The sequence below is a fragment of the Methylobacterium sp. WL69 genome, from assembly GCF_008039485.1.
Taxonomy (GTDB): domain Bacteria; phylum Pseudomonadota; class Alphaproteobacteria; order Rhizobiales; family Beijerinckiaceae; genus Methylobacterium.
The window spans coordinates 1-48,565 of record NZ_VRUZ01000024.1; the positions used below are offsets into that span (position 1 = coordinate 1).

40 protein-coding genes are annotated in these 48,565 nt (G+C 71.3%); 23 read left to right on the plus strand and 17 right to left on the minus strand.

The annotated features are described in order from the left end of the window. Positions 1-495: 495 nt before the first annotated feature. Positions 496-3,777: a DEAD/DEAH box helicase gene (locus FV218_RS09305; protein WP_147709519.1), complete on the minus strand. Its 3,282-nt coding sequence runs from the start codon at positions 3,775-3,777 to the stop codon at positions 496-498. 211 nt (positions 3,778-3,988) lie between these two features. On the opposite strand from FV218_RS09305, the gene FV218_RS09310 reads away from it, so the two are divergent. Both FV218_RS09310 and FV218_RS09320 read left to right on the plus strand, forming a co-directional pair. After that, positions 3,989-5,620, plus strand: coding sequence for an alpha-D-glucose phosphate-specific phosphoglucomutase (locus tag FV218_RS09310; RefSeq protein ID WP_147709520.1), 1,632 nt, complete (start codon positions 3,989-3,991; stop codon positions 5,618-5,620). An 835-nt stretch (positions 5,621-6,455) separates the two neighbouring features. Beyond that, positions 6,456-7,346 (plus strand): DMT family transporter, encoded by an 891-nt coding sequence (locus FV218_RS09320; RefSeq protein WP_147709521.1) that lies wholly within the window; start codon positions 6,456-6,458, stop codon positions 7,344-7,346. Here FV218_RS09320 and FV218_RS09325 read toward each other — a convergent pair. Then, positions 7,337-7,597, minus strand: a complete 261-nt coding sequence (locus FV218_RS09325) for a hypothetical protein (protein WP_056090737.1) — start codon at positions 7,595-7,597, stop codon at positions 7,337-7,339. The two genes, FV218_RS09320 and FV218_RS09325, sit on opposite strands and share 10 nt — an antisense overlap. Before the next feature lie 328 nt (positions 7,598-7,925). On the opposite strand from FV218_RS09325, the gene ileS reads away from it, so the two are divergent. The 6 genes from ileS to FV218_RS09360 all read left to right on the plus strand — a co-directional run bounded on the left by ileS (position 7,926) and on the right by FV218_RS09360 (position 17,007). Further along, positions 7,926-10,955, plus strand: coding sequence for an isoleucine--tRNA ligase (ileS, locus tag FV218_RS09330; RefSeq protein ID WP_147709522.1), 3,030 nt, complete (start codon positions 7,926-7,928; stop codon positions 10,953-10,955). 424 nt (positions 10,956-11,379) lie between these two features. Next, positions 11,380-11,874, plus strand: coding sequence for a signal peptidase II (lspA, locus tag FV218_RS09340; protein ID WP_147709523.1), 495 nt, complete (start codon positions 11,380-11,382; stop codon positions 11,872-11,874). Positions 11,875-12,084: 210 nt separating this feature from the next. Continuing rightward, the gene (locus FV218_RS09345; protein ID WP_147709524.1) at positions 12,085-12,753 is read left to right on the plus strand and encodes a hypothetical protein; all 669 of its coding nucleotides are present in this window, start codon (positions 12,085-12,087) and stop codon (positions 12,751-12,753) included. A gap of 127 nt (positions 12,754-12,880) precedes the next feature. Next, the gene (locus FV218_RS09350) at positions 12,881-14,257 is read left to right on the plus strand and encodes a pitrilysin family protein (RefSeq protein ID WP_147709525.1); all 1,377 of its coding nucleotides are present in this window, start codon (positions 12,881-12,883) and stop codon (positions 14,255-14,257) included. Between the two features lie 74 nt (positions 14,258-14,331). After that, positions 14,332-15,627 (plus strand): pitrilysin family protein, encoded by a 1,296-nt coding sequence (locus FV218_RS09355; protein WP_147709526.1) that lies wholly within the window; start codon positions 14,332-14,334, stop codon positions 15,625-15,627. A 768-nt stretch (positions 15,628-16,395) separates the two neighbouring features. Beyond that, the gene (locus FV218_RS09360; RefSeq protein WP_147709527.1) at positions 16,396-17,007 is read left to right on the plus strand and encodes a HupE/UreJ family protein; all 612 of its coding nucleotides are present in this window, start codon (positions 16,396-16,398) and stop codon (positions 17,005-17,007) included. A gap of 212 nt (positions 17,008-17,219) precedes the next feature. Here FV218_RS09360 and FV218_RS09365 read toward each other — a convergent pair whose 3' ends face one another. Beyond that, positions 17,220-17,849, minus strand: a complete 630-nt coding sequence (locus FV218_RS09365; RefSeq protein ID WP_147709528.1) for an NAD(P)H-dependent oxidoreductase — start codon at positions 17,847-17,849, stop codon at positions 17,220-17,222. A 136-nt stretch (positions 17,850-17,985) separates the two neighbouring features. On the opposite strand from FV218_RS09365, the gene FV218_RS09370 reads away from it, so the two are divergent. From FV218_RS09370 to FV218_RS09390, 5 genes are all read left to right on the plus strand, one after another. After that, the gene (locus tag FV218_RS09370) at positions 17,986-18,936 is read left to right on the plus strand and encodes a ring-cleaving dioxygenase (protein ID WP_056090757.1); all 951 of its coding nucleotides are present in this window, start codon (positions 17,986-17,988) and stop codon (positions 18,934-18,936) included. Positions 18,937-19,199: 263 nt separating this feature from the next. After that, a complete protein-coding gene (locus tag FV218_RS09375; RefSeq protein ID WP_056090760.1) occupies positions 19,200-19,973 on the plus strand; it encodes a ferredoxin--NADP reductase in 774 nt (257 codons plus the stop codon). 47 nt (positions 19,974-20,020) lie between these two features. Continuing rightward, positions 20,021-20,707 (plus strand): dethiobiotin synthase, encoded by a 687-nt coding sequence (bioD, locus tag FV218_RS09380; protein WP_147709529.1) that lies wholly within the window; start codon positions 20,021-20,023, stop codon positions 20,705-20,707. A gap of 182 nt (positions 20,708-20,889) precedes the next feature. Continuing rightward, entirely contained in the window at positions 20,890-22,743 is a 1,854-nt protein-coding gene (locus FV218_RS09385; protein ID WP_187273012.1) for a KUP/HAK/KT family potassium transporter, read from the plus strand. Between the two features lie 144 nt (positions 22,744-22,887). Further along, positions 22,888-24,045, plus strand: a complete 1,158-nt coding sequence (locus FV218_RS09390) for a histidine kinase dimerization/phosphoacceptor domain -containing protein (protein WP_147709531.1) — start codon at positions 22,888-22,890, stop codon at positions 24,043-24,045. Positions 24,046-24,517: 472 nt separating this feature from the next. Here the strand turns inward: FV218_RS09390 and FV218_RS09395 are convergent, their stop codons facing one another. The 4 genes from FV218_RS09395 to oxlT are packed head-to-tail and all read right to left on the minus strand — an operon-like array spanning position 24,518 to position 29,202. Beyond that, positions 24,518-26,050, minus strand: a complete 1,533-nt coding sequence (locus FV218_RS09395) for an acyl--CoA ligase (RefSeq protein ID WP_147709532.1) — start codon at positions 26,048-26,050, stop codon at positions 24,518-24,520. Between the two features lie 30 nt (positions 26,051-26,080). After that, positions 26,081-27,091 (minus strand): 2-dehydropantoate 2-reductase, encoded by a 1,011-nt coding sequence (locus FV218_RS09400; RefSeq protein ID WP_056090771.1) that lies wholly within the window; start codon positions 27,089-27,091, stop codon positions 26,081-26,083. A gap of 34 nt (positions 27,092-27,125) precedes the next feature. Further along, the gene (locus tag FV218_RS09405) at positions 27,126-27,890 is read right to left on the minus strand and encodes a fumarylacetoacetate hydrolase family protein (protein ID WP_056090774.1); all 765 of its coding nucleotides are present in this window, start codon (positions 27,888-27,890) and stop codon (positions 27,126-27,128) included. Between the two features lie 4 nt (positions 27,891-27,894). Beyond that, positions 27,895-29,202, minus strand: coding sequence for an oxalate/formate MFS antiporter (gene oxlT / locus FV218_RS09410; RefSeq protein WP_281407811.1), 1,308 nt, complete (start codon positions 29,200-29,202; stop codon positions 27,895-27,897). A gap of 320 nt (positions 29,203-29,522) precedes the next feature. Here oxlT and FV218_RS09415 point away from each other — a divergent pair, with 320 nt between their 5' ends. The 3 genes from FV218_RS09415 (at position 29,523) to FV218_RS09425 (ending at position 31,286) form a co-directional block, all read left to right on the plus strand. Continuing rightward, positions 29,523-29,735 carry a CsbD family protein gene (locus tag FV218_RS09415; RefSeq protein ID WP_147709533.1) on the plus strand — a complete coding sequence of 71 codons (213 nt, stop codon included), beginning with the start codon at positions 29,523-29,525 and terminating at the stop codon, positions 29,733-29,735. A 96-nt stretch (positions 29,736-29,831) separates the two neighbouring features. Then, a complete protein-coding gene (locus tag FV218_RS09420; RefSeq protein ID WP_056090781.1) occupies positions 29,832-30,236 on the plus strand; it encodes a CsbD family protein in 405 nt (134 codons plus the stop codon). Between the two features lie 249 nt (positions 30,237-30,485). Further along, complete coding sequence (locus FV218_RS09425) at positions 30,486-31,286, plus strand: creatininase family protein (protein WP_147709534.1); 801 nt, start codon at positions 30,486-30,488, stop codon at positions 31,284-31,286. 13 nt (positions 31,287-31,299) lie between these two features. On the opposite strand, the gene FV218_RS09430 is transcribed toward FV218_RS09425, so the two are convergent. Continuing rightward, on the minus strand, positions 31,300-31,815 hold the full coding sequence (locus FV218_RS09430; protein WP_147709535.1) for a YcgN family cysteine cluster protein: 516 nt from the start codon (positions 31,813-31,815) through the stop codon (positions 31,300-31,302). Between the two features lie 257 nt (positions 31,816-32,072). Between FV218_RS09430 and FV218_RS09435 the strand changes: the two genes are divergently transcribed. From FV218_RS09435 to FV218_RS09445, 3 genes are read left to right on the plus strand one after another with little or no spacing between them, the layout of a single operon-like run. Further along, the gene (locus tag FV218_RS09435; protein ID WP_056090789.1) at positions 32,073-34,280 is read left to right on the plus strand and encodes a PBP1A family penicillin-binding protein; all 2,208 of its coding nucleotides are present in this window, start codon (positions 32,073-32,075) and stop codon (positions 34,278-34,280) included. Positions 34,281-34,297: 17 nt separating this feature from the next. Further along, on the plus strand, positions 34,298-34,993 hold the full coding sequence (locus FV218_RS09440; protein WP_147709536.1) for a DUF1214 domain-containing protein: 696 nt from the start codon (positions 34,298-34,300) through the stop codon (positions 34,991-34,993). Then, a complete protein-coding gene (locus tag FV218_RS09445; RefSeq protein WP_056091553.1) occupies positions 34,990-35,586 on the plus strand; it encodes a hypothetical protein in 597 nt (198 codons plus the stop codon). The genes FV218_RS09440 and FV218_RS09445 overlap by 4 nt, the downstream gene beginning before the upstream one ends. A gap of 41 nt (positions 35,587-35,627) precedes the next feature. Here FV218_RS09445 and FV218_RS09450 read toward each other — a convergent pair whose 3' ends face one another. Further along, positions 35,628-36,443: a hypothetical protein gene (locus FV218_RS09450; RefSeq protein ID WP_147709537.1), complete on the minus strand. Its 816-nt coding sequence runs from the start codon at positions 36,441-36,443 to the stop codon at positions 35,628-35,630. Between the two features lie 40 nt (positions 36,444-36,483). Further along, entirely contained in the window at positions 36,484-36,654 is a 171-nt protein-coding gene (locus FV218_RS22715; RefSeq protein WP_187273011.1) for a hypothetical protein, read from the minus strand. Between the two features lie 531 nt (positions 36,655-37,185). Between FV218_RS22715 and FV218_RS09455 the strand changes: the two genes are divergently transcribed. Together FV218_RS09455 and gshB are read left to right on the plus strand one after the other, a co-directional pair. Further along, positions 37,186-37,461 carry a hypothetical protein gene (locus tag FV218_RS09455; protein ID WP_056090799.1) on the plus strand — a complete coding sequence of 92 codons (276 nt, stop codon included), beginning with the start codon at positions 37,186-37,188 and terminating at the stop codon, positions 37,459-37,461. Between the two features lie 49 nt (positions 37,462-37,510). Next, positions 37,511-38,467, plus strand: coding sequence for a glutathione synthase (gshB, locus tag FV218_RS09460; protein ID WP_147709538.1), 957 nt, complete (start codon positions 37,511-37,513; stop codon positions 38,465-38,467). Between the two features lie 3 nt (positions 38,468-38,470). Here gshB and FV218_RS09465 read toward each other — a convergent pair whose 3' ends face one another. Next, positions 38,471-40,015: a sodium:proton antiporter gene (locus FV218_RS09465; RefSeq protein WP_056090805.1), complete on the minus strand. Its 1,545-nt coding sequence runs from the start codon at positions 40,013-40,015 to the stop codon at positions 38,471-38,473. Between the two features lie 65 nt (positions 40,016-40,080). Then, complete coding sequence (locus FV218_RS09470; protein WP_056090806.1) at positions 40,081-40,590, minus strand: OsmC family protein; 510 nt, start codon at positions 40,588-40,590, stop codon at positions 40,081-40,083. Positions 40,591-40,847: 257 nt separating this feature from the next. Here FV218_RS09470 and FV218_RS09475 point away from each other — a divergent pair, with 257 nt between their 5' ends. Together FV218_RS09475 and grpE are read left to right on the plus strand one after the other, a co-directional pair. Beyond that, on the plus strand, positions 40,848-43,637 hold the full coding sequence (locus tag FV218_RS09475) for a [protein-PII] uridylyltransferase (protein WP_056090809.1): 2,790 nt from the start codon (positions 40,848-40,850) through the stop codon (positions 43,635-43,637). A gap of 103 nt (positions 43,638-43,740) precedes the next feature. Further along, positions 43,741-44,328 (plus strand): nucleotide exchange factor GrpE, encoded by a 588-nt coding sequence (gene grpE / locus FV218_RS09480; RefSeq protein ID WP_147709539.1) that lies wholly within the window; start codon positions 43,741-43,743, stop codon positions 44,326-44,328. Between the two features lie 81 nt (positions 44,329-44,409). Here the strand turns inward: grpE and FV218_RS09485 are convergent, their stop codons facing one another. The 5 genes from FV218_RS09485 to FV218_RS09505 form a co-directional block, all read right to left on the minus strand. Further along, complete coding sequence (locus FV218_RS09485) at positions 44,410-45,369, minus strand: hypothetical protein (RefSeq protein ID WP_056090815.1); 960 nt, start codon at positions 45,367-45,369, stop codon at positions 44,410-44,412. 101 nt (positions 45,370-45,470) lie between these two features. Next, the gene (locus FV218_RS09490; RefSeq protein ID WP_147709540.1) at positions 45,471-46,154 is read right to left on the minus strand and encodes an alpha-ketoglutarate-dependent dioxygenase AlkB; all 684 of its coding nucleotides are present in this window, start codon (positions 46,152-46,154) and stop codon (positions 45,471-45,473) included. Further along, positions 46,154-46,792: a 2,3-bisphosphoglycerate-dependent phosphoglycerate mutase gene (locus FV218_RS09495; RefSeq protein ID WP_056090820.1), complete on the minus strand. Its 639-nt coding sequence runs from the start codon at positions 46,790-46,792 to the stop codon at positions 46,154-46,156. Before FV218_RS09495 ends, FV218_RS09490 begins: the two co-directional genes overlap by 1 nt. 196 nt (positions 46,793-46,988) lie before the next feature. Continuing rightward, positions 46,989-47,786, minus strand: a complete 798-nt coding sequence (gene dapB, locus FV218_RS09500; protein WP_056090830.1) for a 4-hydroxy-tetrahydrodipicolinate reductase — start codon at positions 47,784-47,786, stop codon at positions 46,989-46,991. Positions 47,787-47,865: 79 nt separating this feature from the next. Beyond that, a complete protein-coding gene (locus FV218_RS09505; protein ID WP_056090833.1) occupies positions 47,866-48,549 on the minus strand; it encodes a MarC family protein in 684 nt (227 codons plus the stop codon). Positions 48,550-48,565: the final 16 nt, after the last annotated feature.

Genomic DNA, 48,565 nt, shown 5'->3' on the forward strand with positions numbered 1-48,565 from the left:
CCCCCACGCTCAACCCCTCCCCACACGGGCAGGGCGATCGCGGATGAACCGCGACCGGCCCCGTCTCCGTCCGGGTGACGGCATCTCCTAACGCGCGGACAGTGCGGGTCCCCTCTCCTGGAAGGCAGGGCGATCGCATAGGACCGCCGGTGTCATTCCGGGGCGCCGCAGGCGAACCCGGAATCCAGAGCCGCCGACAGCGCAAAACCCTGCAAAACCGGTGTTTCTGGGTCCCGGGTTCCGCTGCGCGGCCCCGGGATGACAAAGCGTTGCGGGAGGTCCCAACGCCCCAAACGCCCTATGCGATCGCCCTGCATGGAAGGAGAGGGACAGGGTGAGGTGTGGGACTTATTCGGAGAGTCCATGACCCTCACCCCGGCCCTCGCCCCGCAGGCGGGGAGAGGGGGATGCGCGCAGACGCTCTGCACGAACGCGATTGGCCCTGGGACATGGCGAAGGGCCCGGCGGGGCAGGCTGGGCCGCCGGGCGTTCCGGTCAGCCGCGTCGGCGGGCGTCGCCGAGGCGCTCCAGGAGTTCGATGGCGAGGCGGCCGCGCTCGGCCGGGCAGTCGCTGCCGCGCCGCAGGAGGACGCGGCGGTCCTTGCGCACGAGGTCGTCGGCGACCGGCACCAGGAGGGCGGGGGCCTCGGGGTGGAGGTCGGCCGCCAAGCCCTGGGGGCCGCCGCTGAGGCGCGCGATCCCGAGGGCGCAGCAGCCCACCCGCAGGCGGGCGAGGGTGACGAGGTCGGCCACCGCCTCGGGCAGGGGGCCGAAGCGGTCCTCGACCTCGCCGCGCAGGGCCTCGACCTCTTCGAGGGAGCGCAGGCGCAGGAGCCTCGTGTACAGGCTCAGGCGCAGTTCGGGCTCCGGCACGTAGTCGGCGGGCACGCTTCCGGCGAGGCCGAGGCGGATTTCCGGCGTCCAGTCGTCGGCGGGCTCGCCCTTGGCCGCCCGCAGGGCGAGCTGGAGCAGGTGCTGGTAGAGGCCGAGGCCAATGAGCTTGACGTGGCCGGCCTGGTTCTCGCCGACGAGGTCGCCGGCCCCACGCAGGTCGAGGTCGCGGGCGGAGATGGCGAAGCCCGCCCCGAGGCGGTCGAGGGCCTCCAGGGTGCGCAGGCGCTTCTCCGTGGCCGGCGCCAGGGGTTTTTCGGGGCGGCTGAGGAGATAGGTCACGCCCCGGCGCTGGCCGCGCCCGACCCGGCCGCGCAGCTGGTGGAGCTGGGCCAGCCCGAAGCGCTCGGCCTCCCACACCAGCATGGTGTTGGCGCGGGGCACGTCGAGGCCGCTCTCGATGATGGTGGTGGCGAGGAGCACGTCGCCCGCGCCGTCAGCGAAGCGCACCATGACGTCGTCCATCTCGGCCGCCTTGAGGTCGCCGTGGGCGATCATCGTCGTGAGTTCGGGCACGAGGGCGGAAAGTCGCTTCGCCATGGGGGCGATGTCCTCGACGCGGGGACAGACGACGAAGCTCTGGCCGCCGCGGCGGTGCTCGCGCATCAGCGCGGCGCGCACGGCGCCGTCGTCGAACGGCATGATCACCGTGCGGATCGGCTGGCGCACGCTCGGCGGGGTCGCGATGACGCTGAGCGACTGCAGGCCGACCAGGGCCGATTGCAGGGTGCGGGGAATCGGGGTGGCGGTGAACGTCATCACGTGGCCGTCGCCGGCGGCCCGGCGCAGGCCCTGCTTCAGCTTGGCCCCGAAGCGCTGCTCCTCGTCGATGACCATGAGGCCGAGATCGGCGAAGGTCACCCCCTTGGCGGCCAGCCCCTGGGTGCCGACGACGAGGCGGATGGAGCCGTCGGCCAGTCCCGCCTTGACCCGCTTGGCCTCCGCCGGGGAGACGAGGCGCGAGAGGTGGGCGACTTCGATGCCGAAGCGGGCGAACCGGCGCTGGAACGTCTGGACATGCTGGCGCACGAGGACGGTGGTGGGCGCCACCACGGCGACCTGCCTGCCGGCGAACAGGGCGGCGGCCACGGCGCGCAGGGCCACCTCGGTCTTGCCGAACCCGACATCGCCGCAGACGAGGCGGTCCATGGGCCGGCCGGAGGCGAGGTCGGCGAGCGCTCCGTCGACGGCGCTCGCCTGATCGGCCGTGAGGTTGAAGCCGAAACCGGCGGCGAAGCGCTCCATCTCGCGGGTCGCTGGCGCGAGGACGGGGGCGCGCACGGCGCCGCGCGCCTCGGCGTCCGTCAGCATCTGCCGCGCCGCCTTGGCGAGGGTGGCTTCGGTCTCGAGGCGCCGGCGGCCCCACGACCCGCCGTCGAGGCGGTCGAGGGTGACGGAATCGGGCTCGGAGCCGTAGCGCCAGATCCGGTCGGCCTGGCTCACGGGCACCATCAGCACCGCGTCGTTGGCGAACCGCAGGCGCAGGGCGTCCTCCGTGCCCTCGCCCACGGCGACGGGCTCCAGGCCCTCGAACACGCACAGGCCGTGGTCGCGGTCGACGGCGACGTCGCCGACGCGCAGGTCGACCTCGCCCATGGGCAGGATCGCGGCCCGGCCGCCGCCCGCGGCCACGGCCCTGCTGCCGAACAGGTCGGCGGCGGCGATGACGGCGATGCCCTGGTCGGGCACCCGGAACCCGGCCTCCATGGGGGCGGCGAGGACGAGGAGGTCGCCGGCCGGCGCCCGCACCACCTCCGACCAGTCCTTCACCTTGCGGGCCTTGCGCGACAGGGCCTTCTCGGCGGCGCGCACGAGGCGGGGCAGGGCCTCGGCCGGCCCCGTGAGCAGCACGCGCTCGCCGGCCGCGACGTGGCCGCGCAACGCTTCGGCGAAGGCCGGGCCGGGGCGGGCCTTGCGCACGAAGGCCGGAAGGGCGACGGCGTCCGCGTCCTTGGCCGAGGCCGTGGCGACGGGGCGCTCGCCCTGGAGCGCCGCCCACTCGTCGGGGCCGAGGTAGAGTTCGTAGGGCAGGGGGGCGGCGCGGCCGGCGCCCTCGCGCCCCTCCGCGATCTGCTCGAAGAAGGCGGCCGCCCGTTCGTCGGCCCCGGCCTCGACCACCAGGCGGGCGCCGGGCACGTAGTCCAGGGGCGTCACAAGGCGCGGATACAGGCGGGGCAGGGCGTGCTCCTGGCCGGTGAACGGGCGCAGGGCGGTGTCGGTGTCGCGCGGCAGCACGATCTCCGTGGCGGAATCGATGACGAGGACGTCCACCTCGGCGAGGGAGCGCTGCGACACGGGATCGTAGGCGCGGATCGCGGTGACGCGGGCCTCGTCGTGCTCGATCCGGCACGGCCGCGCGGCGGCGGCGGGAAACACCTCGACGGTGCGGCCGCGCACGGCGACCTCGCCGGGCTCGTCGACCCGGTCGTCGACGATGTAGCCGAGGCGCTGGAGGTCCGCGGTCAGCGCCTGCGGGTCGAGGCGGTCGCCGACGCGGATCGCCATGTGGGCGTCGGCCCAGGTCTCGGGTGGGGGCACCCGCTGGATCAGGGCCGGGGCGGTGGTGAGGACGATGTCGGGCAGGTTGTTCGCATCGGTGAGCCAGCGCAGGACTCCCGTGCGGGCCCCCATGACGCCCCGCGACGGCGAGGCCCGGTCGAAGGGCAGGCAATCCCATTCGGGGTAGATCGCCACGCTGCGCTCCGGCGCCAGGGCCCGCAGGATGTCGGCGAGCGCCCCGAGGCGGTGACGCTCGCGGGCGACGTGGACGAGGGGGCGGGCATCGGCTTCGCGGTCGAGGAGGGCCACCGCCAGGGCGCCCGTGGGCACGAGGGGCGCGTCCGTTTCGTGGGGAACGGCGGCGGTCTTCGTCCTGCGTTTTGCCATCTAGGATGCGTCCCGCCCTGTTGGTCTTGCTTGGGCTGGAGGAACGCGCCGGCCCGCGCCGGGCTCCCGGCCGAATCGGGTTGTCCCCTGTTTGCCGCAGGCTGCGGACCCGTTTGCGTGATGGTGCCGCAGGGCCTTTGAACTCGGGAACGGTTGGGCTTTAAGCTCATGCCCGATCCGGTCCCGAGGCCGGCGCGGAGATGTGAGCACGATGACGGCCAAGACCGTGGCGACGACGCCGTTCCCCGACCAGAAGCCCGGCACCTCCGGCCTGCGCAAGAAGGTCGCGGTGTTCCGCCAGCCGCGCTACGTCGAGAACTTCGTCCAGGCGATCTTCGACGCGATTCCCGAGCGCGCCGGCGCTACCCTGGTGATCGGCGGCGACGGTCGCTTCTTCAACCGCGAGGTGGTGCAGACCGCCCTGAAGATGGCGGCGGCCAATGGCTTCGCCCGCGTCCTCGTCGGGCAGGGCGGCCTGCTCTCGACGCCCGCCGCCTCCTGCGTCATCCGCAAATACGGCGCCCTGGGCGGCCTCGTCCTGTCGGCGAGCCACAATCCCGGCGGGCCGGACGGCGATTTCGGCATCAAGTTCAACACCGCCAACGGCGGCCCGGCTCCGGAGGACGTCACCGCGGCGATCTTCGCCCGGACCCTGGCCATCGCCGAATACCGCATCACGGACGTGCCCGACCTCGACCTCGACGCCGTCGGCGAGGCCCGGATCGGCGACATGCGCGTGTCCATCCTCGATCCCGTGGCCGACTACGCCGAGCTCATGCGGACGCTGGTGGATTTCGACGCGATCCGCGCCCTGTTCGCCGGCGGCTTCCGCATGCGCTTCGACGCCATGAGCGCGGTGACGGGCCCCTACGCCCACGCCATCCTCGAGGGCGAACTCGGCGCCGCGCCCGGCACCGTGGTCAACGGCACGCCGAAGCCGGATTTCGGCGGCCACCACCCCGATCCGAACCCGGTCCATTGCCACGACCTCTACGACCTCATGCTCGGCCCCGACGCGCCGGATTTCGGCGCGGCGTCGGACGGCGACGGCGACCGCAACATGATCGTGGCGCCGGGCCTGTTCGTGACCCCGAGCGACAGCCTCGCGATCCTGGCCGCCCACGCCCACCGGGCGCCGGGCTACGCGGCCGGCCTCGCGGGCGTCGCCCGCTCCATGCCGACGAGCCGGGCCGTGGACCGGGTCGCGGCGTCGCTCGGCATCCCCGCCTACGAGACGCCCACGGGCTGGAAGTTCTTCGGCACCCTGCTGGATGCCGGGCTCATCACCCTGTGCGGCGAGGAAAGCGCCGGCACCGGCTCCAACCATGTGCGCGAGAAGGACGGGCTCTGGGCCGTGCTCCTGTGGCTCAACGTGCTCGCCGCCACGGGCGAGCCCGCCCGCGACCTCGTCCACGCGCACTGGGCACGCTTCGGGCGCGACTACTACACCCGCCACGATTACGAGGAGATCGATTCCGACGCCGCCAAGGCGCTGATGGAGGGGCTGCGGGCCAAACTCGACAGCCTGCCGGGGCAGCGTTTCGGCGACCTCACCGTCGCGACGGCGGACGACTTCCGCTACGTCGATCCCGTCGACGGCTCGGTCACCGCCCAGCAGGGCGTGCGCATCGGCTTCGCCGAGGATGCCCGGGTGGTCTACCGCCTCTCGGGCACCGGCACGGCGGGGGCCACCCTGCGGGTCTATGTCGAACGCTTCGAACCCGCCTCCGGCCGCCTCGACCGGCCCGTGGCCGAGGTCCTGGCCTCGGCCGTGGCCGCCGCCGGGGCCATCGCCGACATCGCCCGTCTGACGGGCCGCGACGCGCCCAGCGTCGTGACCTGACCGGCCCCGCCGGGCATGGCATGCCAGCCGTGCCCGCGGGCCCTATCCCGACCCGTTCGGTGACGCGGTGCGATGCGGGTCCCCTCCTCTCCTGGCGCGGGCCCCCTCTCCTGGAAGCTACGGCATTCACACATCTCAAGGGCAGCGCGGGTCCCCTCTCCTGGAAGGAGAGGGACAGGGTGAGGTGTGCGAATTGTCCGAATAGGTCCCACACCTCACCCCAACCCTCTCCTTCCAGGAGAGGGGGCCTGTCGCGCTCGATGCCGGCTCATTGTGGCTCTCGATATCAGCCGCCGGGCGGATGTGTGAATCCGGTAGCCTGGAAGGCAGGGCGATGGCAGAGGGGTGCATGCGTTCGGGCCGGCCGTCGCCCATTCGTACACAGCGTCTGCGCGCGTCCCCCTCTCCCCGCCTGCGGGGAGAGGGCCGCAGGCACCCCGTCGTGCCTGCGGCGAGCGGAGGCGGAGCCGGAGCGAAGGTGAGGGGGCTGCGTCGGAGGAGTCTCTTCCGAATTCGCCCCCTCACCTTCGGCTGCCGCCTCGACGCGCTCCCCGACAGGGGGGAGACGCGTCCCTCTCCCCGCAGGCGGGGCGAGGGGATGCGCACTGGAAACTCCGCTTCTTCGCCGACGCCCTTCGGCGGCGGCTTCAGACCGCGACCATCCTCTGCGATCGCCCTGCCTTCCAGGAGAGGGAGCCCCGGTGCGCCTTCCGCCCGCATCCGGATGCCTGCCGCTACACGGAATCGGCCCGTTCGCAATTGTGTGAATCCGGTAACCGGACAGGAGACGGGGCCCGTCGCGGCCCTCGATCCGAAGTGATCAACCGGAGTTGGTATGACGGATCAGGAAGCGGCGCGGCGGCGCGTCGGCATCGCGCTCATGTGCGGGACCCTGGCGTTCTTCGCCTGCCTCGACGCGTCGGCCAAAAGCCTGGCGCGCCTCGGCGTCGATCCCCTGCTCACCACCTTCATGCGCTACGCCGTCAGCGTCGTGGCGATCTCCCTCGTCATCAACCCCGTGACCTCGCCGGGGGTGATGCGCACCAACCGCCTGTGGCTGCAGATCCTGCGCTCCCTGCTGCTGTTCGGCTCCACCGCCCTGAATTTTTTAGCATTACGCCACCTCCAGCTCGCCGAGACCCTGTCGATTCAGTTCGCCGCGCCCCTGGCCGTGGCCCTGCTGGCCGGGCCGGTCCTGGGGGAATGGACCTCGCCCCGGCGGCTCGTCGCCATCGGCATCGGCTTCCTCGGCGTCCTCGTCATCGTCCGGCCCGGCGTCGGGCCGGTGCAGCCGGCGGTGCTGCTCAGCCTCGGCAACATGCTGTGCTACGCCCTCTACATCCTCACCACGCGAAAACTCGCGGCCCTCGATTCCACGGCCACCACCATGGTGTATTCGGGGCTGGCCGGCCTCGCCCTGATGACGCCCCTGCTGCCGTGGATCTGGACCACGCCGGCGACTTGGCTCGCCTGGGCGCTCCTCGTCGGGGTCGGCCTGTTCGGCACCATCGGGCACTGGCTCCTGGTGCTGGCCCATGCCCGCGCCCCGGCCAACGTCCTGGCGCCCTTCATCTACACCCAGCTCCTGTGGTCGGTGATCCTCGGCTACGGCGTCTTCGGCGACGTGCCGAACCGATGGACGCTTCTCGGCGCGTCCATCGTCGTGGGCTCGGGGCTGTACCTGCTCACGCAGGACCGGCGAGGGCGGCGTGCGCCTCAGCGGTGATGGCGGTGGTGCCGGCGCGACTTGAGCCGGGTGCGGTAGGCGCGCCGGCCCGGATCGATGCCGAGCGCCCCGTTCACCGTGCCGACGGCGCCGCCGACCGCCCCGCCGACGATGCCGCCCACGGGACCGGCGACCCGGTCGCCCTCGGCGGCACCCCGGCGGACGCCGCCCGGAAGCCCCTGGGCCTCGGCGGCGCCGGACACGGCGAAGGCCGACAGGACGAGGGTGGCGGCGAGCAGAGCGTTTCTCATGGCGGGTCTCTCCGGTGGTGTGATCGCCTCGCGGCGGGTGTTATCAACGGCCGAGCTTCGAAAAAGTCCCCGGCCCGCGGTCCCGCGAAAGCTCGCTGGTCTCGCGCATCCGGCGCTGCTAGAAGCCGGCGCATGTGCGCTGATGCCGATCCGCGCGGCCCGGACTCCGTGCGAGTCCCCGGCCGCCTGCGAATTACGGGCCCGGCCTCCGTCTGAGGGCCGCCGCGGCGTGCGCCTCGGCGGGGGCCGGGAGGGCACGCGATTGCCCCTTCCGCCGCCGGTCCCCACGGACCGCCCCCGTTTGAAGCGCCCAGACCGACAGAGACCCATGAGCGATCCCACAGAGTCCGCCGCCGCGCCGGCCCGCGACTACTCGAAAACCCTGTTCCTGCCGCAGACCGACTTCCCCATGCGGGCCGGTCTCCCCGTGCGCGAGCCCGTGCTGCTTGAGCGCTGGGCCGCCACCGACCTCTACGGCCGGATCCGGGCGCAGGCTGCCGGCCGGCCCAAGTTCGTGCTGCACGACGGGCCCCCCTACGCCAACGGCAACATCCACATCGGCACGGCGCTGAACAAGATCCTCAAGGACTGCATCGTCCGGGCCCAGGGGGCGCTCGGCTTCGACGCCAACTACGTGCCGGGCTGGGACTGCCACGGCCTGCCCATCGAGTGGAAGATCGAGGAACAGTACCGCGCCAAGGGCCGCAACAAGGACGACGTGCCGGTCCTCGAATTCCGCCAGGAATGCCGGGCCTTCGCCGGCCAGTGGCTCGACACCCAGCGCGCCGAGTTTAAGCGCCTGGGCGTCACCGGCGACTGGGATCACCCCTACGCCACCATGACGTTCCCGGCCGAAGCCACCATCGCCCGCGAACTCATGAAATTCGCCACTTCCGGCCAGCTCTATCGCGGCTCGAAGCCGGTGATGTGGTCCGTGGTCGAGAAGACGGCTTTGGCCGAGGCCGAGGTCGAGTACGAGGACGTGGTCAGCGATACGATTTTCGCGGCGTTCCCGATCCGGGGTGCCAGCCGCGCAGCAACGGTCGAAGACATCGTTCCGGGTGTGACGCCCTCTGAGCCGAACCATGCGGACCTGAAGAAAGCCCGCGTGGTGATCTGGACCACCACGCCCTGGACCATGCCGGGCAACCGCGCCGTGGCCTACTCGAAGCGCGTCTCCTACGGCCTGTACCGGGTGACCGCCGCGGCTGACGAGAACTGGGCCAAGGTCGGCGACAGCTATCTCCTCGCCGACACCCTCGCGGCCTCGGTCTTCGCCGCCGCCCGCGTCGAGGGCTTCGAGCGCCTGCGCGACGTGACCCCGGCCGAACTCGCCGGTCTGACCCTGGCGCATCCCCTGGCCGGCCGCGTCCCCGGCTACGACTTCCCCGTCCCCCTCCTCGACGGCGATCACGTCACCGACGAGGCCGGCACCGGCTTCGTCCACACGGCGCCGGGCCATGGCCGCGAGGATTTCGAGGTCTGGATGGCCAACGGCCGAGCACTCACGGACCGCGGCATCGACACCCGCATCCCCTACACCGTGGACGCCGACGGCGCGCTCACCGGGGACGCGCCCGGTTTCACGGGAAAACTCGTTCTTAACCACAAGGGCGAGAAGGGCGACGCCAACAAGGCGATCATCGCGGCTCTGATGGAGGCCGGCACCCTGGTGGCGCGCGGCACCCTCAAGCACAGCTATCCGCATTCCTGGCGCTCGAAGAAGCCGGTGATTTTTCGCAATACGCCGCAATGGTTCATTGCGATGGACAAGCCCGTCGAGTCCCTGGAGGGCCGCACCCTGCGCGAGGTCGCCCTGCGCTCCATCGACGAGACGCAGTGGGTGCCGCCCCAGGGAAAAAACCGCATCAACGGCATGGTCGGCAACCGGCCGGACTGGGTAGTGTCGCGCCAGCGCGCCTGGGGCGTGCCCATCACGGTGTTCGTGAAGCGCGGTACCCACGACGTGCTGCGCGACGAGGGCGTGAACGCCCGCATCGCCGAGGCTTTCCAAGCGGAGGGCGCCGATGCCTGGTTCACCGATGCGGACGGCGCCCGCTTCCTGGCACCCGACTACGATCCGGCCGACTACGAAAAAGTCACGGACGTCCTCGACGTCTGGTTCGATTCCGGCTCGACCCACGCCTTCGTCCTCGACGACCCGGAGCAGTTCCCGGGCCTGTCCGGCGTGGTGCGCAAGCGCGACGGCGGCGCCGACACGGTGATGTATCTCGAGGGCTCCGACCAGCATCGCGGCTGGTTCCAGTCCTCGTTGCTGGAGTCGAGCGGGACGCGGGGGCGGGCCCCCTACGACATCGTCCTCACCCACGGGTTCGTCCTCGACCCCAAGGGCCTGAAGATGTCCAAATCCAAGGGCAACGTCGTAGCACCCCAGAACATCATCAAGGATTCGGGCGCCGACATCCTGCGCCTGTGGGTCGCCGCCTCGGACTACACCGACGACCTGCGCATCGGCCCGGAGATCATCAAGACCTTCGCGGAGACCTACCGCAAGCTGCGCAACTCGCTCCGCTGGATGCTCGGGTCGCTCGCCCATTTCGAGCCCGGCCCCGAAATCCCGCACGCGGAGCTGCCCGAGCTCGAGCGCCTGATCCGGCACCGCCTGTCGGAGCTCGACGGCGAGATCCGCGAGGCCTACGCCACCTTCGACCTCAAGCGCGTCGTAGCCCTGCTCAACGGCTTCATGACCGGAGACCTCTCGGCGTTCTACTTCGACGTGCGCAAGGACGCCCTCTACTGCGACCCGATCTCGTCGCCGACCCGCCGGGCCGCCCTGCAGGTCATCGACGAGACCTTCCGCCGGGTGACGATCTGGCTCAGCCCCGTCCTCGCCTTCACGGCGGAGGAAGCCTGGCTCGACCGCTATCCGTCGGAGACCGGGTCGGTGCACCTGCAGACCCTGCCGGAGACGCCCGCCGCCTGGCGCGACGCGGCCCTGGCCGCGCGCTGGCAGAACGTCCGAAAAGTCCGCCGGGTCGTCACCGGCGCCCTGGAGATCGAGCGGGCCGCTAAGCGCATCGGCGCGAGCCTGGAGGCGGCGCCGGTGGTGTCCATCGCCGACGCGGACCTGCTGGCCGCCCTCGACGGGATCGACTTCGCGGAAGTCTGCATCACGTCGGCCATCCGCATCGACTCCGGCGAGGGGCCGGCCGACGCCTTCCGCCTCGACGACGTCCGCGGCGTCGCCGTGGTCCCGGCCCCGGCGGAGGGGCGCAAATGCGCCCGGTCCTGGCGGGTCACCACCGATGTCGGCGCGGACCCGGCCTATCCCGACGTCACCCCCCGCGACGCCTGGGCCCTGCGCGAGTGGGACGCCGCCCACGGTGCCGTCGCGTGAGGGGGCGTCCCGCATCGGCCAAATGCTCGGTTCTCCTTTCTACGGCAGGGCGGTTGCAAGTCAGGGGCGCCCTGTTGGGCGACCGTGAACACGTGATTTGCGGCGTTGCTGTGCCCCCGGTGCGCATCCCCTCGCCCCGCTTGCGGGGAGAGGGACGCGTCTCCCCCTCGTTGGGGAGCGCGTCGAGGCGGCAGCCGAGGGTGAGGGGGCGAATCCGAGTGAGACTCTTTCGGACTCGCCCCCTCACCGTCGCTTCGGCTTCGCCTCTCGCTCGCCACAGGCACGACGGGGTGCCTGTGGCCCTCTCCCCGCGCGCGGGGAGAGGGGGAGGCGCACCGGCGTTCCGCACGATGGGCCGAGCGCATAGGCAGGCGAGCGGATCGATTTGCGATTGCCCTGCCTTCGGGGGGGAGCGGAGCCGAGCATGACTCCCTTCCGCCTCGGCCTCGCCGGCCTGCTCGCCACCCTGATCCTCGATCAGGCAAGCAAGCTCTGGCTCTATTTCGGCACCGACCTCGTCCTGACCCAGCCCTGGCCCGTGGCGCCGTTCGCCGAGTTCCTCGTGGTGTGGAACCGGGGCGTGTCCTACGGCCTGTTCCAGCAGGAGGGCGGGATCGGGCGCTGGGTCCTCGTCGCCGTCTCGGTGCTCGCCGCCGCCGGCCTCGTGGCGTGGATGTGGCGGGCGCCGACGCGGCTGCTCGCCGTCTCCCTCGGCCTCGTCGCCGGCGGCGCCATCGGCAACGCCATCGACCGGGCGGCGTATGGTGCGGTGTTCGACTTCGTGCACCTGCACTGGCGCAGCTGGTCCTGGTACGTGTTCAACGTCGCCGACGCCGCCATCGTCGCGGGCGTCGTCGGCCTCGTTCTCGACAGCCTGCTGCCGGACCTGCGTGGCAAGGCCACCACGCCGCAGGCCTGAATCGCGGGCCGTCCCGCTTGGCCTAGACGTGTGATGCGTAAACCACATCCGGGATCGTTGTCGGCCCGACACTGGCGCCCTGCGGCCAAGGCGCCATACGATCGCCCGAAACCGGGGTCAGGCGTTCGAAGCCGGATCAGGACCGCGTCTCGAACGCGACCATTCGAGCCCGGGACCGGGCGCGACGACCGGACGGGCATCGGGGGCGGCATGATTGGACAACGTGGGTTCCTCTACTCCGTGACGGGCACCTTGGTGACGGGCCTTCTCGCAGGCGCGGGCATCCTCGCCGGCCCCGGCGCCGCCCAGGCCCAGCAGGGCGTGTTCATGCGCGACGCGCTGAGCAACATCGGCCTCATCGAGCCGGAGAAGCCGGCCATCACCTACCGCGAGCGCGCCCCCCTGGTGATGCCGCCGAAATTCGACGGCAAGGCCCTGCCGCCGCCGCGCAAGGCCGAGGCCTCGCCGCAATGGCCGAAGGACCCGGAGATCGCCCAGCGCGAGCGCGAGCGCGTCGAGGCGCGCAAGCCCATCGTCCGCGGCGCCCAGGGGCGCATGGACGACAACAACATGACCCTGTCCATCGACGAGATGCGGGGCGGGCGCCGGGCCGACGCGCAGGTGCGCACGGAGCCGGGCCGTCCCGAGGGCGAGACCGCCGACCGCAACTCGTTCTGGTCGAACCCCTTCGGCCTGCGCTCCGACGCGGCGGCCGAGCCGTCCCTGGTGGAGCCCGACCGCGACGTGCTGACCGATCCGCCCACCGGCTACCGCAAGCCGCCCCGCAAGGTCGCCAAGTCGAACGGCGACCCCGTCAACAATCCCTCGCGCGAGCGCGAGGAAGCCGATCCGGGTGCCTATATCCGCAACCGGAACTGAAGTCTTCGCCGGCCTCCGGCCGGTTCACGCGTTTGGCCCGGCCGTTGCGGCGGGTGCCGGACTTCCGTGTGACGCTCAACGAGACGGACGGTCCCGCGCGGACCGAACGCTGAAGGAAAGCTCTTCGATGCATCTGTTCCGGAAGGACGTTCCGCTTCTCGGTCCCACACGCCGCCATGCCAGCGCCGGCCGCGCCGAATCCGCCCCGTTCGGGCGTTCCGAGGCCGGTGGTCCCGATGTCGGTGCCTTCACCCTCGACAACGGCCTCGACGTGGTCGTGGTGCCGGATCACCGGGCGCCCGTGGTCACCCACATGGTGTGGTACCGCAACGGCTCGGCCGACGACCCGCAGGGCCAGTCCGGCATCGCCCACTTCCTCGAGCACCTCATGTTCAAGGGCACCGAGCGGCACCCCGTCGGCGCCTTCTCGAAGGCGGTCTCGGGCCTCGGCGGCCAGGAGAACGCGTTCACGAGCTACGACTACACCGCCTATTTCCAGCGGGTGGCCCGCGACCATCTCCAGACCATGATGGAATTCGAGGCCGACCGCATGACCGGCCTCGTCCTCGACGACGCCGTGGTAGCGCCCGAGCGCGACGTGGTGCTGGAGGAGCGGCGCATGCGGGTCGAGACCGACCCCTCCGCCCAGCTCTCCGAGGCCATGGCCGCCTCCCTGTTCGTGCATCACCCCTACGGCACGCCGATCATCGGCTGGATGCACGAGATCGAGGACCTGAACCGCACCCACGCGCTGGACTACTACAAGCGCTTCTACACCCCCGAGAACGCCATCCTGGTGGTGGCCGGCGACGTCACCCCCGACGACGTCCGCCGCATGGCCGACGCCACCTACGGCCGCGTCACCCCCCAGGGCGCCCGGCCCGTGCGGGTGCGGGCCCGGGAGCCCGAGCCGAAGGCCCTGCGCCGCCTCGCCGTGGCCGACCCCAAGGTCGAGCAGCCGACCCTGCAGCGTCTCTACCTGACGCCGTCCTGCATCACGGCGAAGGACGGCGAGTGCCACGCCCTCGAACTCCTGGCCGAGGTGATGGGCGGCGGCTCGACCTCGTACCTCTACCGCAAGCTGGTCATGGAGCTCGGCGTCGCCGTGAATGCCGGCGCCTGGTACATGGGCTCGGCCATCGACGACACCCGCTTCTCCGTCTACGCGATCCCGGCCGAGGGGATCAGCCTGGAGAAGCTCGAGGAAGAGGTCGACCGGGTCCTGCGCCGGGCGCCGTCCGAGGCCCTGAACGCCGAGGCCATCGAGCGGGCCAAAACCCGCCTCGTCGCCGAGACGGTCTATTCGTCGGACAGCCAGTCGTCGCTCGCCCGCATCTACGGCTCGGCGCTGGCCATCGGCGAGACCATCGAGGAGGTGCGGCGCTGGCCGTCCGACATCGAGGGCGTGACCCAGGCACGCCTGGCAGCCGTGGCCGAGCGCTACCTCGTCCCGCAGCGCTCCGTCACCGGCTATCTCACCAAATCCCGCGACGCCGACGCCTGATAGGCGCTCCGCCCGGATTTCGGGGCCGTGGCGCGACGCGCGCGCCGGGCCCGGCCCAGAACAACGAGGTTCCCATGACCATGGCTCCCCAACTGGTCGACACCGCCAACCGCCCGGCCCAGTCGCCGACGCAGGCCGTGCCCGTCGCCACCGCCGCCGGCATCGAGGCCTGGCACGTCGAATCCCAGGTGGTGCCCCTCATCGCCCTGGCCTTCACCTTCGAGGGCGGCGCGGCGCAGGACCCCGAAGGCAAGGCCGGCGTCGCCCAGATGCTGGCCCGCCTCCTCGACGAGGGCGCCGGGGATCTGGTCTCCGACGCGTTCCAGGAGCGCCTGGCCGCCCGCGCCATCGAGCTGTCGTTCCACGCCGGCGCCGATGCCCTGGGCGGCTCCCTCAAGATGCTGGTCAAGCACGCCGACGAGGCCATCGACCTCCTGGCCCTGGCCCTGGCGAAACCCCGCCTCGACCCCGACGCCATCGAGCGGGTGCGGGCCCAGACCCTGGCCGGCCTGCGCTACCAGCAGAACGACCCCGGCGTGATGGCCTCGCGCCGCTTCTTCGCCGAGGCCTATGCCGGCCATCCCTACGCCCGGCCGTCGTCGGGCACGCCCGAGAGCATCGCCGCCATCACCCGCGACGACCTCGTCGCCATGCACCGCAAGCTCGTCGGCCGCGGCGCCGTCAAGGTCGCGGCCGTGGGCGCCATCGACGCCGCCCGCCTCGCCGACGCCCTCGAGCGCGCCTTCGGCCGACTCGACCTCGCCGCTCCGCTGACGGCGGTGCCGCAGACGCAGGTTCAGAACCTGGGCCACCGCCACGTCGTCGATATCGACGTGCCGCAATCGGTCCTGCGCTTCGGCATGGGCGGCGTGCCGTGGCGCGACCCCGACTTCATCCCGGCCTACGTGCTCAACCACATCCTCGGCGGCGGCTCCTTCACCTCGCGCCTGTTCCAGGAGGTGCGCGAGAAGCGCGGCCTCGCCTATTCGGTGGGCACGTCCCTCGTCAGCCACCGCGCCTCGGCCATGACCTGGGGCTACACCGCCACCAAGAACGAGCGCGTCGGCGAGGCCCTCTCGGTCATCGGCGACGAGATCGGCCGGCTCATCGCCGAGGGTCCGTCCGACGAGGAACTGCAGAAGGCCAAGGACTACCTCACCGGCTCCTACGCGCTCGGCTTCGACACCTCGACGAAGATCGCCCACCAACTCGCCCAGATCGCCTTCGAGGGCCTCGGCATGGACTACATCGCCCGGCGCAACGACCTCGTCGCCAACGTCACCCAGGCCGACATCCGCCGCGCCGGCGCCCGCACCTTCGCCGACGGAAAAATGCTCGTCGTGGCCGCCGGCCGGCCCACGGACTTCTGATCCGGTACCTGCGCGCTCGCCCCCCCTTGCGGGGCGCTTAGGAGGTGGTGAATCGCGGGTCCCGTCTCCCGGAAGGCGGGGGCAGCGCAGATGGCGTTTGGGGCGTTGGAAACTCCCGCAACGCTGTGTCACCCTAGGGCCGCGCAGCGGAACCCGGGACCCAGAAACACCGGTTTTGCAGGGTTTTGCGCTGTCGGCGGCTCTGGATTGCACGCCTCCGGCGCGGCCCTCCGGGTCCGGGTTCGCCTGCGGCGCCCCGGAATGACACCGGAGGTCCTGTGCGATCGCCCTGCCTGGAAGGCTACGGCATTCACATATCTCGCGGGCAGCACGGGTCCCCTCTCCTGGAAGGAGAGGGACAGGGTGAGGTGTGTGACCTATTCGGAGATGTCCCACACCTCACCCCAACCCTCTCCTTTCAGGAGAGGGAGCCCCGGTGCGCCTCCCGCCCGCATCCGGATGCTTGCCGCTACATGGAATCGGCACATTCGCAGTTGTGTGAATCCGGTAGCCTGGAAGGAGAGGGCTGGGGTGAGGTGTGCGAACTTTTCGGAGAGTCCACGACCCTCACCCCAACCCTCTCCCAAACAGGAGAGGGGGCCGGTCGCGGTTCATCTGCGATCGCCCCGCCGGGAAAGAGCGTGAGCCGGTAACAACCAATCGATGCCGAGCCATCGACCACGTTTGGTAGGACCTCGTCCGGGGGTGCCCCCGGGGCATGGCGGTTGCTACAGTGACGCCGCCTGCCACCGCTCTCGGGACATCCGGATGCCCTCTGCCCTGCCGACGCTCCTCGCCCGCGCGGCGATCCTGCCCCTCGCACTCGTGATCGCCACGCCCGCCTGGGCCCATCCGGGCCATGAGGCCGGGGGCCTAGCCGGGGGCCTGGTCCAGGGCTTCCTCCACCCCCTCGGCGGCCTCGACCACGTCCTCGCCATGGTGGCCGTGGGGCTCATCGCGGCGCGGATCGGCGGGCGGGCGCTGCTTCTCGTGCCGGCGTCCTTCCTCGCCATGATGGCACTCGGCGGCGCGGCCGGGGCCGCCGGCCTGACCCTGCCCCATGTCGAGACCGGCATCGCCCTGTCCGTCGTCGTCCTCGGGGCCGTCCTGGCCCTCGGCGCCGTACCGCCCGTGGCCGGGGCCATGGGCCTCGTCGGCACCTTCGCGGTGTTCCACGGCCTCGCCCACGGCGCCGAGATGCCGGGCGCCGCCTCGGGCCTCGCCTACGGCCTCGGCTTCCTCGCCGCCACCGCCCTCCTGCACGCCGCCGGCCTCGGCCTCGGCCTCGCGGCGGCGCACCGCACGACGGGCCCGGCCCTGCGGGTCGCCGGGGCGGCCCTCGCCGCCGCCGGCCTCGGCCTCCTCGCCGGGGCGTTCTGACGCCAAGTCTTGTGGGCGTTTTGACCGATCCGTTCGGTCGAATCGGCCGACTGCTGAAAGATAGAGGGCAGCACGGGTCCCCTCTCCTGAGAGGAGAGGGACAGGGTGAGGTGTGCGAACTCTCCGAATAGGTCCCACACCTCACCCCAACCCTCTCCTTCCAGGAGAGGGAGCCCTGGTGCGATCACTCGATCCGAAGCGATCAAGCGGAGTTAGTCTGATAAGGTCGCCGCCAGGGCCTCGGCCTCGGCGCGGCCCCTGGCCCGCGACTCCCGGTCGAGGTCGGCGCCCATCAGGCCCTTCTCCACCAGGATCTGATGCACGTGCGTGATGCCGACCATGCGCAGCCAGGTCGCCATGTAGGTCGACTGGTGGTCGTAGATCTCCGCCGGGAAGTCGGCCCCGATGGCGACGCCGCGGGCGTTGATCACCACGGCTTTCGCGGTGAGCAGGCCGTTCTGGCCGCGCTCGTCGAAGCTGAACAGCAGGTCCTTCTGCGACACGAGATCGAACAGGTGCTTGAGCCGGTACGGGATCGTGTAGTTCCACATGGGCACGCCGAACACCATGAGGTCGGCGGCCTGGAAGCGCCCGGCGAGGGCGCGGATCGTGGTCCACGCCTCGTCCTGGGCCGGGCTCGGGGCCTCGCCCGAAAGGGCCGCGTACTTGCCGGCCAGGGCCTCGCCGTCGAACTCGGGCAGGTCGGTGTTCCACACGTCCAGGGTGTCGACGGTGCCGTCCGGGTGGCGGGCCGTCCAGGCGTCGAGGAAGGCGTGCGCCACCGCGATGGAGGCGGAGCGGTCCTTGCGGGGCGAGGCTTCGACGTAGAGAAGGTGCGGCATCGATGGCTCCGGGTGGGGGACGCCTCCGACCTATCGCGACGGGCGCGCCGGGCCAGGGGGCGCACGGCTTTGTCATTCCCGGGCGCCGCCCCCATCTGACGTCCATCCCCATGGCGTCACAGGCCGGAACCGCCCGATGCACCTCACCGGAATCCACCACCTCACCGCCATCACGGCGCGGGCCCCCGACAACGCGGCGTTCTACACCCGCACCCTCGGCCTGCGGCTGGTGAAGAAGACGGTGAACCAGGACGACGTCTCGGCCTATCACCTGTTCTACGCCGACGGCCTCGCCTCGCCCGGCACGGACGTGACGTTCTTCGACTGGCCGGCGCCCCTGGAGCGGCGCGGCACCAACAGCATCACCCGCACGGGCCTGCGCGTGGCGGGCGCCGGGGCCATCGACTGGTGGCGGGAGCACCTCGCCCGGGAGGGCGTCGCCCATGCGGGTCCGGTCGAGCGCGACGGCCGCCTCAGCCTCGACTTCGAGGATGCCGAGGGCCAGCGCTTCATGCTCGTCGACGATGGCGGCGCCGGTCCGGCCCATCCCTGGGCGGGCAGCCCCGTGCCGGCCGAGCACCAGATCCGCGGCCTCGGGCCGATCCGCCTCGCCGTGGCGCAGGTGGAGCGGACGGAGGCGGTGCTGACCGAGGTCCTGGGCATGCGCCACGACCGCACCTACGACCTGCCGGAGGGCGCGGTCCGGGTCTGGCGCATGGGGCAGGGAAAGCCGGGAGAGGGGGGCCCGGCCGCCGAGCTCCACCTCCTGTCGCAGCCCGACGGGCCGCCGGCCCGCCAGGGGGCGGGGGCCGTCCACCACGTCGCCTTCCGCATCCCCGACGCGGACTACGCGGCCTGGGCCGATCGCCTCAAGGCGAAGCGCATGCCGACGAGCGGCCCCATCGACCGGTTCTACTTCCAGAGCCTGTACTTCCGCGAGCCCAACGGCATCCTGTTCGAGATCGCCACGGACGGCCCCGGCTTCACCGCCGACGAGCCCCTGGAGACCCTGGGGCAGCACCTCGCCCTGCCGCCGTTCCTCGAAGGCCGCCGCGCCGAGATCGAGGCGGGGCTGAAACCACTTTGATATCGGTTGCCGGTTGTTCGCCAGGAATCGACCGGTCGCGACGGGCTCCCTCTCCTGAAAGGGGAGGGGACCCGCGTCACCGAACTGGTCCGGTGAAAACCCCTGACCTCAGCGCGCAGTAATTCGGAGCGATTCCAGACAGTTGCGAGAACGCCACGGCGCCATGCGCTGCGGGGCACCTGTGCGCCCGCACCGCCTTGACGCGGGCCCCGCAGGTGCGAGAAGACCCCCGCAAAGCTTCGAGACTCGAGACGGACCCGGCGATGAGTAAGTTCAACGAGGAGCGCGTGCTCTCCGTCCACCACTGGACGGACACCCTGTTCTCCTTCCGCACCACCCGCGATCCCGCATTCCGCTTCCGCAACGGCGAGTTCGTGATGATCGGCATCGAGGTGGAGGGCCGCCCGCTCCTGCGCGCCTATTCGGTGGTCTCGGCCAATTACGAGGAAGAGCTCGAGTTCTTCTCCATCAAGGTCGCCAACGGGCCCCTGACCTCCAAGCTCCAGCACCTCAAGGTCGGCGACCCGATCATGGTCGGCAAGAAGCCCACCGGCACCCTGGTGCTCGACAACCTGATGCCGGGCAAGAATCTCTACCTGCTCGGCACCGGCACGGGGCTCGCCCCGTTCATGTCGATCATCAAGGATCCGGAGACCTACGAGCGCTTCGAGAAGGTCGTGCTCGTCCACGGCTGCCGTCAGGTGCAGGAACTCGCCTATGGCGAGACCATCACGGAGGCTCTGCCCAACCACGAGTTCCTCGGCGAGGTGATCTCCGCCGGGCTGATCTACTATCCCACCGTGACCCGCGAGCCGTTCCGCAACCGCGGCCGGATCACCGACCTGATGACCTCCGGCAAGCTGTTCGCGGATATCGGCCTGCCGATGATGTCGGTGGAGAACGACCGCTTCATGCTGTGCGGCAGCCCGGACATGATCCGCGACACCCGCGAATTGCTCACCAGCGGCGGCTACGTCGAGGGCAACCACGGCGAGGCCGGCCACTACGTCATCGAGAAGGCATTCGTCGAGAAATGAGCCGCGTCGAGAAGTGAGCTGCGTCGAGACGTGAGCCGGGTCGAGACGTGAGCGGCACCGTCTTCATCGCCGGCGCCGGGACCGAGATCGGCAAGACCTACGTCACCGCTGCCCTGACGCGCCGCCTGCGGGCGCAGGGGCACGCGGTCCGCACCCTGAAACCCGTCGCCAGCGGCGTGCCGGCCGTGGCGGACCCCGCGTTTGCCCTCAGCGACACGGCGATCCTGCTGGCGGCGCAGGGGCTCGCCGTGACGGAGGACAGCGTCGCCGCCTGCTCGCCCTGGCGCTTCCGCGCCCCCCTCGCCCCCGATCTCGCCGCCGCCCGCGAGGGCCGCACCCTGGCGCTCGCCGACCTCGTCGCCTTTTGCCGGGCCGAGATCGCCGCGGCGCCGCCGGGCGCCACCCTGCTCATCGAGGGCGTCGGCGGCCTGATGAGCCCGGTCACCGCCGAGCACACCGGCCTCGACTGGCTCGAAGCCCTGGCCGTGCCGGCGCTCCTCGTCTCCGGCTCCTATCTCGGCGCCATCAGCCACGCCCTGACGGCGGCCGAGACCCTGCGCCATCGCGGGGTTCCCCTGCGCGGCCTCGTGGTCTGCGAGAGCGCGGACGCGCCGACGCCCCTCGAAACCGTGGCCGCCGCCATCCGCCGCCACGTCGCCGTCCCGGTCCACGCGATCGCGCGCGGCGGCGCCTGCCCGGACGATCTCGCCACCCTGATCCGGGCGGGGGCCTGAGGACCGGACGCGTCCGGCACGTTCCGGCGCCGCCTTTCATCCCTGGACGCGGGCCCGTGATCCCCTACCTCGTCGCGGAAGAAGCGTCGCCGAGGCGCCCGGCCGGAGATCAATCCTTGTCCCAAGATCAGCCTCGGTCCCAAGATCAGATCCGGACCGGGCGGGGCCTCGCGCGCCCGGCCGTGCTCATCGGCGCCCTCGGCATCGTCTACGGCGATATCGGCACCAGCCCGCTCTACGCCTTCAAGGAGGCCGTGCGGGCGGCGAGTGCCGGCGCCCCGCCGACGCCCATCGCCGTCACCGGCGCGGTGTCGCTGATCCTGTGGGCGCTGATCCTCATCGTCTCCATCAAGTACGCCGTGCTGATCCTGCGCGCCGACAACCGGGGCGAGGGCGGCATCGTCGCCATGCTGGCGCTGCTCGGCGCCCGCCACGCCAAGCCCGGCTCGTGGCAGGCCGTGCTCCTCGTGGTCGGCCTCGTCGGCGCGGCGCTGCTCTACGGCGACGGGGCCATCACCCCGGCCATCTCGGTCCTGAGCGCCGTGGAGGGCCTGAAGGTCGATGCCCCCGGCCTGTCGCGCTTCGTCGTGCCCATCACCCTGGCGATCCTGGTCGGGCTGTTCCTGGTCCAGAGCAAGGGCGTCGCCTTCATCGGGCGCATCTTCGGGCCGGTGATGCTGGTCTGGTTCGTCGTCCTGGCCCTGATGGGCCTCGGCGGCATCGTCCACGCCCCGCAGATCCTCGGGGCGGTGAACCCCCTGCGCGCCGTGGATTTCCTGCTCCATGCCGGCTGGCACGTCAGCTTCGCCATGCTGGGCGCCGCCTTCCTGGCGGTGACCGGCGGCGAGGCGATGTACGCCGATCTCGGGCATTTCGGCGCCGGGCCGATCCGCGTCTCGTGGTTCGGCCTCGTGCTGCCGGCCCTGGTGATCCACTATTTCGGCCAGGGCGCCCTGCTGCTGGCCGAGCCCGACGCCATCGAGAACCCGTTCTACCGGCTCAGCCCCGACTGGGCGCATTACCCGCTCATCGGTCTGGCGACCCTCGCCACCGTCATCGCCTCGCAGGCGATCATCTCGGGGGCATTCTCCCTGACCCAGCAGTCGATCCAGCTCGGGTTCCTGCCGCCCATGCGGGTGGTCCACACGGCGCGCCACGAGCGCGGGCAGATCTACGTGCCGGTGGTGAACTGGCTCCTCGCCGCCGCCACCGTGAGCGCCGTGCTCATCTTCGGCACCTCCGACGCCCTGGCCGGCGCCTACGGCATCGCCGTGTCGTCGCTCATGGCCATCACCACCCTGCTGGCCGCCCTCGTGGCGCTGAAATGGGGCTACAACCCCGTGGCGGTCTTCGCGCTCAACGGGTTCTTCCTCGCCATCGACCTCGTCTTCCTCGGGGCCAACAGCGTGAAGCTGTTCGAGGGCGGCTGGTTTCCGCTCCTGCTCGCCGGGCTGGTGGCGTTCCTGATGCTGACCTGGCGCAAGGGCACCGGGCTGGTGGAGGCGGCGCGGGTCGGCCTGCGCCAGCCGGAAGACGAGTTCCTGGCGCAGCTGCGCCGGGACCCGCCCCTGACCCTGCCGGGCCGCGCCGCCTTCCTGTCCTCGGCGACGAGCGGCATCCCGCTCCACCTGTCGCGCTTCGTCGAGCGCAGCCACGCCCTGCACAAGCGCATCCTCATCGTCACCGCCTTCTACGAGGAAGCGCCCGTGGTGCCGCGCGAGCACCGTGCCGAGGTCTCGGCCGTGACGCCCGACATCACCCGGCTCACCCTGCGCTACGGCTTCATGGAGGATGCCTCGATCCCCGAGGGGCTGGCCTGCGCCGTCCAGGCCGGCAAGCTCCCGCCCGAATGGCTCGACGATCTCACGATCTTCATCGGCCACGAGACCATCATCCCGAAGAGCGACGACCGCGGCATGGCCGACTGGCGGGAGGGGCTGTTCGCCTTCCTCCTGCGCAACGCCGAGCGCACCGGCGCGCATTTCTGCGTGCCGACGCGCCAGCTCGTGGAGGTCGGTACCGAGATCGAGATCTGAGCCCCGGACGCCGAATCGGCGGACGCGCGGCGCCGCGGCGGCCGTGGCACCGCGCCGTCGTGAGACGCCGCGCACTTGCGAGCCGCCGCCGGGCGCCGCAAGAAGGAGCCCGAGTGCCACGCCGACCCACGGAATCCCAAGCGTATGCCCGAACTCGCCCCCAAGGCCCTGGCGTTCCGCCTGCGCCAGCAGGCGATCCTGTCCGATTTCGGCGTCGAGGCCCTGCGGGCCACCGAGCTGCTGCCCCTGCTCCAGCGCGCCACCGAGCTCTGCGCCGAGGGCATGGAGGCGGAGTTCTGCAAGGCGCTGGAGTACAAGCCGCATCAGGATTGCCTCCTCGTCTGCGCCGGTGTCGGCTGGAACGCCGATGCCGTCGGCACGGCCGTCGTCGGGGCCGATCTCGCCTCGCCGGCGGGCTACGCCCTCAAGACCGGGCGGCCGGTGATCTCGAATCACCTGCAGGACGAGACACGGTTCCGAACCCCGAAGCTCATGGCCGACCACGGCATCCGCCGGGCCATCAACGTGCTCATCGCCAACCGCGACGGTAATTACGGCGTGCTGGAGGTGGACGACACCCGCGAGGGCCAGTTCGAGGAGGCGGACATCGCCTTCATGCAGGGCTTCGCCAACCTCGTCGGCGGGGCCATCGAGCGCCAGCGCGCCGAGGCCCGGCTCAAGGCCGCCGTGGAGCGCCAGGAGCTGCTGTCCCGGGAGATGAGCCACCGGGTGAAGAACAGCCTCGCGGTGGTGGCCGGCTTCCTCGGGCTCCAGGCGCGGGGCTCCGACAACGAGGACGTCAAGGCGGCCCTCGCCGATGCCCGCACCCGGGTCGAGGCCGTGGCCCAGGTCCACGACCAGCTCTGGCGCCAGCCGAGCCTCGAGGCCATCGACGTCGCCGGCTTCCTCGAGGCCCTGTGCGCCAAGCTGCAGGAGAGCGCGCCGGCCCACGGCCTCGTCTGCCGGGCGCAGACGGTGAACATCCCCGCCGACCTCGCGATCCCCCTCGGCCTGTTCGTCAACGAACTCGTGACCAACGCCATCAAGTACGCCTATCCGGACGGCGCCGGCGAGATCCGGGTGACGGCCCGGGCGGCGGAGGGCGGCTTGCGCCTCACGGTCTGCGACGACGGCGTCGGCCTGCCGGAGGGGTTCGATCCCGCCGCGCCGCGTCGCGCGAGCCTCGGCATGCGCATCGTCAACAGCCTCGCCCGCCAGCTCGGCGGCCCGCTCACCGTCGCCACGGATCGCCCCGGCGCGCACTTTTCCCTGCTGATCGTCCCACCCGACACCGCCGGCTGAGGTTTTGGCGGGCGCGTCCCTGCGCCATGCCAGATCCGGTGATCACGCCGGATCGAGCGGTCGCGACCGGCCCCCTCTCCTTTCAGGCAGGGCGATCGCAGATGAACCGCGACCGGCCCCGTCTCCGTCCGGGTGACGGCATTCCCCCAACGCGCGGGCAGCGCAGGTCCCCTCTCCTGGAAGGAGAGGGACAGGGTGAGGTGTGGGACTTATCCGGAGAGTTCACACACCTCACCCCAACCCTCTCCTTTCAGGAGAGGGAGCCCCGGTGCGCCTCCCGCCCGCATCCGGATGCCTGCCGCTGCTTGGAATCGGCCCACTCGTAGTTGTGTGAAGCCGGTAGCCCAAACAGGAGAGGGGGGCCGTCGCGGTTCATCTGCCATCGCCCTGCCTTCGAGGGGAGGGGACCCGCGATGCACTGCGTCCCCCGGCGATCGGTACGGCGGACTGAACCGATCGGCCGGAAACCGCCTCAGACCAAGCCGAGCTTCTGCGCCAGGCCGATGCGCTGGAGCTTGCCCGTGGCGCCCTTGGGGATCTCGTCGAGGATGAGGATCTTGGCCGGCACCTTGAAGGCGGCCAGCCGCTCCAGGGCGAAGCTGCGCAGGTCCTTCTCCACCAGGGTCTGGCCCTCGCGCAGGACGATGGCCGCCGCGACGTCTTCGCCGAGCTTGTCGTGGGGCATGGCGAAGGTGACGCATTGCGACACCGCCGGGTGGTCCATGAGGATCTCGTCGACCTCGCGCGGCGAGATCTTTTCGCCGCCGCGGTTGATGATCTCCTTGAGGCGGCCGGTGAGCGACAGGTAGCCCTCCGGGGAGAGCGAGCCCTGGTCGCCCGTGCGGAACCAGCCCTGCTTGGTGAAGGCCTCGGCGTTGGCCTTGTCGTTGTTCTCGTAGCCCGCCATCACGTTGTCGCCGCGGATGACGATCTCGCCGATCTCGCCCATGGGGAGCGGCTCGCCCTCGTCGTCGACGATGGCGATCTCGGGGCCGGCGGCGAGGCCGACCGAGCCGGCGTAGTGGGGTTTCGGGGGCAGGGGGTTCGAGGCCATCTGGTGGGCGGCCTCGGTCATGCCGTAGGCCTCGATCAGGGGCGCGCCGAACACGTCCTCGATCTCCTTCATCACCTGCGGCGGCATGGAGGACGAGGACGAGCGGATGAACCGCAGGGGATTGGCCTCGATGACCTCCTTGTTGCGGTTGGCCCGGCCGAGGATGGCCTGGTGCATGGTCGGCACCGCCGTGTACCAGGTCGGGCGGACCTCACCCATCCAGCCGAAGAACTTCAGGGCGTTGAAGCCCGGCGTGCACGACACCTGACCGCCGGCCGACAGCGGCGCCAGGATGCCGGCGATGAGGCCGTGGATGTGGAACAGCGGCATGATGTTGAGGCCGCGATCCCCCGCCGTGAACGCCACCGCCTGCCGGATGTTGCGGGCCGAGGCGCAGACGTTCGACTGCTTCAGGGGCACGATCTTGGGGCGCGAGGTCGTGCCCGAGGTGTGGAGCACGAGGGCGATGTCGTCGGGCTCCGCCGGGCCGCCGTTGGCGGCGGGCGCGGCCGCCTCGCCCGGGAACGCCAGGGTGAAGGAGCCGGCGCCCTCCCCGGGGGTCGGCCGCAGGCGCACCACCGGCACGCCGAGCTTTTCCGCCACGGCCACGGCCGGGGTCTCGGAGCCTTCGGCGACGATGAGCAGCCGGGCGTTGAGGTCGTTCAGGTAGAACGTGAACTCGTCGGCCTTGTAGCTCGGGTTGAGGGGGGCCGAGGTGGCGCCCGCCGCCACGGCGATGAAGGCGGCGGCCATCTCGGGGCCGTTGTCGAGGACGATGCCGACGCGGTCGCCCCGGCCGATGCCCTGCCGGTTGAGGTCCGCGATGGTCCGCTCCGTGAGCGCCCGCAACCGTCCGAAGGTCAGGGGCACGCCGCCGGGGCTCGACAGGGCGGTGGCCTCGTCGGCGCCGGCCCGGATCAGGCCGTGGAGGGTGGTGGCGTTCTCGGCCATGGAAGGTGTCCTTGAAAAATCTCGAAAAATTCAGGCGGCCGTGATGGAGAGGCGTCCCTGTGCCCGGTCCAGGCTCTGGGACAGGAGGCGCATCAGGGCGTAGACGGTGCCGATATGCGGGGTCGGGGTGTCGGTGAGGCGCCCGAGCTCGATGATCGAGCCGACGAGGGCTTCGAGCTCGATGGGCCGGCCGGCCTCGACGTCCTGCAGCATCGAGGTCTTGTGGGCGCCGACCTTCTCGGCCCCGGCGATGCGCTTCTCGATGCCGAGCTTGAACGTGACCCCGAGCTTGCCCGCGATCTCCTGGGCCTCGCGCATCATGTCGGCGGCGAGCGCCCGGGTCTCGGGGAACTGGCAGATGTCCACGAGGGTGGCGTGGCTGAGGGCCGAGATCGGGTTGAAGCTGAGGTTGCCCCACAGCTTGAGCCAGATCTCCGCCCGGATGTCCGAGGTCACGGGCGCGCGGAACCCCGCCTTGATCAGGCGCTGGGCGAGGGACTGGACGCGCGGGCTCATGGTGCCGTCGAGTTCGCCCAGGCCGAAGCGGTGGCCCTCCACCACCTGCACCACGCCGGGCTCCGTGAGCACGGCGGCCGGATACACCACGGAGCCGATGACGTGCTTCGGGTCGAGGTGTTTTGCGATGAGCCCGCCCGGATCGGCGGTCTCCAGGTGGGTGCCGGTCAGGTCGCCGCCGTGGCCACCCGAGAAATACCACCACGGAATGCCGTTCTGCATGGTCACCACCATGGTGTCGGGTCCGATGAGGTGGTGCAGGTCGGCCGCGATGGGCCCGACCTGGTGGGCCTTCACGGTGAGCAGCACGATGTCGTGCACGCCGGCCTCTTCCATGGACTTGGTGGCGCGCAGATTCTTCACGTGGATCTCGGAGCCGTCCTCCTCGATCAGGCGCATGCCGTTGGTGCGGATGGCGTCGAGGTTGGCGCCGCGCGCGATGAAGGTGACGGCCTCGCCCGCATTGGCGAGGCGTACGCCCAAAAATCCGCCGATGGCGCCGGCGCCGACGATGGCGATGCTCATGTGGCTGTCCTCTGATGTCTGTGCGTCAGGCCCGTCACGCGAACGCGTTCGACAGGATTCCGATGCCGTCGATGTCCACCTCGACGGTGGCCCCCTTCGGAATCGGGCCGGCTCCGTTGGAGGTGCCGCAGGCGATGAGGTCGCCGGGCTCCAGGGTCATGCCCTGCGAGACCAGGGCGACGATCTCGTGCGGCTTGAAGATCATGTCGGCCAGGGGATAGCGCTGGCGCTCGCGTCCGTTGACCCGCACGGCGACGGAGAGGGCGTCCGGGTCGAGGCCGGTGGCGATGACCGGGCCGAACGGGCCGAATCCGTCGAAGCCCTTCGACCGGGTCCATTGCACGAAGCTCGGATCGGCCTTCAGCACTTCCAGCGCCGTGACGTCGTTCACGCAGGTGTAGCCGAAGATGTGCCCGGCCGCCGCCTCGGGCGTGAGGTCGCGGCCGCGCCGGCCGATGACGATGCCGAGCTCGCCCTCGAACAGGATGCGGCCGAGGCCGTCCGGGATCGTCACGGTCTCGCCGCCCGCCCGGTAGGTGTTGGGCGGCTTGACGAAGAACAGCGGGGCCTGCGGCCGGTCGAGGCCCTGCTTCTCGGCCGCCGCGTGAAAATTGTTCCACAGGGCGATGAGCTTGCCCGGCCGGCACGGGATGTCGAGGGTGACCGCCGCGAGCGGCAGGGTCTCGCCCGTGGGCGTCGGATCGGCGAAGAGGTCGCCGTCGTGGACGGCGATGCCGTCCCCGTCGAGGCGGCCGAAGCCGCCCCGGCCGTCGTGCGTGTAGCGCAGCCAGCGGGCCATGGTCTCAGGCGTTCCGGGCGATGTACCGGGCCCGCCAGGGCTTCAGCACGGCGATGGCCAGGATCGAGGCGAGGATGTTGGCACCGGCGGCGACGAGGAACACCCCGTCCCAGCTCGCCGAACTCTGCTGCAGGTAGTTGGCCGCGGGGACCAGCAGGGCCGCCGTGCCCTTGGCCGTGTAGAGCAGGCCCGCATTGGTGGCGGCGAACTTGGTGCCGAAGGTATCGGTGCAGGTCGAGGGGAACAGCGAGTAGATCTCACCCCAGGCGAAGAACACGAAGCCCGAGAGCAGCACGAACCACAGGGGATCGTGACCCCAGAGGTAGAGCATGTAGATGCCAAAGCCTTCCATGGCGAAGGCGATGAACATGGTGTTCTCGCGGCCGATCTTGTCCGAGACCCAGCCGAAGAACGGGCGGGTCAGGCCGTTGAGGACGCGGTCGATGGTGGCCGCGAAGGTGATCGCCACCATGGTGAGGCCCATGATCGTGACCGGGACCTTGTCGACGCCGATATCGGCGGCGATGGGCTTGAGGTTGGCGGTGATCATCAGACCGCCGGCGCCGACGATGACGAACATGAAGTACATCAGCCAGAAGATCGGCTGGCGCGCGACCTCGCCGGGGGTGAAGTTGCGCCGGGTCTGGGCGACGCTGGCATTGCCCGCGGCCTCGGCGACCTGCCCCTTCTTCGGGGAGACCAGGAACACCGACAGCACCATGACGATGATGCCCTGGCCGATGCCGAAGTTGAAGAACGCGGCCTGGAAGCCGTTCTCGGCGATCATCCACTGGATCGGGGCGACGGTCAGCGCCGAGCCGGCGCCGAAGCCCGCCGCGGTGATGCCGGCGGCGAGGCCGCGCTTGTCCGGGAACCACTTGAGGGCCGAGCCGACGCAGGTGCCGTAGACGGCGCCCGCACCGATGCCGGCCACCACCTGGCCGAGGTAGAACATGTTCAGGGTCTCGGCGTAGGAGTTGATGACCCAGCCGATGCCGCAGAGCAGGCCGCCGAACAGGACGACGACGCGGGGGCCGTACTTGTCGACGAACCAGCCCTCGACGGGGACGAGCCAGGTCTCGAACAGGACGAACAGGGTGAAGGCCCACTGGATGGCGGCGCGGTCGAAGCCGAACTTCTTCTGGATGTCGGGGACGAAGAACGTCCAGCCGTACTGAAGGTTGGCGATCATCACCATGCAGATGACGCCGATGACGAGCTGGCCCCAGCGGCCGAACGGAGGCGCGGCGACCGTGGCCGGGGCGGCGTCGATGGTCCCACCGGGGACGGGCGCAGCAGTGCGCGCGGTCATGGCGTTGTCCTTGAGTCAACTTTTGGTAATGCCCGCCGGTTCTAGCCGCAATTATTTTGAATTCAAGCAGCTTTGCCGTGGCCTTGGCCTGCTCTCATCTGCGAAAAATTTGGGACATAGGCAGAAAAAATTTTAAACGCCGGTCCCTGTTCATGCCCCTCCGCCCGCTCTTCTTGCAACGCAGCAAGATGATCGTGCGGCGCAGCAAAGGGCTGGGTAGCCGGACCGCGCGGCGGAACATTCCCCCGCTCCGCCCCGTTTCGCTCGGCCAATGGCGGGGGTCGCCGCACGCGACCGCGCGCCCAATTTCGGAGCGTTCCATGAGCAGCACGACGGACAAGATCAAGGGTCTGGCCAACGAGGCCGTCGGCAACATCAAGCAGGGCGTCGGGTCCGTCACGGGCAACGAGAAGCTCCAGGCCGAGGGCAAGGCCCAGGAACTGAAGGGCGAGGCCCAGAAGACCGTCGGCGACGCCAAGGACGGCATCAAGAACGCGGCCCAGGGCGCGGCCGATGCCGTGAAGAAGATTTGACCTCACGCCCTCGGGGCGGCCGGGAAGGGCCGCACGGAGTTCGGGGCGACGGAAGATCCGGTCCGTCGCCGGAGGGAGAACGAGCGAGGTTTCAGGATGAACAGGGATCAGTTCGAGGGTGGCCTGCGCACCCTGCGCGGCCGGGGCCGCACCGCCTTGGGCGCCGTCACCGGCCGTCCGCGCCAGCAGATCGACGGGGCCGTGGATCAGGTCGCCGGGACGCTCCAGCACGGCTACGGCCGCGCCCGCGAGACGGCGGACGACCTTCACCGCGACGGGACCGAATTCGTCGACGGGGCCCGCACCCGGGGCCGGGCCATCGCGGGCGACGTCCGGGACCGCGCCGAGGACCTGCGCCGGCGCGGGCGCGGCTATCGCGACGAGGCCGTCCGGCGCGGCCGGGACGTGGCGGCGCGGGCCGATGACAACCGGGGCACGACGCTCCTGGTCGTCGCCGCGGCCGCCTTCGCCACCGGCTGGCTCATGCGCCGGACGCGCTGAGTCGGTCTCCGGGCGCCCGCTCGATCGCCCCGGCGAGCCCTCACAAGCCGGCTTCGTCAATCGGAGCGGGGCTCGCCGCCTTGAGCGGGGCTTGCCGACCGGAGCGGGGCTTGCCGACCGCAGCGAGGCTTGCCGACGGGGCGGGTCTCACCGATAGGAGAGGTGCTGCCGGCCGGCGGGTCGCGGGGTCGGAGGCGGTTTTCGAGGAAATCCGCCCGGTCGAGCCCGGCCCCGTTGGAGACAGGCCAGATGCCCATCCGTCGATGGTCCGACCTCACCACCGATGACCTCCGGGACCGGGACATGCGCCGGGCCGTCGCCGTGCTGCCCGTGGCGGCCATCGAGCAGCACGGCCCGCACCTGCCCCTCTCCACGGATGTCGACATCGCCGAAGGCTACCTCGCCCGGCTCATGGCCTTGTGGGACGACGATGTTTTGCCGGCCGACGATCTCGACGTCCTCGTCCTGCCGGTGCAGGGGGTCGGCAAATCCGACGAGCACGACGCCTTCCCCGGGACCCTGAGCCTCACCGCCGCGACGGCGCTGGCCGCCTGGGGCGAGATCGGCGCCGGACTCCACCGGGCCGGCTGCCGCAAGCTCGTCCTCGTCACCTCGCATGGCGGCAACAGCGGCCTCATCGACCTCGTGGCGGCGGACCTGCGCGCGCGCTTCGGCATGGTCGCGGTCACCACCGCCTGGAACCGCTTCGGCTATCCCGAGGGCCTGTTTCCCGAGGCCGAGATCCGGCACGGCATCCACGGCGGCGGCATCGAGACCGCCCTGATGCTGGCGCTCCGCCCCGAGCAGGTGCGGACCGACCGGATCGCCGACTTCACCCCCCGGACCCTGGCGATGGAGCGCGACTTCACGCACCTGCGCGCCGGGCGCCCCGCCGCCTTCGCCTGGAAGGCCGGCGACCTCAACCCGGCGGGGGCCATCGGCGACGCCCGCCTCGGGACGGCCGAGGCGGGACACGCCGCCCTCGACCACGGCGCCCGCGCCTTTCGCGATCTCCTGCGCGACGTCGATCGGTTTTCCCTGTCGCCCTGACGCCGTCGAGGCCTCAGTCCTCGGGGTCCTCGGTGGCGGGGATGCGGGCCGGCCAGGTCACGATGCGGTCCAGGAGTTCGTCGGCGGTGAACTCCTCCTCGTTGCCCGAGACCCGGCCCCGGATGGAGATGCCGGCCTCGTGGACGCTCGCGGCCCGGCCGCTCACGAGGGGATGCCAGTCGGGCAGGTCCTGGCCGTCGCGGACGAGGCGGTAGCCGCAGGTCGGCGGCAGCCACGGGATCGTGCGCACGGCCTCCGGCGTCAGGCGCACGCAGTCGGGCACCCGCTTCTGGCGGCGCGGATAGTCGCGGCAATGGCAGCCGTGCCCGTCCAGCAGGGTGCAGCCCACATCCGTGTGGTAGACCTCGCCGGTGTCCTCGTCTTCGAGCTTGAGGAGGCAGCAGCGGCCGCAGCCGTCGCACAGGCTCTCCCACTCGGACGGCGACATCGCCTCCAGGGTCTTGGTGCGCCAGAACGGTTCGGTGGTGGCCGGCGGCCCGGACGGGCGTGCGGCCGTGCGATCCCGCATTCGGGAACCCCGGTCTAAGGTATGGAGCGACGGGACGGGCGAACCTTCCCCTTGCCGCAAGGCGCGCCGATGGGCAAGCGCCACCGGCGCGCCCCATTCCGGCGTCAAGGTTAATATGATCTTAATCCGCCGCGCGGGGCGCCGGGCGCGTTGCCCGTGGTATCCGACCCTGTCGCGAACCGACGCGGAGCTTGATACAGTGAACGCCGCGGCGCGGGCCGGGTCGGGTCGCCCTCCAGGGACATGAAGAACAGATCGTGCGCCTGCCCAACGCCACTTCCCTGACGACCCGGATCAAGCGCGCGGCCCTGGCCTTCGACGCCTGGGTGAACGCGGGCCTCTACGACAGCGGTCGCTCCGCCGGGGAGACCTACGAGCGCTTCCAGGAGCGCATGAACGTGTTTTCCGTGCGCGGCTGGAAGCGCGGCGCCCTCGACCTGACCAGCGAGGCGGTGACCCTCGGCACCGGCGGCGCCATCGTGATGCTGATGCTCGCCCAGCCCGCCTTCAACCAGACCAGCGACAATTGGCTGAAGGCCCAGGATCTGGCCGTCACCTTCCTCGACCGCTACGGCAACGAGGTCGGCCGGCGCGGGATCAAGCACGACGATTCGCTCAAGCTCGACGACTTTCCCGACATCATGATCAAGGCCCTGGTCTCGACGGAGGACCGGCGCTTCTACGAGCATTGGGGCATCGACCCCATCGGCACCCTGCGCGCCCTGGTCTCGAACTCGCGCGGCGGCGGCAACACCCAGGGCGGCTCGTCAATCACGCAGCAGCTCGCCAAGAACCTGTTCCTCACCAACGAGCGCTCCCTCGAGCGCAAGGTCAACGAGGCGTTCCTGGCCCTGTGGCTGGAGAGCCACCTCACCAAGAACGAGATCCTGAAGCTCTACCTCGACCGGGCCTATATGGGCGGCGGCACCTTCGGCGCGGTGGCGGCGGCCGACTATTATTTCGGCAAGCCGCTCAAGGACATCTCCCTCGCCGAGGCCGCCATGCTCGCCGGCCTGTTCAAGGCGCCGACGAAGTACGCGCCCCACGTCAACCTGCCGGCGGCCCGCTCCCGCGCCGTCGACGTCCTGCACAACATGGTCGAGGCCGGCTTCGTCACGGAAGGCCAGATCCAGACGGCCCTGCGCAATCCCGCGACGCCGGTGACCCGCACCCGCGACATCACGGCGGATTACTACCTCGACTGGGCGTTCGGCGAGATCAAGGGCATGGCCGATGCGGGCCGCTTCCGCAGCGACCGCGTGCTCACGGTCAAGACGCCCCTCGACCTCACCATCCAGAAGCGCGCCGACGAGGTGATCCAGAACACCCTGCGCCGCTACGGCGACCAGTACGAGGTCGACGAGGCCGCCATGGTGATCCTCGATCCCGACGGCGCCCTGCGGGCCATGGTGGGCGGCGCCGATTACGGCGAGAGCCAGTTCAACCGCGCCACCGACGCCCTGCGCCAGCCCGGTTCCTCGTTCAAGCCCTACGTCTACGCCGCCGGCCTCACCTCCGGCCTGTACCGGCCCGACACCCGCGTGGTCGACCGCCCGGTCTGCATCGGCAACTGGTGCCCGCAGAATTACGGCCGCTCGTTCTCGGGCGCGACGACCCTCACGGTGGCGGTGGCCAAATCCATCAACACGATCCCGATCCAGATCTCCATCGCGCTGGGCAAGGCCATGGGCATCTCCCACGAGGCCCGCGCGGCCAAGGCCGGGCGCGACAAGATCGTCGACACGGCCCACCGCATGGGCATCACCACGCCGCTCGCCGACACGCCGTCGCTGCCCATCGGCTCGGCCGAGGTCAACGTCATCGACCAGGCCGCCGCCTACGCGGTGTTCGCCAATGGCGGGCGCAAGGCCAAGCCCTACGCCGCCATGGAGGTGAAGAACTCGTCCGGCGAGGTGATCTACCGCCACGCCGACGAGCGGGTCGAGCAGGTGCTCTCGACCCAGGTGGTCGCCGACATGAACTACATGCTGACCAAGGTGGTGGAGGAGGGCACCGGCAAACGCGCCCAGCTCGAGGGCATCAAGGTCGCGGGCAAGTCCGGCACCACGAACGCCTACCGCGACGCCTGGTTCGTCGCCTACACCGGCAACTACGTCGGCTCCGTCTGGTTCGGCAACGACGACCACACCTCCACCAACAAGATGACGGGCGGCTCGCTCCCGGCCATGGCCTGGCACGACGTGATGGAGACCGCCCACCAGGGCATCGAGCTCAAGGCCATGCCGGGCCTGAAGGAGGTCGGCCGCGCCGTGGCCCAGACCCCGGCCGCCGCCCCGGTCAACCCGGCGGCGAGCGCCGCCGGAAAGCTGTCGCGGCGCTCCTTCGAGGTGATCGGCGGCGTCAACGGCCTGTTCCGCACCGTTGAGGCCAGCGGCACGGCCCCGCGCCCGGCCGGCGACGTGGCCGACGGGACCGGCACCGCCGGCCGCATCGCCACCCCGTGAGCGAAGGCGTTGGACGTATGAGAGCCGCCGACAGGGCCGCACCCGCGGAAACGCGGGGAGAGACCGGTGCGGGTGCGCGGACCGCCGCCGCGCGGATCGCCGGCGCCGCGCGCGAGGCCGTGCGCCGGGCCTCCACCGTCAGCCTCGTCCTCTACGCCCTGGCGCTCGGGGCGGGGATCGGGCTGGCCACCGCCGACTACGCCACGCGGGGCGGATACCCGTTCGGCGGCGTCGCCGTCGGGGCCTGGACGGCGTGGCCGCGCACCGGCTCCGTCGGGGCCGACCCCTACGCGCGGGCGGTGAACGCCCGCCGCGGCGAGATCCCCCTTGCCATCGGCGAGGGCATGCTGCTCACCGCCGCCCAGGACGACGAGGGCCAGGCCCTCGACGCCACCTGCACCTACACCATCGCGGGCATCACCCCGCCGGCCCGGGCCTGGACGGTGACGGTGGCCGGGCGCGGCCCGCGCGATCCCGAGCGCACCATCGTGCGCGAGGGCTACACCTCGACGGAGACCCTGCGCGAGCGCGACGGCCGCTTCGTCATCACCCTCTCGCCCGAGGTCCAGGCCGGCAACTGGCTGCCGATGCCGCGGGCGAGCGGCCCCGTGCGCCTGGCGCTGCGCCTCTACGACACCCCCGTGGCCGCGAGCGCCGGCACCCTCGACCGCGCCGCCCTGCCGGCCGTCACCCGCACGGGATGCGCCGCATGACGCCCCGGGGCCGCTTCCTCCTTGCCACCCTGGCGGGCCTCGTCCTGGCGGGCCTCGTCCATATCGGCGTGGTCCTCCTGATCCCGCGCCTGTCGGAGACCGACGCCCTGTCGCGCGCCCGCACGGGCGAGGGCCTCGATCACGCCATGCCGGTCTACACCCTGGTCACCGGCGACGGCCCGGCGCCGCCCGAAGCCTGGCTGCCCATCCCCGATCCGGCGGTGGCGGTGGGCATCTGCGCCTACGACCTCGCCGACGGTCCCATGCGGGTCTCGGCCCGCACCGGCCCGCTGATGCTGTCCCTGGCGGTGCACGGCCGGCGCGGGGCCTTCTACGCCGTCACCGACCAGGCCGCCGTGCGCGGCGCCCTCGACCTCGTGGTGCTGACCCGCGCCCAGTACGACGAGGCCCTCGCCAACGCCGACGAGAACGACGTCAGCCGCGACGTCCGCATCGTCGCCCCCGACCTCAGGGGCTACGTGGTGGTCCGGGTGATCGCCGCCCTGCCGAGCCAGCGGCCCGCCGCCAACACGGCGGTCCAGGCCGTGTCCTGCACCGTGGACCTGCCGGCCGAGGACAAGGCGGGCGGCTGAGCGGGATCGACCGGGTCCGGGCGCCGCGCGCCTTCGGAGATTCAATTCTTGGCGACGATGGGACGGATCGGGAGGGCCGCGTCCATCGCGGCCTCCGCCGCGAAGCCGCAGCGGCCCTCCGCTTCGGGCGGGACCAGGGCCGTGAGGATCGGCCGGCGCTCCGCCAGGGCCCGCAGGACGCGCTCGACGAGGGCCGCCTCCGGCGAGGGGACGGCGACGAGGAGGTGGTCGAGGGCGTAGCGGTAGCGCGCGAGGCGCCGATCCGTCTCGAACCCGACCCAGGCGACGAGGCAGCGGTTCTCGGTCACCCGCATGGCGGCGTGGCGCGCATCGCGGTCGTCGACGGTCCGGGCGAAGGACAGGCTGCGCAGGCGCAGGGCATCCGCCTGGAACACCCGCGCGGCGGTGGCGGCGAGGACCGGCAGCAGGCGCGCATCCGCGCCGATATCCTCCGACAGGCGGTGATAGCGCGACACGGGCGAGCGGAACGGGCCGTCCATGAGGGCGGAGAAGTAGGCCTCCGGCGCGTCGGGGCGCCAGGCGGCCGGCAGCACGCGGCTGCGGGTGAGGTTGGCGAGGATGTCCGTGAAGGCGTCGCGTCCGCCCGCGGGCATGAGGAAGCGCCAGGCCCGGTCGCGCAGGGTGGCTTCGTCGTCCGTGAAGGGAAAGGCCGAGGCCGGCTCGCCGCGCTCGCGCGCCGCCAGGGTGCCGGTGGTCTCGATCAGGCCGTTCCAGGCCCCCGGCTTCGGGCGGCCGAAATCGCCCTGCTGCGCGCAGCCGGCGGTGAGCACCAGGAGCGCGGCCAGGACCGCGGCCGTCGGGAAGGTCGTGCGGGCGGTGGCGGCCGGTCGCGGCATCGTCGTGTCCGGTCGTCGGGAGGGGATCGCGGTGGCGGGATCAGGAGCGCCGCAGCAGGCGGGGGGCGCGCTTGTCCGGCTCGGCCGGTGTCTCCGGTTCCGCCATGCGCTCGTAGCGGATGCCGGTGAACAGCAGGATCGCCCCGCGCGGGTCCGGCGCCGCGTCGTCGGCGCGGCGGAAGCGGCGGCGGCCCGCCGCCGGGAAGGTCACGACGGTGGCCGTCGGACGCGTGGGACCTCCCGTATCTGGTGACCTGTCGAGGTTCATCGGCTGCGATCCCGTCCCATTGTGTGCGTCCCGGACCCGCTCACCCACGTGACCCGGCGCCGTCTCCCCCGCGGGGACCGGTCCCCTCGGGGGCCGTCCGGTGGCGGTGATGTCGGCGAGATCATCACGGGGTGGTTAACGGATTGTTGCCAACGGACGATGCGGGGCGCGCCCGGGCCCCTCGGGGCGGCCCTCCACCGAGGGGGGCCGCCCGGCGTTGCGAATGTGTCACGCCGGCCGGGAAATCTCTGGCGCGGGGATTGCATGAAATCCCTCGCCCATGGCGGGCAATCCCTCCCTTGAACTCGGCCCCGCTCGCTCGCGCGAGCGGGGTTTTTTGTGGGCGCCACCGGGAGGGGGCCGGCGTGCGGCCCGAAGGTCGCGGGAACAAGCGTGGGCTTTCGCGCGCTTGCTAACCGCCGGGGCTGCCCGATATGCCCCATCCCATCTTCCCAGAACGAAGGACACCGCAGGATGCGCGTGATGACGTCACGACCCTTGAGCCTCTCGACGGCCCTGAAGATCGCGCCCTTCGCTCTTCTGATGCTGGCGGCCGGTCCGGCCCAGGCCCAGCGCGAGGACCAGGGCCTGCAGCTCGGCTGCGCCAACGACTATTTCCGCCTCTGCGCCGGCGTCGATCCCAACAGCAAGGATGCCGAGACCTGCATGGATCGCAACCGGCCCCGCCTGTCGCCCGAGTGCAAGGCCGCCATCGGCGATTACGACAAGCGCACCGGCGGCAAGAAGTAGCGTCCGGGGCGGCTCTCGACCGATTTTCGAAGATGGAGGCTTGAGAGCCATGGCCCTGACCGTCGCCGTCCAGATGGATTCCATCCGGGCGATCCGCATCGCCGGTGACACCACCTTCGCCCTGCTGCTCGAAGCGCAGGCGCGGGGGCACCGGCTCCTGCACTACACCCCCGACCGGCTGTCCCTGCAGAACGGCCGGGTGACGGCGCGGGTGGAGGCCCTGACGGTGCAGGACGTCGAGGGTGCGCACGCCACCCTCGGCGCGCCCGAGCGCCTGGACCTGTCGCAGGCGGACGTGGTGCTCATGCGCCAGGACCCGCCCTTCGACATGGCTTACATCACCGCCACTCACATGCTGGAGCGGCTGCCGGCCTCGACCCTGGTGGTGAACAACCCGGCCGAGGTCCGCAACGCGCCCGAAAAGCTGTTCGTCCTCGACTTCCCCACCCTGATGCCGCCGACCCTCATCACCCGCGACAAGGCGGAGATCGAGGCGTTCCGGGCCGAGCACGGCGCCATCGTGATGAAGCCGCTCCACGGCCACGGCGGCGCGGCGGTGTTCCGGGTGCTGCCGGAGGACGCGAATTTCGGCTCGATGTTCGACCTGTTCTCGGTGACGTTCCGCGAGCAGTGGGTGGTGCAGCGCTTCCTTCCCCGCATCACCGAGGGCGACAAGCGCATCATCCTCGTCGACGGCGAGCCCCTGGGCGCCATCAACCGGGTGCCGGCCCTGAACGACATCCGCTCGAACATGGTGCGGGGCGGCGCCGCCGCGGCGTCCGATCTCACGCCGCGCGAACGGGAGATCTGCGCCACCATCGGCCCGGAGCTGCGGCGGCGCGGCCTGATCCTCGTCGGCATCGACGTCATCGACGGCAACCTCACCGAGATCAACGTGACCTCGCCCACGGGCATCCGGGCCATCAAGCGCCTGGGCGGTCCCGACCTCGCGGTATCCGTGTGGGATGCCATCGAGGCCCGGGTCAGCACGGTGCTTTCCGCCTGAACCTCACCGCTCGGCGCGGGGCGTCGCGTTGAGTTCGGCCCAGTCGAACTCCTCCTCCAGGACGTAGTAGGCGTCGTCGCCGATCTCGCCGGAGCGGCGCAGGGCCAGCACCCGGTCGCGGGCGGCCTCGATGGTGCCGCGCCGGGCGGCGTCGGCGGGAAGGGTCTCGGAGGCGAACCCGTCCGCTTGCCGGTCGGCCTGATCGAGGGCCGCGCGGAATTCCTCCCGCAGGGCGTCGACATGGGCGCCGGTCTCGCCCTCGAGGCTGTGGAGCGCCGCGCCGTAGGCCTGCGTGCGGCCGTACCCGATCTCGCGGCCGACGGGATCGTCGTCCTTGAGGCCGAGGCGGCCGAGCAGCGGGCGCAGGGTCAGGCCCTGGACCGTGAGGGTGCCGATGATGACGCAGAAGGCCGTGAGCACGATGAGGTCGCGGTAGGGAAACCCCGGATCGCCCTCGGGCAGGGCGAGCGCCGTCGCGATGGTGACGATGCCGCGCATGCCGGCCCAGGCCACCGCCGTCGCGGCACCCGGACCGCTGTCGTCGCTGGTTTCGCCCTCGGCGCCCAACCGTGAAAAATGGTTGGCCGACAGCACCCAGACGATGCGGACCACCACCACGGTGAGGAACACCGCCGCGCCCACCAGGGCGTAGGAGATCTGCTGCTCCCGGGTCAGCCGTTCCAGGATCGGGCCGATCTGCAGGCCGATGAGCACGAAGGCGAGCACGTTGAGGACGAACACCGCCGTGTCCCACACGGCGTAGGAGACGATGCGGGTGCGCGGCGGCGTGCGCCCGGCCGTGAGCCGCGCGGCCGTGATGGCGAAGGTGACCACGGTCAGCACCCCCGACAGGTGGACGTGCTCGGCCCCGATCCAGATGCCGAAGGCGGCGACGAACTGCAGGACGATGACGCTCGGCGCGTCGGTGACCGGCCGCATGGCCCGGGTGTAGGCGAAGGCCAGGATCGGGCCGACGACGACGCTGCCGAGGATGCCGATGAGGAAGGCCGGGCCGATCTCGGCGAGGGAGAAGGTGCCGGTGACGGCGGCCGTGACGCCGAGGCGGTAGATCAGCAGGGAGCCGGCGTCGTTGAGCAGGCTTTCGCCGCGCAGGATCGTGGTGAGGCGGTGCGGCAGTTCGACGTGGCGCAGCACCGACAGCGCCGCCACGGCGTCGGGCGGGGCGACGATGGCGCCGAGCACGATGGCGGCCGCGATGGGCATGTCGGGAACGAGGAGCTTCGCCACGAACGCCACGGCCAGGGTCGAGGCCACCACGGCGCCGAGCGCCAGGCCGGCGATGGGGCGCCAGTGAGTGCGCAGGTCCCGGAGGGAGGTGGCGTAGCCGGCATCCAGCAGGACGGGGGCGAGGAACAGGGCGAGCGCCAGTTCCGGGTCGAGGACGAGGTTGGGCACCGCCGGGATGAAGGCCAGGGCGATGCCGCCGAGGGCGAGGAACACCGGATACGGTGCCCCCACGCGCCGGGCGAGGGCGGCCAACAGGACGGCGCCGAACAGGACGCCGACGATCCACTGAAAAATCATCATGTGGAAGGGGAGATAGGGCCGGCGCGCCCGAAACGCAGATCTCCCCCGCCGGTTAGTCCCGCCGGTCAGCCCCGCGTCGTCGAGACCGACAGGTCCGGCTTGTGGTTCAGGGTCTGGAACACCACGCAGTAGCGCTCCGTCAGCTTCAGGAGCTGGTCGAGCTTGTCCTGGGGCGCGTCGGTGTCGAGGGCGAAGGCGAGGCGGATCGCCCGGAAGCCCACGGGCGCTCCCTTGTCGACGCCGAGCGTGCCCCGGAAGTCGAGGTCGCCCTCGGCGCTGACGGTGCCGGCGCGGAGCTCGATCTCCAGGGCGGTCGCCACCGCCTTCAGGGTGACGCCGGCGCAGGCGACGAGGGCCTCCAGCAGCATGTCGCCGGAGCAGAGCTCGGCACCGGACCCGCCCGTGGCCGGGTGCAGGCCCGCGACCGCCAGGGCCCGGCCGGTCTCGACCTTGCAGGCGATGGACGTGTCGTCGAGGCTGCCCCGGGCGCGCAGGGTCACCAGCGCGGAGTCGGGGGTCGCACGATACTGATCCTTCAGCGGAGCCTGGAGCGAGCGCAGGGCCTGCGAGTCCATGGGCGTTTCCTCGTGTGTTTTATGGGGGTTGGTCCCGAACCTAACGCCTTCGTGCGATGGCGGCCAGATCGGGGGAACGCGGGACTCCGCGGCTCCGCACGCGGCGATCGGCACGGTTTGGCCGTGCATTCGGCCGAAGGGGGCCGGTTTCCGGCCCGGAACCGCCCCGCGCCCCGGTGCCGGGCGATCCCGCGCCCCGCGCCCGGCCTCCGCGAGGCCCCTGGCGCCGATCCGCCAACATGCTAACGGGGTTGACTATGTTCGACGCCGTTGCCGCCCTCGCCGATGTCCTCGAGAAACTCGACCGCGACGCCCGGGAGGCGACGCGCCTGCGGGCCGTCCTCGTGCCGGAGCTGCGGCGGGTGATGGAGCTCGGCCGGGCCGATGCCGAGGCCCGGCTCATCGCGGAGCGCGACGGCCTCGCCTGCGCCCAGCGCCTGAGCAACCTCACGGACGCGGTGATCCGCACCATCCACGACGCCGTGGTCTGGCGGCTCTATCCCAACGACAATCCGTCCACGGGCGAGCAGCTCGCCGTGGTCGCCACCGGCGGCTACGGCCGGGGCACCATGGCGCCGGGCTCCGACATCGATCTCCTGTTCCTGCTGCCCTACAAGCAGACGGCCTGGTCCGAGAGCGTCGTCGAGGCGATGCTCTACGTGCTGTGGGACCTGAAACTGAAGGTCGGCCACGCCACGCGCTCCGTGGAGGAGTGCCTGCGCGAGGGCCGCGCCGACATGACCATCCGGACCTCGCTCCTGGAGGCGCGCTACCTGTTCGGAACCCGGGCGCTCTACGAGGAACTCGTCACCCGGTTCGATACCGAGCTCGTGATGTGGACGGCGCCCGAATTCGTCGAGGCCAAGCTGCGCGAACGCGACGCGCGCGTCACCAAGGCCGGCGCCTCGCGCTACCTCGTCGAGCCCAACGTCAAGGACGGCAAGGGGGGCCTGCGCGACCTCAACACCCTGTTCTGGATCGCGAAATACACCTACCGGGTCCGCGACCAGAGTGAGCTCGTCCCCGCCGGCCTGTTCACGCCCGAGGAGTACCGGGTGTTCGAGCGCTGCGAGGAACTGCTGTGGCGGGTGCGCTGCCACATGCACTTCATCACCGGCCGCTCCGAGGAGCGCCTGTCGTTCGGATTGCAGCCGAAGGTGGCCGAGCGCTTCGGCTACGAGCCGCGCGGCGGCCTGTCGGGCGTCGAGCGCTTCATGAAGGCCTACTTCCTCATCGCCAAGGATGTCGGCGACCTCACCGCCATCGTGTGCGCGGCCCTCGAGGCCCGCCACGCCAAGCGCACCCCGGTCCTCGACCGCTGGATCGGCCGCTTTCGCGATCGCTTCCGCGCCACCGCCATCGAGGCGGAGGATTTCGTCGACGACCACGGCCGGATCAACCTGCGCGACGGCGACGTCTTCGTGAAGGACCCGGTGAACCTGATCCGGCTGTTCTGGCTCGCCGACCGTCACAACCTGCCGATCCACCCGGACGCGACGCGGGTGGCCAACCGCTCCCTGCGCCTCATCGGCCATTCGCTCCGGTCCGACGAGGAGGCCAACCGGCTGTTCCTCGACATCCTGACCTCGAAGAACTCGCCCGAGACCATCCTGCGCCTGATGAACGAGGCCGGGGTGCTCGGCCGGTTCATCCCGGATTTCGGCCGCATCGTCGCGATGATGCAGTTCAACATGTACCACCACTTCACCGTGGACGAGCACCTGCTGCGCGCCCTCGGCGTGCTGACGGCCATCGAGTCCGGGCGGACGGAGGAGGACCATCCCCTGGCGGCCCGCCTCATCGACTCGATCTCCAACCGGCGGGCCCTGTTCGTGGCCGTGCTCCTGCACGACATCGCCAAGGGCCGGCCGGAGGACCACTCCATCGCGGGGGCGGCCATCTCCGAGAAGCTCGGGCCGCGCTTCGGCCTCAAGCCCGCCGAGACCGAGACGGTGGCCTGGCTGGTGGAGCACCACCTGCTCATGTCCATGACGGCCCAGAGCCGCGACCTCTCCGACCCCAAGACCATCGAGAAGTTCGCCGGCATCGTGCAGACCCTGGAGCGCCTGAAGCTCCTGATGATCCTCACCGTCGCCGACATCCGCGCCGTGGGGCCGGGGGTGTGGACCGCCTGGAAGGGCACCCTGCTGCGCACCCTCTACGACGAGACCGAGGTGGTGCTCTCCGGCGGCCATTCCGAGATCGCCCGCACGGACCGGGTCCGGATGATCCAGATGGGCCTGCGCGAACAGCTCGCCGACTGGGAATCCGACGTCTTCGACGCCTATGCCGGGCGCCACAACCAGGCCTACTGGCTCAAGGTCGACGCCACCCGCCAGTTCAAGCATGCGGGCTTCCTCAAGACCCTCACGGCGGAGGGGCGCACCGTCGCCACCGCCGACGAGACCGACCCCGTCCGCGGCATCACCGAGCTGACGATCTACTCGCCCGACCATCCGCGGCTCCTCGCCATCGTCACCGGGGCCTGCGCGGCCCTCGGCGGCAACATCGTCGACGCGCAGATCTTCACCACCACGGACGGCTTCGCCCTCGATTCGATCCTGCTGTCGCGGGCGTTCGAGCGGGACGAGGACGAGCTGCGCCGGGCCAAGCGCATCACCACCGCCATCGAGCGCGCCCTGCGCGGGGAGATCCGCATCGCCGACCTCGTGGCCGACCGGCATCCGCCGGACAAGCGCACGCCGACCTTCCTCGTGCCCCCCGACATGTCCATCGACAACGCCCTGTCGAGCCGCGAGACGGTCATCGAGATCACCGGCCTCGACCGGCCGGGCCTGCTCTACGAACTGACGGCGGCCCTGGGGCGGCTCAGCCTCAACATCACCTCGGCCCACGTGGCGACCTTCGGCGAGCGCGCCGTGGACGTGTTCTACGTCACCGACCTCACCGGCACGCGGGTGACCCAGCCCGACCGGCAGGTGGCGATCCGCGCCGCCGTGATGGAGGTGTTCGCCAGCGACGTCGCCGCCATGCGGGCGGAGGGACTCGACGCCCTGCTCGAATCCCCCCCGCCCCGCGAGGCGTGAGCGTGCCGCGCGAAGCCTGACCGTGGCCCGTGCTTGATTTCACGGGCCCCGCGCCTGATATCAGCGCCAATCCCCGGCAACCCCGATCCGACGAAAAGTGACGATGGCGAACAGCATGGAGAACGACCCCACGGTCGAGACCGACGCGACGGCGCAGGCCGAACCGACGCAGGACGGCGCACCGGAGGCCCCGGCCCTCGCCGCCCTCGTGGCCGAGCGCGACGAGTTCAAGGACCGCGTCCTGCGGACCCTGGCCGAGATGGAGAACCTGCGCCGGCGCACGGAGCGCGAGGTCGCGGATGCCCGCACCTACGCCGTCACCAACTTCGCCCGCGACATGCTCAACGCCGCCGACAACATCCGGCGCGCCCTCGAGAGCGTGCCCGAGGCCGAGCGCACGCAAGCCACCGGCGCGTTCAAGGCGCTCCTCGACGGGATCGAGCTGACCGAGCGCGACCTCGGCAAGACCCTGGAGCGCCACGGCGTCAAGGCCATCGATCCGAAGGGCCAACGCTTCGACCCGAACCGCCACCAGGCGATGTTCGAGGTGCCCGATGCCGAGGTGCCGAGCGGCACCGTCGTGCAGGTCATGCAGTCGGGCTACGTCATCGGCGACCGCACCCTGCGCCCGGCCCTCGTCGGCGTCGCCAAGGGTGGGCCGAAGGCCGCCAATCCGGCCGACGCGGCCTGAGGGCAGCCGCTTCCGCGGAAGCGACCCGACATCGAAGGGCGGCGGGCCAAAGGGGCCCGCCGCCCTTCGGCGTTTCGGGCGCTACTTCAGCTGCACGCTGTCCACGACCTCGCGAAAGTGCGCGAGGACGCCCTCGCGGTGGTCGGCCCGCACGACGCCGACGGCGCGCAGGTACCCGTCGGGGGCGAAGCGGATGGTCTGCGAGATCACCACCGGCGTGCTCGAGGCGATGTCCGTCGCCCGCGCCACGATCTCGTGCCAGTCGACGCCCTTCTGGCGGTAGCTCTGCGAGCGCTCGACGATGAAGTCCTTCATGGTCTGGTTCGAGGCCAGGGCCGTGCGGGCGAAGGCTTCGCGCTGCTCGGGCTGGGGCGGGGGCTGGACCGCCTGGGCCAGCACCAGGATCGGCTGTTCGAGGCCGAGCATCTGGTCCTTGGGGCCCTGCGTCATCAGGACGGAATTGCCGGCCAGCACCCGCACGGGCCGGAATCCGGCCGGGGTGCCGATCCGGAACGGCAGGGCGGCGACCTGCTGATCGAGGGTGAGTTCGGGGCGGATGTGGATGCCGGTGAGCATGGCGACCATGCTCTCGTCGGTCTCGGCGTCGGGGGTGGTCTGGGCGATGATGATGCCCGTCACCGTGGGATCGCCGACGAGCAGCATCCACTTCTTGATCGACGGGCCGGCGCTCGGATCGGCCGCCGGCTGCTCGCCGGTGAACAGCACCGCATCGACGTCGCCCGCGACCTTGATCGCCTGACGGTTCGACACGACGAAGCCCTGCTGCTTCAGGTTCGCGTCGGTGAAGCTCTGCTCCAGTTCGGCGAAGGCGTTGGGCGGCAGTTCGACCACCGAGACCGTGGCGCCGCCCTCGACCCGCTCGAACCCGGAGAACCGCTTCGACGAGACCATGTCCGGCGGTGGCTGGAAGCCGAAGCGGGAGCTTGGCGGAAACACCGGGTCGGCCGCGCGGCCCGCCTGCGTCAGGCCGAGGAGGAGGGCCAGGATCGTGACGGGGCGGGCGAGGCTACGCAGACGCATCGGGTCGTTTCTCCGCAAGGGCCCGGTCTCGCGCCGGGCCTCGGTCCCGTCCGACGCCGGACGGGGCCCATGGCGATGGGTCGGCCCCAGCCCCGCCCGTGTCAAGCCGTCGGCGACGGCTTGGGCCGCGTCACGCGGCGCAGGGTGAGGTTGCATCGCCCGTCCGGCGGCAGGAACGCCGGCATGGCCTCGCCGGCGCCGAGGAGATCGGGTGGGCGCGGCAGGATGCGGTCGATGCCGTGATGGACGAGGCGTGCGGCCCCGCCCATGACGAGGGCGTCGCCCGCGTGCAGGCGGACCGAGCGCGTCGGGTCGCTCCGGCTCGTGCCGCCGTAGCGGAACAGGGCGGAGGCCCCCAGCGACAGGGACAGGACCGGGGCGTCGAGGGCGGCCTCGTCGCGGTCCTGGTGCAGGCCCATGCGCGCGTCGGCGGCGTAGAGGTTGACGAGGGCTGCCTCGGGCGGGGCCGGATAGCCGGAGAGGTCGTCCCAGGCGCGCAGGGCGAGCTCGGGAATCGCCGGCCACGGCGCGCCGGTCTCGGGGTGGTGGGCCTGGTAGCGGTAGCCGGCGATATCGGAGACCCAGCCGAGGGGGCCGCAATTGGTCATGGTCACGGAGAACGGCCGCCCCGTGCGCGGCATCCGCGGCCGGTAGGGCGGCGCAACCGAGAAGCCCGCGGCGAGGTCCGCCGCCAGGCGCGTGCGCGCGGGCCCGTCGAGCCAGCCGGGGTGGAGGATCAGCCCCGGCATCAGTTCGACCGAAACGCGTTCGACGGGCGGCGCCATCACACGTCGTGGTCGATGTCGCGCTCCAGGACCGACTTGCTCTCCACCGTGGTGTCGGCCTTGAGGTGGTAGACCAGGGGGATGCCGGTGGCGATCTCGAGGCTGGCGATGGTCTTGGTGGTCATGCCGTCGAGGACCATGACGAGGGCGCGCAGGGAATTGCCGTGGGCGGCCACGAGGACGCGCTCGCCGGCCATGACCCGGGGCAGGATGGTCTGGATGTAGTAGGGCAGGACCCGCGCGGCGGTGTCCTTGAGGCTCTCGCCGCCGGGGGGCGGGATGTCGTAGGAGCGGCGCCACTGGTGCACCTGGGCGTCGCCCCAGCGCTCGCGGGCATCGTCCTTGTTCAGGCCCGACAGGTCGCCGTAATCGCGCTCGTTGAGGGCCTCCGAACGGATGGTCTCGACCTCGGGCTGGCCCATCTCCTCCAGCATCAGCGCGCAGGTGCGCTGGGCGCGGCGCAGGTTCGAGGTGAAGGCGACGTCGAACCGGTGGCCCTGCTGGCCGAGCCAGCGGCCGGCGGTCCGGGCCTCGGCGATGCCGAGCTCCGTCAGTTCCGGATCGCGCCAGCCCGTGAACAGCTTCTTGAGATTCCATTCGCTCTGGCCGTGGCGAGCGAGGACAAGCAGGCGCTCCATCGCGAATCGATCCCCTGAATCCAGTTTTGGTGCGGTGCAGCAAAAGGCTGGACCGGTCGGGTATGTGGGCGCCCGTAGCTGAACGGGCAATGACGGCAAACCCTCGGACAACAAGCCTTTGGCCGGCAAGTCCCTGGCCGGCAAGCCTTTGGCCGGCAAACCCTCGGACAGCAAGCCTTTGGCCGGCAGGCCCTTATCAGAGGCCGAGGACGTCGGCCATGCCGTAGAGACCCGGCGGGCGGTCGAACGCCCATTGCGCCGCACGCACGGCGCCGCGGGCGAAGATGCCCCGGTCCTCGGCGTGGTGACTCAGCGTCAGGCGCTCGCCCGCGCCGGCGAAGACGACGCTGTGGTCGCCCACCACCGTGCCGCCGCGCAGGGTGGCGAAGCCGATGTCGCCGGGCCGGCGCGCGCCCGTATGGCCGTCGCGGGTCGAGACCCTCGTGTCGGCCAGCGCCACGCCGCGCCCCTCCGCCGCCGCCTCGCCCAGCAGCAGGGCGGTGCCGGAGGGCGCGTCGACCTTCATGCGGTGATGCATCTCGACGATCTCGATGTCGAACTCCTCGCCCAACGCCGCCGCGACCTTGCGCACGAGGCCGGCCAGGAGGTTGACGCCGAGCGACATGTTGCCCGAGCGCACGATGCGGGCGTGGTGGGCGGCCGCCGCGAGTTTTTGCAGGTCCGCCGCTTCCAGGCCCGTCGTGCCGACCACGTGGACGATGCGGGCTTGCGCGGCGAGTTCGGCGAAGAACGTGGTCGCGGCCGGCGTCGTGAAGTCCAGGACGCCCTCGGCGGCGGCAAAGACCGGCAGGGGGTCGTCGGTGACGGCGACGCCGAGGGGCGCGAGGCCCGCGAGCACGCCGGCATCCTGGCCCAGCACCGGGGCGCCCTCCCGCTCGATGGCGCCCGACAGGGTGCAGCCCTCGGCTTCCGCCACCGCGCGGATCAGCATCCGCCCCATGCGCCCGCCGGCGCCGACCACCACGAGCCGCATTCCGTGCCCTTTCCGAATGAATTCCGCCCCGTGCGGTACAGCCTCGGGTGAAGGCTGCCAAGGACGAGCGCGGTCCCGCTCACCGCGGGGGCAGCAACGGCCCCAGCACGTCGGTGACGCCGTTCACGGTGATCTGCGTGCCGACGCACAGGAGCAGGAAGGCGAACAGGCGTCCGAGCACCCGTGCGCCCACGGGGCCGATGAACATCACCACCCGGTCGGCCGAGCCGTAGACGAAGCGCACGATCACCGCGATGGCCAGCGCCGCGAGCGACATGCCGATGTAGAAGCCGATCCGGTCCGGGCCCGGCGCCGGACGGTTCGAGCCCAGCGCGATGGCCACCGCGATGGTGCCGGGGCCGGTGGTGAACGGAAGGGTGAGGGGGAAGAACGCGAGTTCGGCGAGGTTGTCGGGCGTGCTCCCCTGCGCTTCCGCGTGCTTGCGCGCCTCGCGCGCCTCCGGCGCCGTCAGCAGGGTCCAGGCCGAGGCCGCCACCACGAGGCCTCCGGCGATGCGGAGCGCCGCCAGGGACACGCCGAAGAAGTTGAGGATCGGCGCCCCGGCCCACAGGGCCGAGAGCATGATCAGCGCCGCGTAGAAGCCGATGCGCTTCGACAGTTCCACCCGCTCCGCGTGGGAGTTCTGCGCCGTGACCTGGGCGAAGATCAGCGCCGAGCCGATGGGGTTCACGATGGAGAACAGGCTCGACAGGGCAAGCACGAAGCTCTGCAGGGCGGCCTCGGGGGCGAAGAGGGACAGCATCGGTCAGCCGGGGGAG

What these genes read in the sequence shown, in the direction of transcription:
- FV218_RS09400 (WP_056090771.1), bottom strand. Translation starts at nt 27,091, where the DNA reads ATGAGCATCGCCATCGTCGGCGCCGGCGCCATCGGCGGATTTTTGGGC.
- FV218_RS09450 (WP_147709537.1), bottom strand. Translation starts at nt 36,443, where the DNA reads ATGCCGCGACCGGCCGCCACCGCCCGCACGACCTTCCCGACGGCCGCG.
- FV218_RS09495 (WP_056090820.1), bottom strand. Translation starts at nt 46,792, where the DNA reads ATGGAGCGCCTGCTTGTCCTCGCTCGCCACGGCCAGAGCGAATGGAAT.
- FV218_RS09430 (WP_147709535.1), bottom strand. Translation starts at nt 31,815, where the DNA reads ATGCGGGATCGCACGGCCGCACGCCCGTCCGGGCCGCCGGCCACCACC.
- FV218_RS09320 (WP_147709521.1), top strand. Translation starts at nt 6,456, where the DNA reads ATGACGGATCAGGAAGCGGCGCGGCGGCGCGTCGGCATCGCGCTCATG.
- FV218_RS09355 (WP_147709526.1), top strand. Translation starts at nt 14,332, where the DNA reads ATGACCATGGCTCCCCAACTGGTCGACACCGCCAACCGCCCGGCCCAG.
- FV218_RS09445 (WP_056091553.1), top strand. Translation starts at nt 34,990, where the DNA reads ATGACGCCCCGGGGCCGCTTCCTCCTTGCCACCCTGGCGGGCCTCGTC.
- FV218_RS09465 (WP_056090805.1), bottom strand. Translation starts at nt 40,015, where the DNA reads ATGATGATTTTTCAGTGGATCGTCGGCGTCCTGTTCGGCGCCGTCCTG.
- FV218_RS09395 (WP_147709532.1), bottom strand. Translation starts at nt 26,050, where the DNA reads ATGGCCGAGAACGCCACCACCCTCCACGGCCTGATCCGGGCCGGCGCC.
- FV218_RS09470 (WP_056090806.1), bottom strand. Translation starts at nt 40,590, where the DNA reads ATGGACTCGCAGGCCCTGCGCTCGCTCCAGGCTCCGCTGAAGGATCAG.
- FV218_RS09485 (WP_056090815.1), bottom strand. Translation starts at nt 45,369, where the DNA reads ATGCGTCTGCGTAGCCTCGCCCGCCCCGTCACGATCCTGGCCCTCCTC.
- FV218_RS09325 (WP_056090737.1), bottom strand. Translation starts at nt 7,597, where the DNA reads ATGAGAAACGCTCTGCTCGCCGCCACCCTCGTCCTGTCGGCCTTCGCC.
- FV218_RS09310 (WP_147709520.1), top strand. Translation starts at nt 3,989, where the DNA reads ATGACGGCCAAGACCGTGGCGACGACGCCGTTCCCCGACCAGAAGCCC.
- gshB (WP_147709538.1), top strand. Translation starts at nt 37,511, where the DNA reads ATGGCCCTGACCGTCGCCGTCCAGATGGATTCCATCCGGGCGATCCGC.
- FV218_RS09455 (WP_056090799.1), top strand. Translation starts at nt 37,186, where the DNA reads ATGCGCGTGATGACGTCACGACCCTTGAGCCTCTCGACGGCCCTGAAG.
- FV218_RS09365 (WP_147709528.1), bottom strand. Translation starts at nt 17,849, where the DNA reads ATGCCGCACCTTCTCTACGTCGAAGCCTCGCCCCGCAAGGACCGCTCC.
- FV218_RS09375 (WP_056090760.1), top strand. Translation starts at nt 19,200, where the DNA reads ATGAGTAAGTTCAACGAGGAGCGCGTGCTCTCCGTCCACCACTGGACG.
- FV218_RS09440 (WP_147709536.1), top strand. Translation starts at nt 34,298, where the DNA reads ATGAGAGCCGCCGACAGGGCCGCACCCGCGGAAACGCGGGGAGAGACC.
- grpE (WP_147709539.1), top strand. Translation starts at nt 43,741, where the DNA reads ATGGCGAACAGCATGGAGAACGACCCCACGGTCGAGACCGACGCGACG.
- FV218_RS09345 (WP_147709524.1), top strand. Translation starts at nt 12,085, where the DNA reads ATGATTGGACAACGTGGGTTCCTCTACTCCGTGACGGGCACCTTGGTG.
- FV218_RS09425 (WP_147709534.1), top strand. Translation starts at nt 30,486, where the DNA reads ATGCCCATCCGTCGATGGTCCGACCTCACCACCGATGACCTCCGGGAC.
- FV218_RS09475 (WP_056090809.1), top strand. Translation starts at nt 40,848, where the DNA reads ATGTTCGACGCCGTTGCCGCCCTCGCCGATGTCCTCGAGAAACTCGAC.
- ileS (WP_147709522.1), top strand. Translation starts at nt 7,926, where the DNA reads ATGAGCGATCCCACAGAGTCCGCCGCCGCGCCGGCCCGCGACTACTCG.
- FV218_RS09415 (WP_147709533.1), top strand. Translation starts at nt 29,523, where the DNA reads ATGAGCAGCACGACGGACAAGATCAAGGGTCTGGCCAACGAGGCCGTC.
- FV218_RS09490 (WP_147709540.1), bottom strand. Translation starts at nt 46,154, where the DNA reads ATGGCGCCGCCCGTCGAACGCGTTTCGGTCGAACTGATGCCGGGGCTG.
- FV218_RS09370 (WP_056090757.1), top strand. Translation starts at nt 17,986, where the DNA reads ATGCACCTCACCGGAATCCACCACCTCACCGCCATCACGGCGCGGGCC.
- FV218_RS09505 (WP_056090833.1), bottom strand. Translation starts at nt 48,549, where the DNA reads ATGCTGTCCCTCTTCGCCCCCGAGGCCGCCCTGCAGAGCTTCGTGCTT.
- oxlT (WP_281407811.1), bottom strand. Translation starts at nt 29,202, where the DNA reads ATGACCGCGCGCACTGCTGCGCCCGTCCCCGGTGGGACCATCGACGCC.
- dapB (WP_056090830.1), bottom strand. Translation starts at nt 47,786, where the DNA reads ATGCGGCTCGTGGTGGTCGGCGCCGGCGGGCGCATGGGGCGGATGCTG.
- FV218_RS09360 (WP_147709527.1), top strand. Translation starts at nt 16,396, where the DNA reads ATGCCCTCTGCCCTGCCGACGCTCCTCGCCCGCGCGGCGATCCTGCCC.
- FV218_RS09420 (WP_056090781.1), top strand. Translation starts at nt 29,832, where the DNA reads ATGAACAGGGATCAGTTCGAGGGTGGCCTGCGCACCCTGCGCGGCCGG.
- FV218_RS09405 (WP_056090774.1), bottom strand. Translation starts at nt 27,890, where the DNA reads ATGGCCCGCTGGCTGCGCTACACGCACGACGGCCGGGGCGGCTTCGGC.
- FV218_RS09350 (WP_147709525.1), top strand. Translation starts at nt 12,881, where the DNA reads ATGCATCTGTTCCGGAAGGACGTTCCGCTTCTCGGTCCCACACGCCGC.
- lspA (WP_147709523.1), top strand. Translation starts at nt 11,380, where the DNA reads ATGACTCCCTTCCGCCTCGGCCTCGCCGGCCTGCTCGCCACCCTGATC.
- FV218_RS09390 (WP_147709531.1), top strand. Translation starts at nt 22,888, where the DNA reads ATGCCCGAACTCGCCCCCAAGGCCCTGGCGTTCCGCCTGCGCCAGCAG.
- FV218_RS09305 (WP_147709519.1), bottom strand. Translation starts at nt 3,777, where the DNA reads ATGGCAAAACGCAGGACGAAGACCGCCGCCGTTCCCCACGAAACGGAC.